Origin of the sequence: Nostoc sp. PA-18-2419 (assembly GCF_005869855.1) — a bacterium.
In the GTDB taxonomy this organism is placed as follows: Bacteria; Cyanobacteriota; Cyanobacteriia; order Cyanobacteriales; family Nostocaceae; genus Nostoc.
The window spans coordinates 1-57671 of record NZ_SZNH01000012.1; the positions used below are offsets into that span (position 1 = coordinate 1).

A 57671-nucleotide genomic window follows, 5' to 3' on the forward strand; every position below is an offset into this window, starting at 1 on the left:
AGTCAAAGCTGACTCGGACATGGGATTGAGCGCCCAGGTTATAGATTTCTACTGGTTGGACTTCTTCTAAGATGCGTCGCAGTGTTGTTCCATCTGTCAAATCCCCGTAGTGCAGGAATAATTGCACGCCTTGTTGGTGCGGGTCTTGGTAGATGTGGTCGATGCGGTCTGTGTTGAAGGTGGAAGTGCGTCTGATTATTCCATGAACTTCATAACCAAGTTCTAGTAAATACTCGCTTAGATATGAACCATCTTGACCTGTTATACCTGTGATTAACGCTCGCTTTTTCTGCGTCATGCTCTTTTATCCTCAGACGTTTACTACTATCACTAGAACACCGATAGACTATTCACAATCATGATCAAAAAATCAGGTTTTGTTAGATTGCAACAAATATTTGCTTAAAACAACCTGAAAACAGGGTTTATCGCTCTGGTATTTTATTAATGAATCGGTGTTCTAGTAGTACGCCAAAGCAACTTGGTGGGGGAAAAGGGGAAGAGGGAAAGGTTTTTTATCCCTTACCCGAATGGCACCAAGAAAAGCTATTTGTTGGGGTGAGGCAGGAGGCAGTTCTTGCAGGAGGCAGGAGCTTTAAATCGTTGTGCTGCAAGACTTCCAGGTTTTTGTTTTGTTTTATTTCTGCCTCCTGCCTCCTGCCTTATCTTCGTGCCATTCATCCCTTCCCCTTTTCCCTTTAATCTTTACCCAACCTCCACCTAACATTTTGGGTTGGCAGATTACTAAATTAGCTCTATCCTTTCATCCTTTTTTTTGGGCAAAGATATTAATCATATAACGTCTTTTTCGGGCAAAGGTATTGGCGAAAACCAGGACAATCTTAATTTATGCTTAAATACTAGCAGAATAAAGATGGTATTTCCGATGATGTAACGTTGCCATAAACGTTTTGGTTCCATAATCAACCGAAAAAACCACTCTAGACCAGCTTTTTGCATGAATTTTGGCGCTCTTTTTACCATGTTGGCAACTAATTCAAAGCTGACCCCGATGCCAATGGATACTGGAACACCAAGTTTTTGGTAATTGTCGTATATCCAATACTCCTGCTTTGGCGCACCTAAGCCAACAAATAGAATATCCGGTGCTGCTGCTTGAATAGCTAAGTTAATTCGTCTTAATTCGTCTGGGTCTGATTCAAATCCGTAGTAAGGACAATAAGTTCCAACAATCTTGAGGTCGGAATGTCTTGCTTCTAGAACCTGTCTAGCCTTCTTGGCAGCTCCGGGACGACCACCTAACAGAAACACTTTTAGTCCTCTGTCAGCACTGATTTTACATAAATGCTCAAACAAGTCTGTTCCATTTACCCGACCAGACAATGGTGTCTTAAAAAGCTTAGCTGCCCACAAAAGAGGAACACCATCGGGTACTACCAAAAAAGCATGGCGATATATCAGACGAAAACGAGCATCACGTTGGAGTGCCACAATATGCTGCGCATTGGGTGTAACAACGTATTTAGGAATACTTGCTGAAATTGCATGATGTGCGATCGCCTCGACTACTCGATCAAATGAGCAGTTATCTACTTCAACATCGCAGATATTTACCCTTGTTGAATAGCTCATAAATTTGTATTGGTGTTGGAGTTAATAAGTCATCAAAAAAGCACTAATTGCAACCAAAAATAAGCAATCAGCACTTCTAAAAATCACAAATGTATACGCGTTGGATTAATTATTGATAGCAATTACCTACTATCTAAATGTCATCCTTAGTGAAACATGATGTAGCGTTTATGTAGCTAACGATACACTATAGCAATCCTAAATGAGAAAGTGAAAAATATCAGTGGTGGTTGTTGACTATCAACTATTAACAGTCAACAGCAGCAATCTTTCATAAATGATTTAGGACTGTTATATGTATGTTTATGTTTTTGCCTGAAACTTTTAAACGTCTAGCTCCTGAAGGGGGCGGCGTTCCTGCCCAGCCAACCATTTCCTTGATTGGTAGGGCAGGAACGTCGCGCTCGCCTGAATGTGAAAATTCACTACGGTAGTCCTGATTTGTCAACTTATTTCTTTTTCAGCAATAGATAATACGGATTAAGCAAATTTTAAATTCATGACTGATGACTGTTGAGTATTGGGTGTGAACAATAAGATATTTTTTTATTTCTCAGTCTTTTAATCGCCTTCTAACTATTACCTATTGCCTTTTTTAATAAAAAATAAATTTTTTAAATTTGAATTTTTTTACCATGCTCCATATCGGTCTGAATATAATTTCCCAATCTTTCGTCTGATAAAGCCTTTAATTTTGATAGCGATGAACGGATCGAAATATTTAATCGGAAGCGTAGCTAATTCTCTCAAAAACCAATTGATATAAAAGTTAGAATGCTGATACTTAATATCTGATGACATTTTGTCAACAAATTTAGCAGAAACTCGCCAACTTTCTTGAATGAGTCGCAGCTTATTTGTCAGCTTACCAGTCGTCCCATCAAGTGAAAATGAGGCTAGAGGAGTATCAAGGCATTCAAATTTATATCCCCCTATATAAGCTCTAAATAAAAAATCATAATCAGCAGCCATAGGATAGTTTAAATCAAATAAACCAAGGCGATTATATACTTGTTTTTTTACAAAACAGCTAGGATGAGCAATAGTAAACTTAAAGGGCATATTCTCTAATTTACCCGGGATGAATGTACTCAGATACTCACCCTTGCAGTAATTTTTAACAGGCGAATGTATGATAGAAACTTCTGGATTTTTTCTAAATTCCTGCTCAACACTTTTTAAAGCTGCATCATTATACCAGTCATCAGAGTTTATAATACCAATTATGTTACCTGTGGCAAGAGCTATACCTTTATTCATAGCATCATAAGTCCCTTTATCTTTTTCAGAAACTATGATGTTTATTTTATTGGAGTATTTATCAATTATTTCTAAAGTTTTATCTGTTGAACTACCATCTATAAGAATGTACTCTAGCTCTGAATCTAAATTTTGATTGATAACACTTAAAATTGTCCTTTCAAGTGTTTTTTCTGAATTATAAACAGGTGTAACGATTGATATTTTCATTTTTTAATTATTAATTAGTTGGAATTAGTCTGGTTAGAAAATAGACAAAGATTTACGACCTTTTTGCCAAGCAATAGCAGTTTCATAGATACTCATTGTCATTTGATAATTCTTTTCAAGAGAGTAGCATTCATCATATTGCTTACGAGCTAAATCACCTCTATGTCGTAACTCTGTAGGCTCAGACCAAGCTAACTTAATTGTTCGAGCCAAATCTTGAGCATCTCCTGGTGTAAAGTGCCAGCCTGAAAATCCATCTTTGACAATTTCTTCAGTTGCAGCTAAGCGACCGGCAACTACAGGACTAGCTGTTGCAAAAGCTTCAGCAATAGTCATGGGAAATCCTTCATACCATTCAGAAGGAAAAACAACAAAACTGGCATTTTTCATCAAATTCAAAACATCTTCTCTTGGCAAACCTCCCAAGTACTCTACACCATTTGGTAAATTACTTTTTAGTAAAATTTCTAGCGGTCCCTGACCTACAACCTTTAAAGGAATTGGCTCATCAAGAAGATGCCAAGCCTGCAAGAGTGTTTCAATTCCCTTGTATTGAACTAGTTTTCCTACAAACAATACATATTCACCCTGATGTTCGCCTTGCTGAATGTCAGTGGTCACAAAATTAGGCTTAACTGCAATTTTTTCAGCAGGTAGGCCGCCTTCAATAAATTTCTGGCGGGCAAAGCGTGTCAAAGCGATATAAATATCTACATTGTTTTGATAAGTTCCTCGCAATCTATGAGTTACTAAACCTGCAACTGCAATAGTAGTTTGTGCTGGGCTTTTACGATAGCAACCATGAATAATGGCAGGATAAGGAATAGGTTTGCCAATACAGTCTTGGCAAACGCTTCTATCCCGAAAACAATAAGCTCCAGGACAGATAAGCTTGTAGTTGTGTAAAGTGTGAACGACAGGAATGCTTGCATCATAACAGGCAGAATATACAGAGGGGGAAATTAAAGGAATAGTGTTATGAACATGAACAATATCAGGTTGAAAGTCTTGCAATCTTTTTCGGGTTTGTAAGTAAGATTCCCCAGACCAAATTGATTCCTTAGCAATTTTCGCCTTCCGAAAAATATTGATATCATCTATGCTCGAATTATGGACAATCCACTGGTGAATTTCATGTCCATACTGCTGAAGCATTTGATTCTCAGCAGCTACGACAACTTCTTCACCACCCATATGCTGATATGCGTTATGAACTTGAAGAATTTTCATCACACTATTTCTCTAAAAAAATCTATTGACTTGATATCGTGTCAATTATTAGCCAGACGCTCACGGACAAAATCAAGATAACCATCAGCGATCGCTAAAATATTAAGACCTGTTTTTGTTTTTAAATTAATTGATATAATTTGATTTGTATCAGCATCATAATGATATAAACCATAACCATAATTCTCTAAAAAATCCACTACATCTTGCTGTGAATGACCAAGGTTTTCAACTGTATTATTTATCTCTAAAATCCAAACATGAGGGCATTGTTGTTTGAGGAGCAAAGTGCCACCTTTAAAAGCCAATAGTTCTGCTCCTTCAATATCCATTTTGGCAAGAGTCAAGCTAGGAAGAGATTGATTATCAAGTAAATTATCAAGTGTGTCAGTAGGAACTGTAATAGTATTATTAGTGGCAGTAGCAGTTATAAAAGGCATGGAATCTCCTTCAGCAATATTGAGAGCAGTAGTACCAGCTTTGTCGGATACTGCAATTGCATAAGTCTTAACTTGTTTAAATTGGTTAAGTCTAAGATTTTCTTGTAAACGAGCGTAGTTTTTTGGTAAAACTTCAAAACTATAAATTGAGCCTAAAGGAAGCTTAGATGCAGCAAGCAAAGTATAAATACCGATGTTAGCACCGATATCCATAAAAGAGTCTCCATCACGTAAATAGCGCAGTAGAAATTTCATTTCATTGTAATCATAAAGTCCGCAGTGAATGATACAATCACTTGAGTGGCTTTCAGGAAAACAACGAACTTTGACATTTGGTAATATTTGAATGTCAAGATAATGATTAGTCGAGCTTTTATATAGCTTCCATCCCAAATATTTTAAAACTGAGAAGATTTGCTGGTTTTTAGTATTAGGATGGTTCCAAATATATTTTAGTGATTGAATGGCATGAATATTTTTCATAATTAAAAAAAATCAATTTCTGTAATAGTTTTTTACTTTGACTAAAAAACTATGATTTAATTAATAGATTAAATTGCTCTACAAGGCTTTTAAGATTGGTAATATCCACTATTAAGTCACCTCTTGTTTCCCTAATCTTTTGGCTGTAAGACTGATGACATTCAAGGCAACCATGCTGAAAACCTAGTATTTGTGATGGAACAAAATAACCTGAACTAACCCAAGGAGTAACAAATTCAATCACAGTTGTATTTTTAGGTGAAAATATCATATTTGTTAGACCTGCACCGTGGGGAGCAATAATATTTTTGGCAGTTGAAAAGAGTTTGACTTGCTCTATAAAACTCTTACCTTCCAAACTGTAACTGACAAATCCTAGTGGTTTTAAAAATTCCATTACTTCATCTTCATTAATTACTCGCCGACCTGATGCTTTGGCGCGAGAAATATATATATTCGGTGAATAAGAAATTTGATTACCTTTGCTAATAGGAAGATTACTAAGGATACGTTGTCTTAGCCAATATAACGAACTAGGTGCTACCCACTCTCCTTGTCGTCGAAAGCTTGGTACAATTAATTTTTTCACTTTTGCTTTAGAAATATTCCACTCTATGTAATCCTCTGGTTGATAACCTAAAAGTTTCAAAGACTCTATTTGCCATGAAGTGGGGTGAGAATTAATAATTAATAGAGGCTGATAACCAGTTTGTTGTTGATAATATTCAACACCTTCTATTCGTGTTAAGCAGTCCACTATCCAGTGATAATAATTTTTGCTCCAGTGATTGACTAATGAACAGACTGTATCAAATTGAATACTTTTGAATTCAGGTATAGTTTTGATAAATAAAGTTATTATAGGTAATCCACCTTCAAATCTATGATTTAAATACTCTTTTGGTGGCAAAGTCGATGGCGAAATAATATTTCCATCTTCATTAAAACCTACAGCTTTAGAACCTATCAATTCAGCATTATTAACTTCAGATATCCAAGGTTTAAATAAAGTAAACTCTTGATTAGACCTATCTTTTATTCCTATTGGAGTTTCTCCAACAACATAACTGTTGCCAGTTTTTATATATTCTGTATTACCAAATGCAATGGTATAGTGCTTGTCATCGTCGGCTCGTAGTTCGCTGTTTGTTACTATTCGTATTTTAAGTATTTTCAAAATCAGCGGTAATAACAATTGTTCTCGCGAACTGCTACGTAACAACTTTCCAATTATTATAAAAATTTGCCATAGACTCTGATTAATTAAATTATTTTTAATTTGGGATGAAAACATATATTTTAACTTGCTCAAAAATTGGAATTATATTCTTTCAAAATGCTAGTGTAAAGAGAAGCATAGCGATGTGCTTGCAATTCTAGAGTGAATTCTTGTTCAACTTTTTTCCGAGCGCGATCGCAGAGTTTTTGACGCCGCTCTTTATCTTCTAATACCCAAGCAATTCCTTGAGCTAAATCTTCAATTTCAAAGGGTTGAGCCAAATAACCATTTCTTAGGTGTTCAATCATATCTGGCATTCCGCCAATATTGAAAGCAACACAAGGAGTACCACACGCTAATGCTTCCATGACAGTATTTGGTAAGTTGTCTTGAATTGATGGGGCGATAAAAACATCTACTGCGGCATAAAGTAAAGCTAAGGAAACATCATCATTAAATTTACCTAAATAACAAGATTTAAAACCAAATTCTGGTGGATTTAGGGGTTGAGAAGAACCAAAAATAACTAGTTCTAAGCGATCGCTCCATCCAGATTTACTCAAACTTTGTAGTGCTGGTAGCAGCAAGTGAAATCCTTTCCTGTGATTGCTAGTACCATTTACCGCTCCAAATAGTACTAAATGTTTATCCTGAGGTAAATTCAGTTGCTCTCTTGCTATTTGCCGATTGGTTGGTTTGTATTTATTGATATCAAGGGCGGTGGGGATTACTTCTACTCGTGTAGATTTGAATAAAGAACTAGCTTGAGCTTCTTTCGCTAACCATCTACTAGGAGTAATAATCGTGAAATCTAGATTTTTCCAGTATTTGGCTTTACTTTGCCACTGCCAACGGGAGAGATCCAAGTTGCGATCGCTCCCCAGTTGAGGACAAGTTCCACATGAATTTATATAGCGATCGCAATTTTGATTGTAATGGCAACCACCAGTAAAAGCCCACATATCATGAAGCGTCCATATTAATGGCTTTTTCAAGCTAGCGATGGTTCTAATTTGCAGATAACTTTCGCAGATAAAATGTAGATTAATCACATCAGGAGCAAGCTTTTTAACTTTGGCAGCAATTCTATCTGGAAGCCATGAAGAAGAATATTCAGATGTCTTTCTGTTGGGATAAAGTTTTAGTGGTAGCCTACTGAAACGAGGTCTTAACTTACTTAGTTCCTTACCTATTTTATTTTGCGGACTAATAACTGTTGAATCGTTACTCTCTTGAATTTGCACCAACATCTGAGAATTAATACCAATACCTATCAATCCTTGGTGTAGACGGTAAGCAGCACGAGATGCTCCTCCGTTTAAATCAGAACTATTTAAAAGTACAACTTTCATTTATTATCTAACTCATATAATTTATATTAATAATAAATATTTAAATATTATTTAAACATATTTCGACAATAAATAGTCGATAGATTGATTGCAACATATACTGACCAAAGTGTATGAGGCGATATAAAGGTTAATAAATCAGTATAATTAGACAATAACATAACTATGATGTACTCAAGCATCCAAAAACTTGTTATGGTTCGAGTTGAGAAAATTAAGTTCATGATTCTCACTAATAGAGTCAAAAAATTAATACTAAATAGTATTAATCCTACAAAACCCAGTTGTAAAAAAAGTTCTATAAATCCATTGTGAGAGTGAAAGTCACCACTTAACGAATTACGTCCCCATGTTACGTTTCTGATAGCTGCACCCTCAGAGGTTTCCCAAAATGCCTGATATCCATAGCCGAGCCAGGGTCTTTTGAAACCGCTTTCAATCGCTAAATTCCATACGGGTACACGCCCATTTAAATCGGGAGGTTTATTAAGAACATCTACAATTAGTGTGTCCCAAGCACCGTAAATACTTGCCTGGTTATCTATTGCTAATATGGCAATACTACCAAGACTTAATACAGTAATTAAATATATAATTGCACGAGATTTAGGAAATAATTTTGCAATTAAAAAGGTTGGTAAAATCAGCAGTGAAATGGCAAAGCAAACCCAAGCAGTTTTGCTTTTAGAAAGCACTATCAAAGCAAACGTCAGGCTAAATCCAAGCCACATAATCCAGCGAAACTTTTTATTAGTAGCAGTAAGTAGTAGAAATAAAATTGCTCCTTGAAGCATTATGCGGCCTAAATATTGTTTGTGTGCAGAAAGACCCCTCCATGAATACTCATCGTTGATTGTAGTTATGCCATAGGATGGCATGGCTAAAGTAATTACTATGTTTAAAACGGCTAATATACCAAATATCCAGGCTAGTAATTGCATCAAATCTTTAGGTTTGTAGTATGCAGCCAGATATATTCCAAACAAAGTTGAGCGTAGTAAACCCTTCAATTTTTCCAAAGTAAAGCTTGGAACATCAGACCAGAAAATGGACAAAAATGTAATTCCAACTAATAACAGTAAAGATATGTCTTTTGTAGCAACATAAGTGCATCGCTTCCAACGAAAAATGATCAAACTAAATATAATCACGTAGCTGATAACATTGATAAATCCACGTAAAAAAAACAGATCGGTATCAAAGAAGCTGACAAACAATACAAAAACGCCAATATATTCCAGTTTTCTGTATAAGTAATTGAGAAATTTATTATATCTAGAAACACCCACAGATGAAGCATTCATTAAAATATGCCTGTGTTCTTAAACTTTTTCTTAAAATAAACACCCATCGAGAATAGCCTGCAACCAGAATATCAAAATGTCTTTTTTATTCTTAATGTTTATCAGCTTTCAGTATCTTCTTAATTTTCTGTTTGAACACTTGCCACTGAGTTTCGTTAAATAAAGTCCTTTGAGTAAAATCATCTGCCTTAGTATCTCGAAATACAAACGGTGGATGCTTGAGAGGAAACTCTATTGGTTCAGTTGGCATATTATCATGGGGACTTTTTTGCTGAGAATTAATATTAGTTGAATCACCTTGAAAACCAATATTAGAAATTAAGTTGACATTGGAAATAATACCTAAACGATTTTGTATCCAGGAAGCAAATGTCCATTGATAACTCCAAACAGTGCCTAGAGGATTATCATAGACCTGCTGAAGCCTGTTGTTCCAATAATTAACAGCTTTGGGGTCTAATAATATATCATTTAAAAAATTTCCTGTTTGAATTTCTGGCCAGTTTTTGATATAGATGTCAAAGTCCTGCCACGCACGTCTCCAGGTTGCCCATCCCCAGCAATGGTTATAGCGTGAAAAGTAGTAGCTATAATTAGTCCTTTTACGCCCAAACTGAACATTTTGCCCAGAAATTGAGGCAATTCGGTTATCATATCTATATTGATAAAGCAATTCTTCACAAAAGGGAAAAAATGTCGGATGAGGTACGCAATCATCTTCTAAAATAATTGCTTCCTCAACTTGCTCAAAAACCCAATTTAAGCCACTACTAATTCTTTTGGCACAGCCTAAATTGACATCAGAGTAGTTAGCGATAACTTTGCAATCCCAATCAACCTGCTGAATAATTGCACGAGCAGCTTCACATTTTTCTGCTTCACCTGGATGATCGCTGCGTGCTGCATCTGCAATTACAAAAAGTTTTTGTGGTTTCGCTTGACGAATTGCTTCAAATACTTTTTTAGTGGTGTGTGGACGTTTAAAAATGATAAAAACAACAGGTGTGAACATAGCTATTTTTAATTATTACTTTAGTTTTAAAAATATTTTTTAGGAAAAATAAGATTATTGTCGTTTGAAGAAAGATTGCATTTGAAGCTTAAAGATTCTTTTACTTTTTGGATGAAAAGCATTAACTAAAACTGAACCAAATGCATAAGAAATTACAGTAGCGATCGCTGCTCCCATTCCTGAATAACTAGGAATGAGAAATAGATTTAATACCACATTAATAATTGCACCAATCAAAGTTCGGCGTAGATAAAGATGAGTCAAGCCTTCAGCAATAAACCAGGGTGATGCTCCTACTCCCAGAAAGACAAACAAAGAAGCCCAGATATGAATTGCCAATATGTTTGCCGCAGCTGCATAACCATCGCCAAACAGTATGGAAATTATCGATCCCGATAAGAATGACATTGGTAAGGCGATTGTCATCGAAATCAGCACCATCAGACGTAGTAATTGTTTGATGCGCTGATAGTAAACTTCTTCACTGGTTTGTTTGGCTGTAAAAATTGCTGGAGACACCGAAGAAACGATCGCTGTGGGGATAAAATACCAAACCTCAGAAATCCGAGATGCAGCTGAGTAAATTCCGACGGCACGATCGCCAACCATTTCCCCTAACATAATCTGGTCGATTCTCATGTAAATCATGATTGTCACACCAGAAAGAATTAGAGGCCAACTCTCTTTGAGAAGAGTCTTAGCAACTGGAAAACTCCAACGCCATAACCGCAACGAGTAGCCTTTAATCTTGTAAGCGATCGCCAAACCCATCGCACCTAACGCCATTTCTCCAACTGTCATCCAAGCAAAAGCAATCAATGGTGCTTGCATCTTAATCAGAGCGACTTTGATTAGAGTAATAATAATAAACGCTGTATTTTTAGCAACTACGGTGTACTTCGATTGCACCTGAGACTGAAACCAAAAGTCAATCGTATCGAAAGCCTGAAATATTCCTGCGCTTCCTAAAATTGCTACCAGCAAGATAGTCATTTTATCATCTTGGCGTAACACATATATGGCACTAATTGCTAACAATAAAGAACTTACTCCACCGAACAATTTGAGCCAGAAACTAGTCCCTAAAATATTCTGTTTGCCCGATGAGTCATGCACAATATCCCGGATTACTACATTGTCTAAGCCTAGTGTGGCAAAGGAACTGAATAAGGCGACAAAGGCAGTGGCGTAGTTCAAAAGACCGTATTGCTGTACTCCCAAGTAGCGAGCAATCCAAACTCCTACAATTAGACCTACACCCATACGAAGAATGCGATCGACAAATAACCACCCTGTATTTGCAATAATTGCACCCAGACCAGAGCGAGATTTTAGGAATGATAACTGCTGAACTTTCAATTTGCCTAGCATAAGCTTCAAACCTGCTCGTGGTTTATTTAACAAAATGATGAAAAATCGGGCATGGCGATCGCTTTAAGATACTTCGATAATTTCTCATCGATTCGAGCGTACAGTTAGAGATTTTCGTGACAAATTCGACTCAACTGATTCTCTAGAGTAGTAGAAGTAGCTATCAGGCTCTCGTTTGATATTCACACCATTAATTACCATCCCTAAAACTTGTTGCCCTGATTGTCTGAGAAACTCTTTAGCCGCACTGGCAGTGTCATAGTTAACTACTCCAGGACGAACTACCAGCAAGATACCGTCAGCTAATTTATTTAAAAGCGCAGCATCTAGCATTCCCGCCAAGGCAGGAGTATCGAAAATTACGAAATCATACTCCTGTGTAAAAGAACCGACTAGTCCAGCCATCCTTTGGGAATCTAACAACGCTGCTGGGTTCGGAGGTACAACTCCAGAAGGCAGAACGTAGAGGTTTGGCATCACTTGCTGTACGGCTACATTTAAAGCAACTTGGTCAACCATGACATTTGATAGCCCGACTGCATTTGTCATTTGCCAAATGTGATGCTGCATGGGATGGCGCATATTGGCATCCACCAGTAGTACTCGTTGTCCCAATTGAGCCATTGTCACAGCTAAATTTGCAGCCACCTCAGACTTGCCCTCTTTGGGTACAGAACTGGTAACCACAATAGCTTTTAGCTTTTTATCAGAATTTAGAAACTGTAAGTTGGCTTGCAGCATTTGGTATGCATCTCCAACAGGATGGAGGGGAATTTCTCTACCAATTATTCTGGGAATCTGTTGCTCTAGAGAWCTCCTTTTGATATTCTTACCCACTGAAGGAATCACCCCTAGTAAGGTGTATTGGAATAATTCCCTCGCTTCTTTCACCGTCTTCACAAAGCTGTCAATTAAATCTAAAGTAAAGGCAGCAATCAGAGCAAGCATCACACCCAGAACAGCACCGGCCCCTATAATTATCAATTTGCGAGGCCCTGAGGATTCATCTGGAACTAACGCAGGTGAGATGATGCGGGCATTTCCAATATTTTGATTCTCTGCTAGCTGGACTTCTTGCAGTTTTGTCAAAAGTGCTTCGTAAGTTGTTTGAGCCGCTTTCAACTTTCGCTCAAGCTGGCGCTGAGTCTGTTCAAGTCTCGGTAAAACATTTACTCGTTTTTTGTAAGCGTACCACTTATTAGTGAGTGTAGTAATTTGTTCGGCTAATCCTGCACGTTCTGTCTCGGCAGTAGCAAAATCTTGAATTAAAGTTTGGCGTAGTGCTCCAATCTGTAAATTTTCTGGAGAAATTTGTTGATTGCTCCCTATGTTTTGGTCTATACGAGTTTGTAGTAAGTTCTTAAGGCCAATAATTTTTTCTTGCAAGCCGATAATAGTAGGGTGAGTTGGCTGCAAACGGGTTTGCTCAATCGCCAACTGGTCTTGTGCTTCTTGAAGTTGAGTAAGTACTTCCTGAATTCCAGGTATTTGACTCAAAGAGGCAAAGGTCACAGATTGCTGTGAATCAATACTTGCCTGATATTGCAATTTTTGTACCCGAGCATTAACATTCACAAATTGAGCTTGGGCATCAGAAATTTGCTGTTCTAAGGTGAAAATTGTCTGGACTGCTAAAGGTGTCTCTGTTTCCAGAGCAATTATTTTATTTTCCTCTTTAAATTTACGTAGGTTCGACTCTGCTTCTCTGACAGCTGCTTCAGTGCCAGGAATTTCTTTGCCGATAAACTTACGCGCTGAAACTGCCTCAGCTCGATTAGCTTCTATATTATTCTTGATATAAGCTCTCATCAGTTGGTTGACAACTTCGGCAGCTAAAACTGGATCTTTATCTGTATAGGAAATTTGTAAAATCTCAGTTCCTTTGGCATTTTCTATCTTAAGTTTTTGAGTAAAATCCTGAATTCTCAAAGGTTCACCTTGATTATCTATGAGATTAAGTGTTTTAATAGTTTCCTGAAGAACTGGAACAGATGTCACAATCTTTGCTTGGGTTTCTAAAGGATTATTTGTAGTAGTTAAAGTTTCTAGCCTGCCGATCGCTTCTCCTAAACCAGTTAAGGAGGAGGTCTCATTCGTCCTAATCAACAAACTTCCATCTGCTTTATATGATGGTTTCATTGAGTATGCAAATAAGGATGCGAAGGTAGTAGCTATTACAAAAATTCCCACTGTAGTTAGCCAGCGTCGTTGTAAAACGAGTAGATATTTTTGAAAATCTATCTCTTCAAAGTTGGGTTTAGACTCCATAATCGCAAGATATTGATTGTATTGATATTAAACTCTTCACCGGAAATCCTTGGTGCAGTTATAGCAGATTATTCGAGCTTGTCTTTTAGTAAACTCTCCTACAGAAGGGTTTCCATGAGGATGAATTACGCCACTTACTTGTTGCCACAGTTGTGAGGGTGCGATCGCCACTTCATAGCTACGATTACACTTTTTGACGTAATACCACTTTGTTTGCTGGCAGCGATCGCACCAAAATTCTTCTAACCATTCTCCTTCTAAGGGAATAGCTGTTTTACTTGCCACTAAAATTAGTGCATTCTGGCGTCCTACCCCCCTTTGTTGGAGTTGTTCTACTCGGTCGGCATACAATTTATACTTTTGACTCACACTATGCAAGTAGCATCCATGAATTGGACAGTAAATAGCCCGTCGCTTTGAACGTTTACGATTTTGGTGACACTTATTCTGCAATTAGACCTCACTTATTGGTAGACACACCATTAATAAGGTTAGCTGGAGGGACTGAGATATCAAAAATCATCGAAGCCCAACTCCTAAATCAAACATCAGTTATTTAATTACACTCAAAGATTTTGATGAATTACTAATCAGTTATCAAAAATTTTATATCTGATTTTTTACTCTGTCAAAAATAAAATAAACTTCTACCCCTGACACTTAATAATCATTCTAGACAGAGGAATAGGAGATTAATATTAATCATTGAGGTAGGCATTTATCAAAAATTCCTTAATATTTCAGACTTTTCTTGAGCCAAGCTTAAAAATACTTTTTGTCCTATCCGCAAGAAAAATGTTGCTCTGGTTCTTTTAAGAAGGTAGCATTATATTTACTCAATTGTACTTATACCTAAAGAAATAAAAAATTGATTTTTTTGCTGATTTAGGTATTATTTTATACTATAACATTTTTAAAGTCATTTTCTATGCAGATTTGCTATCAAAAATAATTAATAATATACCTAGAGATAGATTTTGTATTTGGCAAGTAACTCTTATTGTTTGTAACAAGCATTCTAATATAAAGTTAATATCACTCAGAAATGGAGCAGGGATAAAGTGAAAATACGACTGGTTTCTGGGGTATTTCAGAAAGTATCTCGCCGCGTATTTCAACTACTGAGGATAGATGAAATAACTGGTACAAAAATCTTATCGCGCAACGATTTATTACATATAGGTACAGATTATGGTGGCTGGGTAGTTCCTAAAGAGCTACTTAATGCAGATTCTATATGCTACTGCGTTGGTTGTGGCGAAGACATTACATTTGACTTGGGTTTGATAGAGGAATTTAACTGCTACGTCTACGCTTTTGATCCTACTCCTCGTGCAGTCAAGCACGTTAGAGAACATGCTGGCGATTATCATAAGTATTATTTCTTTGATATTGGGCTGTGGGATCGACAGGAAAAATTACGGTTTTATGCACCAAAAAATCCAGCACACGTATCACACTCTGCCTTAAATCTACAAAAAACAGAAGAGTTCTTTGAGGCTCAGGTAGATAGATTGGTGAATGTAATGCACAACAACGCACACACTCATCTCGACTTACTAAAACTAGACATTGAGGGAGCCGAGTATCAGGTCGTAAAGTCGATTATTGAGGACAAATTGAATATTAAAATATTATGCATTGAATACGACGAATGCTTTAACCCCTTAGATACAAACTATAAAGATAGAGTCAAACAGTCAGTAGCGAGTATCCTGCAATTTGGATACTCACTTGTCTATGCTCAAGCTAATGGAAATTATACGTTTGTCAAAAACGTATAGTAAAATGAGCTTTTGTCATTTTTTGGCAAACAGTTTAGATACTGGTTAATTTAGACTCGATTCAAATTAAAGAATGTTACTTTTGTAAACTTACAAAAATTTTTCTTTACCTGATTGGTTTTGATGAAATCGAATAAGTAAAAACCTAAGTTATATAAGATTTTAGTATATACGTAAATGCTTTTTAGCTATTACGCATAATTATCGACATGAAAAAAACTTCAATTTCCAAAAAAAAAGCTAATTCTGATATAAAAGTAACTCTATCTAAAGATTTATATTTTGTCCGAGGAATTGCAATATCTCTTGTAGTTCTAGGTCATGTAATTGGAGGGAGATATGAAGGAATACGGCAATTGTACGAGCAAGATATATTATATATAGATTGGCTATATAAATTTATTTATACTTTTCATATGCCAATATTTTTTATTGCTTCAGGTATTTCTTTTAAAATTTTTAGTAGTAACAATAATAGTTATACCGAATTTGTCAGTTCGAAATTTACTAGACTAGTCATACCTTTAATTTTTTGGTCTTCATTTTATTTTCTCTTTCGCTGTTTAGCTGGTGTTATTAATTTTTCTTTTTTCGGTTTGATTGAATCAGTATTTTTTCCAAACTTTATATTTTGGTTTTTTTATGCATTATTATTTGCTAATTTTTTAAGTTTTATTTTAATAAAAAATATTAATTATCCTATAGCATATTATACAGTTTCGATTCTATTATTTATAATTTCATTTTACTTAAAAGGGACACTAAAAGATATCTGCTATTTTAATATTTTCTATACTTCTGGTATTGTTATTGCTCCACATTTATCAAAAATTTGTTTAAAACTCGAAAATATGTCGGATAGCTTAAGTTGGTTATTAATTTTATTATTAGTTTTAATAATGCTTTTAGTTACCAACTTATTAGCTAATGACTATAGCTTAGTTGCTAAATTTATAAACGGTATTATAGGCTTTTGCTTAATGTATATGCTTGCAACTTTGAATAAGCCGTTTTATATGTTTGAGTTCCTAAATCGTTTTTCACAATTTATTGCAGGCGTTTTTACTTACTTAGGCTTAGTTAGTATGAGCATTTACTTACTTCATATACTTTTTAGTTCGACTACAAGAATTATCTTGGTAAAATTTGGACTAATTGATCCATTAACACAATTTATTTTGGGATATGTTATTTCACTTATAGGGCCTCTATTAATTCACAAAATGTTATATGACAAAAGCAAGTTATTTAGATACTCAATTGGTGAAGCTAAGTGAACGTGAGTTTGATAGATTCTGAAGAACCCCGTTTTCATTGCTCTCCTCGTTTTGGGGAGAGGTTTAATAACCTTATTCTTTGGTATTAACTTGAAGCGTCGATAATTTGTAATGTAGAAAAAGTATTTATTAAAAAGCCAGAGTTTTTGCCGGATAAAAAAACTGAGTTGTTAGTTTTGGATAAAGTCGAGCTAAAGCAACAAGCAGTAGGCAATTCATTCAGGGCCTATTACCAAAAAGTAAATTTATAAATCAAATAGGAAGATTAATTCACAGCCTCTGAGCCTGCTTTAAACAAGCTTTTAATTTTTTTGCCAATACTTGTACATGAGGTTCTCTAAGTATACTATTGTGGTCTCCAGGAATTTCATAAACCTCCACCCCACCTAATGCAAGCCCACCCCAACCCCCCTGAGAATCAAAGTAAGCTTTTGAGGATTTTAATTTGGCTCGAAACAAGGTGACATGGCTGGGATAAACTTGCAGTACATAGTTTTTGCTGGCGTAGACGTTAGCTTCTAAAACATTGAGATTGTACAGAGCTTGAGGTGAACGATCCGCATCACTTAAGTTAAAGAAAAATTGGCGAATCAGCTTTGGGATTCTTTTGCTGATGTGCCACTCTAATCTTTCGTGAATGTAAGCTAGTTTTTGTTGAGGTTTAAGTTGTGCAAGGTTATTTAAATGAACAGAAATTAAATCAAAGAATGTGGTGGGCAAATTATTTAATCCAGTACTATCCAACAACGATAGCAAAGCCACTTTTTCACCTTGAGCATAGAGTTGCTGAGCCATCTCGAAGACTACTATACCCCCAAAAGAAGCACCTCCAAGAAAATAAGGGCCATTAGGTTGGATGGTACGTATTTCTCTAATGTATTGAGCTGCCATATCTTCAATTCTGGTGTGTGGGGCAGTTTTTCCATCCAAGCCTTGAGCTTGTAGCCCATAAACTGGTTGATTTAAACCCAAATAGCGAGCTAAATCGCAGTAGGAGAGAATGTTACCACCCACTGCATGGATGAGAAAAAAAGGTGGTTTGGAACCATTGGGTTGAATTGGTACTAAGGAAGACCAACACACCAACGAGGATGGATTACGCAAAATTTTAGCTAGTTCCTCAATAGTAGGGGCTTGTAGGAGGGTAGCTAAAGGTAGATTTTTGCCCAAAGTCCGCTCGATTTCCGCGAATAAGCGAACTGCAAGTAGGGAATATCCTCCCATATCAAAGAAATTGTGTTTGATACTGATGGGTTGGATGCTTAAAACTTTTTCCCAAATCTTCGTCAGATGAAGTTCTAATTCATCTTGGGGAGCTACAAAAGAGTCTTTTAACTGCTGTCTAGTTTGGTTAGGTGTAGGTAGGGCACAGGGGTCTACTTTCCCATTAGAAGTTAAAGGTAGAGCATTTAGGAGTACGAAAGAGTTTGGCAACATGTAATTGGGCAGTTTTTGTTTGAGAAAATGGCGTAGTTCATCGAATGTAGGTGTCTGTTCGTTGTTAGGAACAATGTAAGCTACGAGTCGCTGGTCACCTGGGTTGTCTTCTCTTGCTATGACTACAGTCTGTTGTATACCAACGTGTTGGGCGAGAATTGCTTCAACTTCTGCAAGTTCGATGCGGAAGCCCCGCACCTTGACTTGATTGTCAAGACGACCGAGAAACTCAATGTTACCATTATCAAGGTAACGGGCTAAGTCACCAGTCTTATACAATCGCGCTTCTGGCACTTTGCTAAAAGGGTTAGGAATAAATTTTTCACTAGTTAAATCAGGACGGTTGAGGTAGCCGCGAGCAAGTCCAGCGCCGCCAATATGTAGTTCACCTGATTGACCAACAGCCACAGGTTCTAAATTCTCATTCAGGATATAAATCTGTGTATTGGCAATCGGGCAACCAATGGGAGCGATGAGATAATTATTGATGCGATCGCATTTCCAAAAAGTAGCATCAATGGAAGCTTCTGTGGGACCGTAACAATTATATAGAACATTGTCTAAGTTCAATTTAGTAAAGAAACGCTCTATAAGTTCGACGGGTAAAGCTTCGCCACCACAGGTAATGTGTCTGAGGGATTGACAATTCTCAATTTTCTTTTCGTCTAATAATACCCGGAGTATGGAAGGTACTAAGGCGATAATGGTGATTTGCTGTTCAATGATTAACTCAACAAGATATTTAGTKTCCTGATTTCCACCAGGACGAGCCATAATCAATTGCGCTCCGAAGCACAACGGCCAGAATATCTGCCATACCGATGGGTCAAAGCTAAAAGAAATGTTTTGTAAAACTTTGTCTAGTTGAGTCAATCTAAAAGTTGTTTGTCGCCATGTGAGTTGGTTGCAAATCCCATAATGAGTAATCATTACACCTTTGGGCTGTCCTGTAGAACCGGAAGTATAGATTGTGTAGCTGAGGTTATCAGGCGTCGTATTACAAACGAGATTTTCTTGGTTGTTCTGGTTAATCAATTGCCAATCTGAATCTAGACAAACGATATGGGGTATATATTTAGGTAAGCTATTTACTAATTGCTGTGTAGTCAGGATCGCTGATATCTGGCTGTCCTCTAAGATATAGGCTAAGCGTTCTGATGGATATGTCGGATCTAATGGTACATAAGCGCCTCCAGCCTTGAGAATTCCTAACAGTCCTACTACCATTTCTAAAGACCGTTCGAGGTAAATACCAACAAGTACTTCAGGTTTGACGCCTAAAGTACGCAGATAATGCGCCAGCTGATTTGCTCGTTGATTTAACTGCTGATAAGAAAGTTGGGTATTTTCAAATACTACAGCAATTGCTTGGGGCGATCGCTCTACCTGAATTTCAAACATCTGATGAATACAGAGTTTCTTTTGAGCGGGTGTTTGGTTAATTTGACTGTTTTTCAAAGAAGTCAATGTATTTATATTGTCTAAATTATTACTATTGATACTCATTTTTTATCCTATTAGTACTTCAATAGATTTTTTCGCTAAAGTGGAACCTTAGCTAAGACTCTCAAAATTCCGAAGTCAGACCAGTTCAATAGTCAGAAAAATATTAATGCATGAATATAGGAGTCATATAGACTCCTGTAAAATTAGTATTTTTAGATAGCAGCTAGTATAACTTTAGGAAACTTTACAAAGCACTATTTTGGAACTTCTAATAAAGATAATATTTTTCTTACTCTCCCTACTTCCTGCGCCTTGCCCCCTACTTACACAGCAATTGGTTATTGTTTTATTTGGAAGTCACTTCATTTTAAGTGCTGTATTCTTATCTAATCTTAAAGGTAATCAACAGGATTTAAGTTTATTTTTATTGTAAAATTCAGGACAAAATGCTTTAAAAAATCTTAAAAATATTTAATGGAGATGCAATATTGATTATCTTTTAAGTAAATAAAATTCAAATAATTATTAAAGCAAGCTTATCTGATTTTAGTCTTACTTCTAAAGATATAAAATTATCATAATACTAATATATATTTGTATGTTATTTTACATTTACCCAATTCCAGGTAAAGCACCTGTCAATATAATTCCTAATTGATAATACTTGCCTGGGTATGAGAAGTAAGCTATATGTTTTTCATAATTACAATCAGTGACTGTCTTACCAAGTATACTAGTTATAAACCACTGACCCTTTATATTCAGTGTTGGTTCTGAAGCTTCTTTAATTACGAATTACCTTTCGGATTTACGAGTTTGGCAGACGCTCCTTCATTGCTACCGCTAGCGCTAACGACGCAAGCCATTAAGACGGCAAGCTCACGAATTACAAATTATGAATTAATAATATTTGGTCAATTAACCCTTCGATTAGGTAACTTAGTCCCACAGCTTTTACAAAATACAGCATCAACATCGTGGAAAGTCAAACCACAACTCGAACACACTGTTTCTACCTGATTAGCTGTTTTTACCACTTGCTTAATTAAATCTCCCACTTGCCAAGGAATCAGCGCAATTCCTGTAAAAATCATCAATACTGTTAGCAAGCGCCCTAATCCAGAAATTGGAATCACATCGCCAAATCCTACAGTTGTCATTGTGACAACCGAAAAATAAAATGCATCCAAAAATGTAGTATATTTTTCCGGATTAACCGGATGCTCAACTTGATAAATTAAGCCTGAATAAACAAAAACAATTGCAAACAATGTAAATAATATTCGCGCAAAAATCATACCATCTTCGGTGCTGATACTAGCGAATAAAATTTTTCTATCTATAAATCTGATTAATCGTAAAATCCGAAACCATCGTAGTAAACGAATATATCTAATATCCACTATTCCTATAAATAATGGTAAAATTGCGATTAAGTCAATAATTGAATAAAAGCTAAAAATATACTTWATTTTATTTTCGGCACTCCAAAGACSGAGTAAATATTCTATTAAGAAGATGATAGCGATCGCAGTATCGGCTATGCTCAACTGTAAGCGCACAGAATCAGCAATATTATAAGTTTCTGCTACAAAAATTCCTGAGGAAATGAGTATTAATACTGCAAGTGTTAAATTAATGGCTTGACCTAATGGTGTTTCCAAGTCTTTTAAGTAAAAATCTGTTGTTTCTCTACTCAGTAACATATTCGACCATTAACCAATTTTAATTCATAGTTATAGCATTAGAAACACGATATAGCGAATCATTATCTTGAGGTTATCTCAAGCTTATATGAACTCACAATATTCTTTCTATGCGTTTATCATTGGCATCAGCCAAAATAGATGATACGCTTTCCGGTGCAGTGATTGTTAAAGATAACGAAGTAGTTTAGCTCATAATACTGTCACAAGAGACAACGACTCATCAGCTCATATAAAAATCAACGTCATTCGTAGTTTAACAGCTAAACTTAAAAACCCCTCTTTAGAAGGTTATAGCATATATACAACTGATGAACCTTGTCCGATGCGTTCAACTGCTTATATTTAGAATGGTTGAGCGAAAATTGTATATGGTGCTTCAATTCAAGATATAATCACTGTAATTCAATCACAGATTGATATTACGTGTGAAGAGATCATAGCCAAATCATTTAGAAACATCAAAGGGACCCAAGGCATTTTAAAATAAGAATATTTTGCATTATTTAAATAAGTTAATTTTTTCAAAGTAACTGAGGGGAAATGTCAGAAATAGTTGGTTTAGAAGGAATGACTGTAGGAGAGGTAAACAAAGAAATAGCAAATGGTGCTAAGTTTGTCGTTTTTCTTTATTGCTTTTCTATAATAATTTTAAGCTTTAAACGTAGTTCTAAAATTTACTTTATTAAAGCTGGTGAAAGTACTTTTAAAAAAAGCCTTTCATTTATATTAATTTCATTATTTTTAGGTTGGTGGGGTATACCTTGGGGAATAATTTATACAGTACAATGTCTTTTTACTAACCTTAGAGGTGGAAAAGACATGACTGCACAAGTAATTGCTGCTTTAAGACAGACATAAACTGATATGGGTCTAAATTGCATAAACACTCTTTATAATTGTTAACTGTTAACTGTTATCAGTCATTAGTCATCGAATCTATACGGTCTTAGTTTTCATGTATACTCATTCAAATAAGACAAAAATGTATTTGCGATAATAGCAGCTTGCGTGCGATCGCGCAAATTCAACCTATTTAAAATATTTGTAACATGATTTTTTACTGTCCCCTCAGAAATGTAAAGTTCTTGAGCAATTTCTCGGTTGCTAGCACCTGTAGCAATTAACCGCAAAACCTCCTTTTCTCTAGGAGTAAGTTCAGTTAAAGTAGATGGTACAGGTGGTGACTGAGTTGGTGCAGGTTTAGAAAATTGAGTCAACAGTTTTTTGACTATTCCTGGGCCTAATTGAGTATATCCTTTATATACAGCGCGAATAGCAACAGCTAATTCTTCTGAAGGTGTATCTTTCAATAAATAACCCATCGCTCCACTTTCTATAGCTGCTGAAACATATTCATGATCGTCAAAAGTCGTGAGTACTAAAATCTTCGTTTTAGGAAAACGTTTTTGAATTTCCCGCGTGGCTGCAACTCCATCCATTACCGGCATTCTAATATCTAACAATACGACATCTGGCTGAAATTCCGTAACCAAATTAATCGCCTCTTCACCGTTTTGTGCTTCTCCCACTATCTCTAAATCTGGTTCTAGTTCTAATAACGCTCTTAGTCCTTGACGAATCAAACTTTGGTCATCTACCAGCAATACTTTAATCTTCATGTCAACCTCATTAAGGGAATATTAACTATAATTTTGCAACCAGAACCAGGAGTAGTATTAATATTAAATTCACCTCCAAGTGCTAAAGTGCGATCGCGCATACTATGAAGTCCAAAACCAGTAGTATTTTGCCTGAAATCAAAGCCTTTACCATTATCTTGAATTATTAATCGTAAATTGCTTCTGATCGTAGTGAGTTCTATTTTTACTTTTGTTGCAGAAGCATATTTAGAAATATTTGTCAATGATTCTTGAGTAATCCGATAAATAGCAGTATTAATTTCAGGTGGTAAGGAATATTCTAAATTAATTTGATAAATTGGGAGAATACCATTTGAGCGATGAAAAGATTCTGCAAGACCAGCGATCGCAATTTCTAAAGATTGCTCTTGTAAAGGGTTAGAACGCATAGTTGAAACAGATTGACGAACATCGTTGAGTGCTTTTGAACCTAATTCTTTTGCTGTTTTCAGAAATGTTTCAGCTTTAATTGGATTAGATTGCCATAATTTTAAAGCAGTTTCTAATTGCAGATTTAAAGCAGTTAAAGAGTGTCCTAATGAATCATGGATTTCACGAGCAATGCGGTTTCGTTCTTCTAAAGTAGCTTGATTTTCAATTTGCATAGCATATTGGCGAAGTTTTTCATTAGCAATAGCTAGTTTTTGGTGACTGTGCCGTTCAGATAACACTGCATTCATCATTAATAATACAAAAACTAAACTGAGAGCAAATACCAATGACCAGTTCAAACTCAAAAATCGAAAACGTTCTTGAGCCTGTGGTGAAGATTGAAAACTGAATAACTGATATTTTAATTGTGTAGTTAAAAGAAATAAACTAAATGCAAGACTTGTAACGAATAAACGTCCAGGTAACTCAAAAATTAGACAACCGCGAGTTACTAAAATTATGTATAAAAAAGGAAAAAGCCGAGCAAATCTTTCTCCAAAAAGTCCAGTTGTTAAAATTAATATAATTTCGAAAAATGTGTAAATTAACTTGTTTTTATGGTTATTTTTAGGTAACCATAAACCCATTAATGCAAAAACAATCAGACTATAAGTTGACAATTCTGGCAAAAGATTACAAATTGATAAATCTGGAAATGTTCCACAAATGGAGAATTCTATCGGTTTAGGATGAAATCGCCGTAATGGAGGTGGTGGAGGTGGTATAACTGCTATCAAAGCAGTAATTGTCAATAATATCCATTCTAAATAAAGCAGAGATGGAAAAGGATGTTTTTTAATTTGAATTAGAGGATTGGTCATTTTCAACTCCTAACTCCTAACTCCTAGCTTCTATTATTTTCAGTCACATTTGTCATAATTGAATCATGACTAAAGTCATGGGTATAACCATGACTTTCTCCTCATGTGACTATTGAAGAGAAATTCTTATGATGGTGGCATCCAAACAGGAAAAAACCACGAGATAAGTAATGAAACTCAAGACATTATCATTAATTGCTGGAGCGATCGCTTTAAGCTTAACTACAACTTCTTTTGCTGTTGTAGCTCAAACAGCCTCTCCTTCACCCCTGCTACTCGCACAAACTCCACAAAAACCAAAAGGCCCTTGGGCAGAATTGGGACTAACTGATACACAAAAAAGCCAAATTCAGGCAATTCGCCGCGATAGCCGCACTAAATTTGAAGCAGTTTTGACTCCAGAACAAAAAGCAAAGTTAGAAGCCGCAAAGCAAGCACGTCAAGCTGAACGCCAAGCAGGTCAACGCCAACCAGGCCAGCATCGAGGTGGACGAAAGAATTTTGCTGACTTAAATCTGACTGAAGCACAGAAAACCCAAATGCGCCAAATTCGGGAATCAGAGAAACAACAGATTCAAGCAGTTTTAACTCCCGAACAGCAACAAAAACTAGAGCAATTCCACCAGAACTTCAAACAACGTCGTCAACAACCCAATTCTCAATAAGCTTTAATCTTTAAAAAAAGAGTTAATAGTTTGGGATGGGCAAATAATCGCCCATTTCATTCCCAGTTAGCTAATTATGGGAAATTCCATAACTCTGTAGCTAAGAATTAAAGAATTATATAGACTTCTTGCAGAAGACGGGAAAGGGGAAAATTTTATCTCCTTTCCTTTTTCTTATTCTCATACCCCACGCCTAATGAATAGACTTTCAAACATAGGTCTCTAAGATTGCTTCACTTGTTAAACTTTTTTACCACAGACTGCTAAAAGTTCTAGAATGACTCCATTTGTCCAGCCAAAACCAATTTCGTTAGAACTATATCCAAAGCAGATTTCATCGGAAACGTTAGCAGAACAGCGCTCAACATCATATTTCTCAACTAAAGTGTTGTGACGCCCAAATTCTTTAACTACCATAGCGAGGAATTTGTTGGCAATCCGATCAGCTTGTGTATGATATCCATAGCGGTGAAGTCCCTGAACAGCAATTAACGTCAGTGGGGCCCAACCAAAGGGGGCATCCCACTGGTTACCAGTAACACGAGTACTGGTAAAAATTCCCCCTGGGGCTTCAAACAAAGAAAGATTTTCTACTAAGCGCTTGGCTTGGGTTGGGGAAGCTATTCCTAGCCAGAGGGGATAGAAGGTGGTGGCAAATTCATAACGGCGGCGTTTTCCACTCTGGAAGTGATAATCCAGATACAGTCCGTGTTCTTGATCCCAGAGACATTGGTCGATGCGATCGCGGCGGATATCTGCACGTTTGCGCCATTTTTGCGCTAGTTGTTCGTACCCAAAAATCTCTTTAATTTCGGCTAAGTCTTGTTCTACCTGATACAGCAAGCTATTTAAGCATACAGGAGCGTAATGGAGGATGTCAGCACTGAAGGGGCCAAATCGGTTAGTGATATCAAAACCCGACTCGCGCATGGTATGGTCGCTCTTGTAAAAGAGTTTGGTCAGTTGGTCATTTTCGCGATCGTAATAAAGACTAACGTCATAATCCTCAACTTCAAAAGTTTGGTAATACTCCTTAACGCGATCGTAATGGCTTCTTCCCTGCTCATCTAGTTCCGAGAACAAAACTTCTGGTGCCGGGCCTTCCCCAAAAGCATAAAATCGAGATAAGCCGGTTGCTGCATTCAGGTGGGGTGGTACTACCCAGTAATAGTAAAATTGTTCTAGTAGGGGTATCGTTGACCTGAGCCACTCTTTATCTTGGGTGTGCTGGAATAGCGCCATAACCATCATACTGAGGACAGGCGGCTGCGATCGCGACAGCATGTAAGTCCGGTTGGAATTGAGGATAATACCGTAATGTTGTAGCTGGTACAGTAATTGGTCTACTTGGCTTTGAGCTAGTTCCAATTCCCCATCGCGCAAAAGTCCCAATAATATAAAGTAGCTGTCCCAACCATACATTTCATTAAACCGACCGCCAGGTACAACATAAGGCCCTGGCAGGTATAATAATCCATGCTCTTTAATTGCTTCGACTTCACTGGGCAAAGTGCGAATTTCAATTTTTTGCATTTCCTGGGGAGATAGGATACGCTCCAACACTCTTTGAATATTGGGACAGTCTTCCAAAGGTGAAATATAAACAATCCACGGATTTTCTGTTTTGTGGTCTAGCTTCGTATCCTTCGCAGATTGTAGTAAATGCTCGTGCGATCGCGTTAACGTTTTCCACGTTTTTTTAATATGAGCTTGTAGAGCGTCAATCTCGACGGAAGTGAGTGCTAATTGAGTAGTCATAATATCTCAATGAGGAGTGGAGACTAAGGACTAAGGACTGGGGACTGCGGACTAGGGACTATTTTCCTAATATCCAGTACCCAGTACCCAGTACTCAGTACCCAGTCCCGTTAATCACTTACCAATAGAGCAACTGGAAAATGGGCGAGAGCAGATGCGATAGATAATGTTTCTTTGGCTTGTAGAGATTGTTCAGTTAAGACATTTCTCCAAGACAAGGAACTTCCAGAAGGTAATTGCAGATGTGTATCTTTCCACACAGACTCGCCCAACGGATCTTCTCCAGGCTGAATCAGGCGAGTGAAAAAGCGAGGTGCGATGGCGATCGCTGTCTGATTCTCTAATTGTCGCGCAAAGGCAATAATATGATTAGCGTGAGTTCCCTGAATTTCTAACGGCAGATAATCTCCGTCTTGAAATAAGGAGAGATAATCTTTTCTAGCTTGGAGTAATTGTGCGGTTAAAAACAGTTTAATTCTCCCGTCGGTTTTGTCCTTGAGCAACTCCGGAATCAATCCCAGAATGTCGGTTTTGATTTGCTTTTTAATGGCGCTGAGGTAACTTTGTCGTAGCTCATAATCCACGGGACGGCGGTTATCTGGATCGACTAAACTTAATTCCCAAAGTTCCGTTCCCTGGTAAAAATCAGGTACGCCGGGTGCAATAGCCTTGAGTAGAGTCTGGGAAAGGGAATTGAACATTCCATAGTAGGCAATTCGCTGCCCAAAAGGATGGAAAGCTTCGAGAAATTGCCCGGAAATTGCAGGATTGAGTATTTTTTCTACAAAGGAAGTGCAAGCTTCTTCGTATCCATTATCAGGCCGCAACCATGCAGTATGCACTTTCGCTTCTCTAATTGCTTTAATCATATAGTCCTTCACCCGTTCCACGAAAGATTCGTGTTCGTCTTCAGCAAAAGGAAACGCACCCACTAGTGTTTGATAGAGAAAATACTCATCATTGCGATCGGGCATGGCAAATCCCTGGCGAACGCTGCGATGTCCTTGATTATGATGACTCCAGATGTTGACCTGTTCTTCCCACGCTTCAGGCAATTCCGACAACACATTTAACCTGGCTCGCACATCTTCGCCGCGTTTGGTGTCGTGAGTGGCTGTGGTGTTCATCGTGTGCGGCCATGTTGCTTGATGCTTTTGGTTAAAATTGTGGAAGTCAGCAACAGGGATGCCAAAATGACTGGGATTTCCACCCACTTCATTAAGTGATATCAACCGATTGTAAACATATAATGTTGTGTCTTCGACGCCTTTGGCCATCAGAGGGCCGCTGTATTGCTGCATCCGCGAGACAAAATATATCCACTGTTCGCGTTCTGTTTGCGAAAGAGAATTATCAAATTCTAGCAGCATCAACTTTTCAATAAAAGTTAATTCATGCTGCAACAAAGGTGCTTGTTCTTTAGCTTGATTAATTACTTTTTGAATAGTCTCTTTATCAGTCTCCCCTATTCCATCGTGAGTAATATAGGTACGGTAAATTGGGAACAGTGCTAAAACTTCCGCGATCGCTCTTTTGAGTCCATTGAGGGTAAAGTCATTGCCGTAGCGGTATTTGCTGGAAATATTCTTTAACAGCACGGCTAAATTATCTATGTCCCCTGCTAAGTTTCTCTCTAGAATCAGTTGCTTTTTGGCCTTTACCACTGATGAATAATCTGCTTTCGTACTGATAAATGCATGATAAATTTTATCAAACCATGATTCTGTTTCAGTTTCACAAAATACGCCATTGATATAGTTCATAAAGTCATATCCGGAAGTACCTTGAATCGGCCAAGTTTCTGGTAAATCTTCCGTAAGTTCTAAAATTTTTTCAACTGTGATGTAAACATCACCAGTCTTTTCTCGTAGTCTTTCGAGATACTGGAGTGGATTATAAAGTCCATCAATATGGTCAACGCGTAGACCTGTAAATTTACCTTCTTCAACTAGGTTTTGAATGAAGCCATGAGTGTTATGAAAAACCCGCACTTCCTCGACTTTTACAGAAATTAATTCGTTAACAGTAAAGAACCGACGATAGTTCATTTCTTCCGCCCCAACCTTCCAGAAGGACAGACGAAAAAATTGGTCGTTGAGTAAATCATCTAGCAGATTAAAGCTTTCAGAATTCCCTGGTTCTCCGTTAAAAGTTTTGATGTTTTCATCAATGAATTCGCGGATTGAATCGTTTGTGGTGTACAGTTCCCAAACCAATCCTTTAATAAAAGCAATTTGGTCTTGTCGCTGTTTACCTGCAACTTCTGAAGGGACATTTTTCAGAATGTAGAGAATCCCCAATAACTTAATAAAATCGGGATGATTGCGCCCCAGCGTGCGTGTGAGTCTGCCGAGATTGTAGGTGAGAACTTTTGTGTAAGATTCTAACCGCAACGGCAGCTTTAAACTGTAATAATTAACAGTTAAACCGCTTTGTTCGTATTGCAGTTGAATGTGTCCATTTTCTAGGGATACACCATAGAAATCTCCCAGTAGAGGAGCGAGAATTCGTTCTTGGCGATCGCCAAATGGTACATTCCAAGAAAGGTCGAAGTATTCAGTATAGCTGGAATCTGGACCGTGTTCCAAGACATCCATCAAATAATCGTTTTCGCTGGTATACGCCATGTGGTTTGGCACAATATCTTGTAACCAACCCATTTCCAGGGATTGTATTTCACTGATTAATGCATCAAAGGACTCATTAGTTCCCAGTTCTGGGTTGAGTTGAGTGGGATCTACAATATCATACCCATGTGTACTACCAGAGCGCGCCTTGAAAATCGGAGAAGCATATAAATCGGAAATGCCTAAATCTGAGAGATAAGCAGCGATCGCTTTTGCATTTTCAAAGCCAAACTGAGGCGTAAACTGAATTCGATAAGTTGCTCTTGGAATTCGCATATTTGTTTCTCGTAAAAGTGCTAAGTGGTGAGTTAGGAGAGACGCGATTAACCCTTGTCTGTACAAGAGTTGGGAGTTTGAGGTTTTGAAACTCAAAGTTGAACCTCTGAAGCTCAACGTTGAACCTTTGAACTCGAAAGTTGAGCCTCTGAAGCTCAACGTTGAACCTTTGAACTCGAAAGTTGAGCCTCTGAAGCTCAAAGTTGAACCTTTGAACTCGAAAGTTGAACCTCTGAAGCTCAACGTTGAACCTCTGAACTCGAAAGTTGAGCCTCTGAAGCTCAACGTTGAACCTCTGAAGCTCAACGTTGAACCTTTGAAGCTGAACTTTAAGTTTTAGTCTTCCCACTCCTAAGTCATAAGGGACTGACAAACAAAAAATATCACACTGTTGGCAGTCAACAGTCATCAACTTCAAATGAGACAACTTATTTGTTGTAGTTCCCTAACTTACTAACTCTTTTCATACAGTACTAAACTAATCGGTTGCAATTTTACTTCTTCTCCCGCAGATAGAGATTCAGGGGCTTGGGAACCAGGCCCAGACCATGAGGTGTCTGCTGAATCTAATAGTTTCTGAGCATTATATTGAATTGGCAAAGCCACAGTTACAGGAGAGGAATTAAAATTCAATACAAATATTAGTTCACTCGTTTCATACGAACGACGCACGATAACCAATTGCTTATCTTCATCACCAGTGGCTTGGATAGAGTTGCGCTCTTGGTTAAGAAGTACTTGATGGGTTTTGCGTAAATTAATTAATTGGCGATACCAATCCCACAAAACTTTGTGGTTACCTTCGTTGCGTAATTCCCAGTTGAGTTTACACTTTAAGAAGGTTTCTGCAGATTCGGGATCTGGTGGATCTTCGTCGTAGTGAAATGCTTCAAATTCTTGTTTGCGTCCGGCTCGAACTGCTTGAATTAAATCTAGGTCGGAGTGACTGACAAAGTACATGAAGGGAGCAGTTTCGCCGTATTCTTCTCCCATGAATAATAACGGCAAATTAGGTGATAGTAGCACAGCACCAGCAGCTAATTTTAGTCCTTCAAAAGAGATGCGCGCTGTGAGGCGTTCTCCATGCATTTGGTTGCCGATTTGATCGTGATTTTGAATGCAGATTAAAAACTGTGACAAAGAGCGATCGCGGCAAGAAACGCCATGAAATCGTTTGCGATCGGGCGAGTATTTCCAATCGTAAACAAAAGTATCTTGATAAGCTTTTGCTAGGTCGGCAAATGTACCAAAATCCTGATAATATCCTTGGCGATCGCCTGTTAAAACTGCATGTAATGAATGGTGAAAATCATCACTCCATTGGGCATCGAGTCCGTATCCACCCAATTCTGCTGGACGAATTATTTGCGGATTATTTAAATCGCTTTCGGCAATTAAATGGCGTTTCCATCTTTGCCCTTGTTGGGAAAAATGATGAACTGCTTCCGCTAATTCCCACAAAAAATGCTTTGCTCCCAAGTCATAAATTGCTTGAATTGCATCTAACCGCAATGCATCAATGTGGAATTCGCCCAACCAATAAACCGCATTTTGGATGAAATAATTTCGCACGCCCATACTCATGGCATTATCGAAATTCATCGCATTGCCCCAAGGCGTTTTATAAGTTTCGGTAAAGTAGGGCGCGAACTGATTCATGTAATTCCCTTCTGGCCCAAAGTGGTTGAACACCACATCCAGCACAACAGCAATACCGTTTTCGTGGCAAGCATTCACCAGTTGTTTGAGATCGGCTGGGCTACCGTAGGAATTTTGTACAGCATACAGATAAACGCCATCATAGCCCCAGTTCCGGTATGCCAAATCAGGCTCAATATGTGTATCTCCGGGAAATTGGGAAATGGGCATAATTTCAATCGCGTTAATTCCCAGTTCTCGCAGTTCGGGTAAACGGGGAATAATAGCGGTGAAGGTGCCTTCAGGTGTGAATGTCCCGACATGAACTTCATAGAAAATCATCGACTCCACAGAAATCCCAGTCCATCCTTCATCAGTCCACTCGAATTGATGATCGACAATTTGAGATGGGCCATGCACGCCTTCAGGTTGATATTGCGACGCCGGGTCGGGAAAGGCGTTTTCCTCGTTTAGCACATACTGATAAAGTGTTCCCGGATATACATCATTCACCTTCGTCTGCCAATATCCCTCTGCTTGAGGCTTAAGGGCAATTACCTGCGGTTCTGACGTCAAAATTCGCACTGCAACACTATCTAACGTAGGAGACCAAACTGTAAATTCACACTCTCCGTTACCCAAATAATTTGCACCAATTCTCACAGAGATTCTCCACTCTAATAATGTTATGCGCTGGATTTTAGCGTCAGAGTAACTTCATGTTACATGAACTTTACAATCACGCCAAATAGGATCATGATTTTTCCACAAGACTTTTTACTAGTATCCCAGGGCTGAATATTATTAGTACAGAACTCTGTCTAATGATTAAATTTACTCAACTTAGAGCCTGAGCGAATCTAATTCATCCGTTTTGCGAGAAATCTACTGTATTATTCACAACTCTCTGCCTCAGAGCATCTCCTGAAACGAACTGACAAATAAAAAATATCCCACTGTTTATAGTCAACAGTCATCACTCAACAACTTCAAACCGGATAATTTATTCTTGGAGTTTCCTTATATTAGGACAGCTAAATGGAACGGCATGGAAAAACAAAACTATGTTAGTAAAAAATAAATAGGCTAAAACCTCTTTTCTACTGCCTTCTGCCTCCTACCTCCTGCCTCATCCCAACGATAAATATTCACACCAACCTACTCATCCACTCCTACAGCTTGCAGCTACCATCAACACAATATGCAGATTCATAAGTACTAGAACGCTTGCCAAAGATAGTGTAGCGATGATCGCGGAGTTGTTCGTAAAAGCGATCGCCAGCCCACTTGATCCCCGGTAACGCCCGATAAGCGTCTACAAATATACTTCCTACTGGCAATAACCGCCCAATTTCTTCTGCTGCATTACTACCTTGCCAACGTCTTGAAAGGTTGTTGCCATCGATTAAAATCATTCCCTGTTCGCAATCACAGGCTGTAATTCCCCACTCGAAAAGTTTCTGTTCATCTTGCATGGGAGTGTATTGAAACAGCTTTCCCCGATCTAAGTTTTCTAGCAATTGTACTAAGGTAACGCAGAGATTACAATTTCCGTCGTAAATTACGTAGTAAGTCATAGAAATAAAGGTCGATTTGGCATGATATTTTTAAACTAACATCTAGCGTTATGAGACTTTATTCTCATGCAAAAGATTGACGATCGCACTAATCAATTTCTCAGGCACGATTGGTTTAGTCAAGTGGATTTGAAATCCTGCGGCGATCGCCTGTTGTCGATCTAACTCTCTGGCGTAAGCAGTTAGGGCGATAGCTGGAATCTTTCCTCCTCGTTCGGGTGGGCGTGAGCGAATCTGCCGCATCAGCATATAGCCATCCATCTGTGGCATGCCCACATCGCTGATAATTAAATCGGGAATCAACCGATCTAGTGCTGGCAATACTTCCAAACCAGAGGCAACGGCTGTCACCTTCGCACCGCTTTGTTGGAGCAAAAATGCTTGAAACTCGCGGGTATCAGTATCGTCATCCACAAGTAAAATTTGAATGTTGTCTAAAGGTACTTGTGGCTGGGCTGTGGTGGGGGTTGGTTCAGAGATGCTCACCATTGTCTGCTGCATAGTAGGTAATTGCACAATAAAGGTAGTACCTTGATTCGCTCCTTGACTTTCTGCCCGAACTGTGCCGTCATGCATCTCCACAATTTGCCGTGCGATCGCTAGCCCTAATCCCAATCCCCCAAACCTGCGCGTCGTCGAGCCGTCTTCTTGTCGGAAGTACTCAAACACATGGGGGAGGAACTGCGGATTGATACCAATTCCTGTATCGATTACCCGAATCTGTGCCAGTCCGTTGAGTTGCCGCAGTTCAATGGTCACTCGTCCGCCATTTGGTGTAAACTTGACTGCATTAGTAAGCAAGTTCCACACGACTTGCTGTAAGCGGGCAGGATCACCGAAGACAACGCCAACCGTGGTGTCGAGGTTAAGCACGATTCCAATCTGTTTCGCCTCGGCTGCCAAACGCACGGTTTCAATAGCCGCAGAAATCACAAAGGTCAAACTGACACGAGCCTTTATTAAGGACAGTTTGCCTTGGATAATTCGGGAGATGTCCAGCAAGTCTTCGATTAGTTGCGTCTGAAGTTTGGCATTGCGCTCAATCGTTGCCAGTGCTTCGGCTTGACGGGTTGCGTCGAGTTTACCCTTTTGCAGTAAGCCTGTCCAGCCTAAAATCGGATTTAGGGGCGATCGCAATTCATGAGACAGCACCGCCAAAAATTCATCTTTAATCCGGTTTGCTTGCTCTGCTGCTTCTCGTGCAGCTTGTTCCCGTGCCAAAAGTTGTTCTCGTTCTGTTTCAGCCTGTTTGCGATTGGTGATGTCGTAGGAAACTGCCAGCACTGCCTCAACCTCATTTTGCTCGTTGTACAGAGGTGTACCATGAGAAATGTAGTGGCGATCGTGGCTGAAATGCTCCCAGCTAAATGGTTCGCCAGCGAGGGCTTGGCGAAAGTAAGGTTCATAGTGGGTTGCCAAATCTGGATCAAGGGCTTCCCAAATGGTTTTGCCCACCAAGTCCGCAGAAGTCATGCCTGCCTCCTCAATCGCTTTGCCCTCTGCCAGTTGATAGCGCAAATCGCGATCTACAATGAAGGCAGCTCCATTCGGCAAGTTAGCGGCGACTGCACGGAGGCGGGCTTCGCTTTGAAGCAGGGCAATTTCTGCTTGTTTGCGATCGGTGATGTCGAGTGACATACCAACCATTTGCAGCGGAGTTCCGTCGGTGTCATAGAGGGTACAGCCTCGCACAAATGCCCAGTGGAGACTGCCATCGTCCCAAACAGTGCGGTACTCCACGTCGTAATCTGAGTGCTGTTTGATCGCCTGCTGAATTGCTTCCTGTACCCAACCTCGATCCTGGGGGTGAATCCGCTCGATTAAGACTTGATGCGAAAAATCAGCATCCGGCAAAAAACCATAGTTTGCTTTGCATTGATCCGAGGAGGACAATGTGTTGGTCTTCAGGTCTAGCTGCCAGGAACCTAGTTTTCCAGTCTTTAAAGCTAACTTCAAATGCTGCTCGCTTAGGCGCAGTGATTCTTCAGCTTGTTTGCGTAAGCGCAGCTCGTTGTAGACATCAGTGATGTTAGCGAACAGGACGGCAAACTTGTGTTCTTGCGGCTCACCAATACGGAAGGCATTGACATTAAACCACCCCTTGAGTGCAACAGATTGATTTTCTAACCGAATTGGTTCGCCTGTTAACACGACTCTACCGTAAATTTCGATCCAGTAATTTTCTAGATTGGGGGCGAGTTCCCGCGCCGTTTTCCCTGTGGCTTGCTTGAGTCCCATTATTTTTTCAAATGCTGGATTGACTTCAAGCACTCGATAATCAGTTGGTTCTCCGTCGGAGTCAAACAGCATTTGGCAAATGCACAAGCCTTCATCAATTGTCTCGAACAATCTGCGATACTCATGCTCGCTCTGTTGCAAAGCAACTTCAGCAGTTTTGCCTTCGCTCACATCTGGAAAATAGATGGATAACCCTTGTTGGTGTGGATAGCAATGGTATTCAAACCAGACATCCAACGGCGAATAAAACGTTTCTAAACCAACACTTACCTGCTGTTGATGCGCCGGAGGAATACCCAAAGGGGATGAGGGAGAATTTACTTTCCCAGATTTGCGTTCTCGTTCGTAAGCGCGAGCATTAGCGATCGCTTTCGATACCTGTCCTGCCACCAGACTCAGAAATTCCCGATAATCCTCATCTAGAGGGCGACGGGGACTAATACCTGCAACTAGAAACCCCACTGGGCGTTCCTCAATCTGCCCTTCCAAGGGCAAGACGACAGCCGTTACAGGCGATTCACTCCAATGACCACCCGGCAAATCCCCGAATCGCTGTTGCAAATCGTCTACCTGCTGGATTGCCAAATGTGGCAATGACCATACTGGCGGCTGTGCAGTTAAATCAATCTCCATTGGACTGGCCGTTGTGCCAGGTTCCAGGTTCACCCAGCCCGCCAGCTGCGCTCGTTGACGGCTAGCATCTAGTAAATACAATAATCCAAAGGGAATATCGAAGGAGTTACTTGCCAAAACCTCAGCGGCAATTTTACAGGCAACTTCGGGTGATCGCGCTTCTAAAGCACGGGCAGCAAGGTCGCCGAGCGTTTGCAACCGCCGTTGACTGATTACCTTGCTTGTTGTCTGAGTCTGGGTAACAAGAATGCCTGCTACCTCACCGTTGTCCTCCCAAAGCGGTGAAAATGAACTCAAGCAATAGTTTTCTTCGAGATAGCCATGTCGGTAAACTGAGTAAAGCCGATCCTCTAACGTCAGAGCTTGGCAACTATTGCGGACTTGCTCAAATAGGGGCTTGACAAATTCCCACGCTTGGGCACAAGTTGTTGAATATGACTTGCCTAACATCCCAGGATGATTGTCACCTGCAAGCGCAATCAAGGCATCGTTGTAAATCTGAACATACTCTTCCCCCCAGAACAGGCACATGGGAAAGCTGTTTGCCAGTGCCATGTTGACAACTGAGCGCAGGCTTGGCGACCAGGTTGTGATTGCCCCTACTGCCGTTTGTGACCAGTCCAATGCGCGGATGCGATCGCCCATTTCCCCACCACCCACCAACCAATCGCTTGTCTTGCTTCTTGATGCTTGGTCAACCATTCCCACTTCTCCCAATTAGGAATGCGATCGCCCGAATTAATGCTTCCGGCTTTACAGGTTTTGCTAAATGCTCTAAAAATTTTGCTTGTAATGCTGACTGCTGGTTGAAGTCTCCAGCATTCATACTCAAGGCGATCGCATGAGTTGCCCCATCTCGCCTTGGCGCGCCAAGATGTCTTGAGAGTTTACTGCCCTGGTTTTTTGAGTCACGGTTTCCAGTCCTCATTCTTGAAAGTATTTAGCTAACAGCTCCCTGCCACATTCACGGACTGTTGCCTTTGACGAATTACTCATAGAGTGCAGCAACCCCTCAACTTGCTTCAAAGCTAAAGATGAAGGTACTGCACGCCCATTTTCCCAGCGATTCACGGTACGAAATGAAACCCCCAATTTAGCAGCCAACTTTTCTTGAGAAAAACCAAGCTGCTGCCGAAGCTCACGAATTAAATTGGCGACTTCCAATGGCATCATTAATGACATTGCTGAACCTAACCTCTTGTTATCAGGGTTACCTCTTATCGATTGGCATTGTACAACAAAAAATAGGACAAGTGTCATACCGCCTGTTATCGGGGTAGTGTGGGGAGACAAATGACTTTTGACTTTTGTACTTCCCCGCAGGGGCTGACTCCTTTTCAAAACTCTTCTGGTTGGGGAAGCGGGAAGATTTCACCAGCTAAGTAAGCCTGAAAGTGTTTTTGGAAGTACAACCAAGAAGTCATGTCTTCCCCATCAATAAAGGCTTTTGGCGCTTGTTTATATAAAGGAATACGGTTATTAATTTCATCTTGCAGGAATGAGGGCAGTTGTGTTAAATCATTGACTTTGCTACCAAAAGCGCTATAGATAAGTTGACCGGGGCGCTCGCCCATTTTCATCCAGGGAAGCCATTGACCAATTCTATCCCAACTCAGTTTCAGTTCAGAAACCGAACAGAGCGCTGGATTGAATAAATCTGCGGTTGGCACAGTTAATTTAAACAATTCTGCTGCCTGATAAATTGGATGTGGGCTGTATTCGGCAAATTGGCGATCATCTGCTAGGGGATTGGGGTAATAGGGAAATATATCAAAGATGAACGTTGTGCTATCACCATCTACTTGTGCGGGAAAATTTCCCTTAAAAGTACCCTGCACCGGATTATTCGCAACGTGGATGACTGGAACTGTCTCACCTGTCCAAGGATTCTCCCATTTCGCCAAAACTTCCTCTGTTTGTGGATTCAGGTAGTAAGTCAGTTCCCTAGAAGTAAAATCCCAGCTTCCTTCTTCTGTAGGAATACACCTGCTAACACTCAATCCAAATATTCTAAACAAAAGTTGTCTTTTCTCGCCGGGGATAAAAGCGTAAATTTTACCTTTCCAGATTAGGAAAGTGGATTCACTGGGGTCGAGAGAAGAACGAGTTTTAACCCAGTGCTGGGCTTCAAGTTCTTGGATTTGGGCAACCATCTAAAACATCCTTTGTATCTGGATAACAAAAGAATAAGCTAATTTGTCATTAGTCATTAGTCATTTGTCATTGGTCAGTTGTACTGTATGTACCCCTACCCCTGCTCTTAAGCAACCTAGCAAGAGCGTCTTTGTTAGGAGAAGCCGAGTATTAATTATTAATTCTTGCGTCTTTCCATCTACCCGACTCTTTATTTCAAATGTTAGTGACTAGCAAAGAACAAATTACTCACAAAAATCAATAGTCCCAATTTTAATGGTAATGATAATAATTATGATAAATAAATAGGTGCTTATCACCTCAGTTATTTATAAAAAACCATGCACTGGATAACAATTTTCCGGTTCATGATCATAATTAATAATAACTTTGTTATGCAGTTTCAACGTTTAATAATCTGTTTTTTCATGAAGTAATTCTTTCAATATCTGACAATATTAGTAAAATATTAATTTGTACCCACAGTCAAATTTGTGGGCGAATTTTGCTAGTAATATCAAAACTTATTTCCAGAGATTAGCAGCTTTGAGGTTTTTAAGGAACTACACGTGTGGATATATTTCTAATATAAATTGTCAGGCTATGATAATCATTGAATGCTGTTAGGCAAAATCGTATTTACCTCCACGTTCAAGGGCGCGTTTGTAAGCAGGTCGTGCATGGATGCGCTCAATAAATTCCTTAATCTTTGGTCGGTTTGAGATGAGTTCAGCTTCCATAGCGACTAATTCCAAAGGAAAGCTCATTTGAATATCAGCGGCGGTGAATTCTTCGCCTACAAACCACATACTTTTACCAAGTTCACTTTCTACATAATCAAAGTGAAGTTTGATTTGAGGCGCAATAAATGCGTCGTTTGCACTGCTGTCACCTCCCCCAAAACGATTGAAGATGAGATTCATCACCAAAGGGGGCATTGCCGAGCCTTCGGCGTAATGCAGCCAATAAGTATAGCGCACATGCTCCGGTGTACCAGATGGCGGGATTAACCGACCATTGCCGTATCGACCTATTATGTATTCGATGATAGCCCCCGACTCAGCAACCGTCTCTTGTCCATCTGTAATCACTGGTGACTTGCCGAGGGGATGGACTTCACGCAGCGATGCAGGTGCGAGCATCGTCTTTTGGTCGCGCTCGTAAAACTTGATTTCGTATTCGATACCTAATTCTTCAAGCAGCCATAGCACGCGCTGCGAACGCGAGTTGTTGAGATGATGGACAACGATCATAATGGTTACTTTTTTACAATAGAGTTACTAGTACTGTTACCGAATAAGTGAGAAATTGACACTAAGCAAAGTCGAAGTGTCAAGACAATTATATTTTCGGCTTTGGCACTATAGCAGGAGGCAGAAGGCAGTTCTTGCTGGAGGCAGGAGGTAAAACATTGCTATTCTTAATATCCACACTTTCAAGATGTCCTAACCTTTAATTCGCTTGCTATATTTTGTAGACACAAAGTGGGTACTGTTGCGAGAACGCTTAAAGGCGAACTTACAGCATATGGTATGTTTATTTCCATACCCACTCTACTAGGAGCTTTTCATCATCTCAACATATCATCAGTTCTCCTACTCTTCATCTATCTGATGGTTTGTCTTAGGTGTTAGGTAGAGGTAGCTCAAATGATTAGCAATTGCTCATAATATGGACTATGAAACAAACAAGGTTTGATGGAATGTCACAAACTTATCGTTAGCCGACATTCTCAGAAAATCGATTTATCAAAATAATAGCATTCACCTTAATGTAGGCAAGCGCTATTATTTTATTTCAATTTTAAAATAAAATCTAATTAAATTAAAGGCTTATCTATTTCTTCCTTGTAATTGCAGTATATTCATTTATAATTCCTTTTTTCTCAACTTGAACAATTAAGCTAAAGTTTGAAAGTAGAATACTAATTTGATAAGGTAAAGGAGTAAATGGCTTGTAACTGGGACCAATGTTTAACATATTATCAATTACTGGCTTACTCCCATTCGCCACCCTTACAACTAGCTTGGCACTAGCAGCAATTATTTTCTATCCATCAAAAACTCTGTCACAAACACCAAGCGACGCACGCAACACACTTCCCCAGGCAGGTTGCTTATCTGGGTATCCCGATAACACATATCGAGGTTCGCGCCCAGTTACGCGCTATGAATTTGCTGCTGGTTTGAATAGGTGCCTAAATCAGCTAAATCAACTTATTCCCGCAAACAGAGCCGATTTAGCAACGAAGGAAGATTTAGAAATTTTGCTCAAACGACAGAGTCAATTAAACCAACAACTTCGGGAACTCAACGAGCGAATTGACACTTCACCTGCTACAAAATAAGCAATGGGGCATCATTTTTTTTCGGCGCAACCTTCTAAAACTTTATTTCCCAAAACAAAAATTGCCGAGTAGGGATACTGTCGATCTGACATACCGTCGCTACAAGTATCTACTTTTTTGATGATTAAGATATTGTTGCCTTTGCCCTTAAGTCGGTAGACTCGCACCAAGTCTGCGGGACGCGCCTGTGCTTTTAGGGGTGCAACATAGGGGAAGGTTTGCTTTTGCACATCTGGTGAAGTGTAGACAATTCCCGTCTTGGTTACAGTAACACTCCAAAAAGGTTCTGTACCGTTAGCGATAAATTCTTCACTACTGACAGTTTCTGCAACATTGAGACTATTCCTAATAATAGATGATTCATTGGCACTACTGGCACTGTTAGCTAGTAAGCTACCGTTAAATAACAGCAGAGTAACACAACAGATGAAAGCTTTCATGTATGGAGAATCTATAATAATTTACTCGATAAAATATCATATCTATTTCTTTGGCTGCGCTGGTGGCTTAAGGATATCATCCAAGACTAGCAGCAAGTTATCGCTGATTTTTGGTTGTTTGATCACCAATGCCTGAATTAAGCTGCTTTTGAAAGTTGCTTATCCAAACGACGAAACAAAAACAGCCAAAGAGGTAGGGAACTGTTAATTGCAATTAGTCGCACTAAATGACCAGTTGTGACGATTTCAACATTATGATTTAATGTTAGAGAAACTAGAATCATTTCTGCTGAGCCTCCTGGTGCTGTGACTAAAAGACAAGTTAACCAGTCCCAAGAAGTTAGTTTCATGGCAAGTATAGCAGCGATCGCTCCGGTTGCGAGGGTCATGAGTACAGACATCAAAGCATAGCCGACAGTCCGCTTGGTAAAGTTGGGTTTGTCTCCCCAATATTCACCAATAGTAATTCCTAGCAGCATTTGACCGAATAAGTTAATTAAAGGTGGCGGACTAAAGCTAATATCACTGACAAAAGGCAGTAAATTTAGTAAAGGATTAAACCCCATACCAATCAACAATGCACCAAAAAAATCGCCAGCAGGAATTTTGAATAATATAGCCGGGTAAACTACTAATGCAGTAATTAGGAGTACTAATAAGAGTAGTCCTATTTGAGATGGCTCGAAATTGAGCAAAGCACTTTTTACAGGTGATATTTGCACATTCCAGTAATTACCTACCAAGGTTCTAGCGATGAAGGGAAATAGCAAAACTACTGAGGTAACGCGAATCGCTTGAACTAAAGCAACTAAGGTAACATCTTTATTGTAATCAGCTGCGATCGCTGCCATAATTCCCACACCACCTGGAACTGTGGCTAACATTGCTGTCAATAGGTTGGTTTTACTGAGGCGCGAGTAAATGTAACCAATGCAACTGCCACTCAACAGCAGAAATAAGGTGAGAAAACTAAAGATGGGAATATTAGAAGCAACATTAGTTAGATTAACGTGAGCATTAGAAGCGCCGACAGTTAAGCCGACAAGTGCCATTCCAACTTTTCTGGCAGTGCGATTAGGTTTGGGAGAATATTGATAGAAAACTCGATATGCTTGCAGAACCACTGTACCAGCTGCAATCCCAGCAAATATCCAAGCAATTCCACCAATTTGAAAGTTTGCTAGGAGTATGCCCATAGGCAATGCTAGAAGTATTTCCAAGACAAGGACAATTGGTTGTTTTACAAATAACTGTTGTTTGGTAGCAGTAAGATTTTCATGAGTGTGTTCTTCTAGCTTGGGAGCAACACTGACGCTTTGATTCATCGATAATAAGCTTTTTTATTAATTTGATACTAATATGAATTTTAACTGATAAATTGTTTTTACTCTAACAATGAATTGCAGCGAAAGTGATGTAGACGCCCTAACTCTTAAAAACAAACGTAAAGATTATTTTACTTCTAAATTCACCAATGATGACGTCTCAGTAGAGCATCTTTGGTCATAATTGTTAATAATCACTCCTTGATTATTGAGTGCTATTTAAACTCGGTTTTGACCAGTCACCATGTGGATAGTGGCAAAAGTTCTAGTGTTGGTTAAGAAATAGTCATCAATTAGACAAGTTTTAGTTAGTTATCAGTTAAGTTCAGGATGATGGTAACTTATAGATTATAAGACGTTATCACTAAATAACAATGCTGTTTAACCAGTATCAAAGTTTGATATCATCCCAGTAGTTTCTCTATGAGCAATGATGGCACAGGGGATGTTGGGTTTTGCTGTTGCTCAACCCAACCTACTTTCATTGTTAACTGAATTGGTGAATTCACTAATTCAGAATTCTTATTTAATCTTCGTCAAGCGCGGGGAAAGCTTCCTCAAATTGCCACAATCTATCTTTATTTTCAACGAACCAAATACGAGTTTCGGGAGTTAATTGACTCCAAACGTCGTCAGCAGGAACATGAGGAGATGCATATTGGTACTGCTTACCAAGTGATTTGAGATTGTCCGCTACATCACTGGGAATTCCGAACTGTTCCCAGTCAATTTTTACATTTCTTCCCGAAACTCCCGCTGTGGGATCGAAAATTATTTGTGCAGATCTGACTAAATCAGCAAAGTGTTTCGGTTGAAGTTTAGTGATTTCCTGAAGAAGTGATTCGTTATGCTCTTGAGACATTGTACTAGCAGTGGTGAATATGAGTGATGTATTAAATCAGTCAACAATTAATAGTTAACAGGAAATAGTTTTTAAGTTGTGAATCGTAAATAAATTATCAGCGAATGCTGTTAATCGTTCACTGATAACATTTTTAAATTTATAACTCCAACTTTGAGAACTGATAACTGATAACTGATTTTTGAATTTACTGCCAGAGATTTTTATCCCAATGTTTATAGTTTAGCGGCGAGTCGCTAACTTCATTATGACTAAGATTGTTCAACTAGAACTGTAACAGCTGCGATCGCAATTAACATTTCGTCATTTTGATCGTTGAGTTCCGGAATCGCTCGCCCTTGGACTACCATTCCCCCAGATTCTAGAGTCAGAGTTTTTTGACCAAATGGTAGTACAGCTAGTACTTCCTCTTGCCTAACTTTTTCTGGGTATGGTACTGCTACTTGAACTTCGACAATCATTTGATTGGGATTACTCAAACCAGCTACTTCCCAAACACCAGGTAAAGCATTATGAGCGATCGCATTGCGTACTGCCCTAGATGCTGCTACTGTTGGTTCTTGTCCATGCTGATCTACTCCCATCCCCATTTCAATTATCAATCGTTTACGCGCCATTGCAGCCTCCGGCAAATTTTGCACCTTGCTTCAAATACAAGCAATCTTTAGGGTACAGCATTGCTCAGATGTATCAACTAAATGTTAAAAGGACGCTCTAAATTTTTGACAAAAAACACGATTTCAGCCTGCATTCCCCACACCAGCTCGCATGGTGCGTTAGGCTGAACCCATAACACACCTATTTAAGATTTACTTGAGAAATAGTCTGTTAACTATGGAAAAACAACCGATACAAGTAATTGGAGGTGGACTAGCTGGAACAGAAGCAGCTTGGCAAATAGCCCAAGCTGGAGTACCAGTGATTTTATATGAAATGCGTCCAAAGCGCTTTAGTCCTGCTCATCATACAGAACATCTGGCAGAATTAGTATGTAGTAATTCCTTTGGGGCAATGGCAAGCGATCGCGCTGCTGGTTTGTTGCACGAAGAATTACGCCAACTTGGTTCGATTGTAATTTCCAAAGCTGATGAACATGCTGTTCCTGCTGGTGGGGCGCTAGCGGTAGATCGGGGACAATTTGGCCAAGACTTGACTCAAACTTTATCAAGTCATCCTTTAATTGAATTCCGCCGAGGTGAAGTGCAAGCTATTGGTGAAGGAATTGTAGTTTTAGCAACCGGCCCTTTAACCAGTCCTGATTTAGCAGAAGATTTGCACCGCTTTACGGGGATGGAATACCTCAGCTTTTTTGATGCAGCTAGCCCGATTATCGTCGGAGAATCGATTAACCGCGACATTGCCTTTATGGCATCACGTTATGACAAAGGTGAAGCTGCTTATCTCAACTGCCCAATGAATAAACAGCAGTACTTGCAGTTTAGAGAAGAACTGTGCAAAGCTGAACAAACAGAACTCAAAGATTTTGAACGGGAAACGGCAAAATTTTTTGAGGCCTGTCTACCCATTGAAGAACTAGCACAGCGGGGAGAAGACACCATGCGTTATGGCCCCCTGAAGCCAGTGGGTTTATCAGATAGTCGCACCGACGAACGTCCTTATGCTGTAGTGCAGTTGCGCCAAGAAGATAAAGCTGGTCAACTTTGGAACATGGTAGGATTCCAAACTAATTTGCGCTGGGGCGAACAAAAGCGGATATTTCAGCTAATTCCTGGTTTGGAAAAAGCTGAATTTGTGCGGCTGGGAGTAATGCACCGCAACACTTTTATTAATGCTCCTCAGTTGATGTATCCTACTTTGCAATTTAAAGGGCGTCCAACTTTATTCGCTGCTGGACAGCTAATTGGTACTGAAGGCTACACCGCAGCCGCAGCCGGTGGTTGCTTAGCGGGAATTAACGCAGCGCGGCTAGCTTTGGGTAAACAACCGTTGGCTTTACCACCAACAACAATGATGGGGGCGCTATTTGAATTTATTAGTTCTGCTGCGCCCAAACACTTCCAACCAATGCCCCCCAACTTTGGAATTTTTCCAGAATTAGGTATGAAAATCAAAAATAAACAAGAGCGTTATGGACGTTATCGCGATCGCTCTTTGGCTGACTTGGCAAACTGGAAAGCTAATAATTAATGGGCATAGAGTTGGGAGTGCTAAATCAAGAGTGTTTAGTCATATTATGTGCGGTTAAAGACTTATCATTAAGACCACAGGAGCAGGGATAGGGAATTCTTAGCAGGGTAAAAAAGGTTTCCTGGTTTTTGCACAGATGCGGTAATCATACAGTGATTAGCCCCATATAATTTGACAAATAAAAAAATATCTGACTGTTTACACTCAACTGTCATCAGTCTTCAACTTCAAACAGGATAATTTATTTCTTAAAGTTCCCTAAAGGGTATAAATAAAATTCATTACAAATTTCTTCTGTAAGAGGATGTTTATCAAATTGAGCAAATAAAAGTTTTTTAATACCTCGAAAAGCTTCTTTATGATTGCGCTTCAATTTAGCATATAGTGGTTCTTGCAAACAAGTGCTTTCTCCTATTTTATCTCTAACATAAATAGCACCTGGGAAAGGTAATGGCTCAATAGGTGTTCCTCGCTCTGCTAAATCCTTTTTAGCAAGTGGATGTCCTGATAAAAAGTTATCATGTCCAGTTAATGGTTCATCAGACAGTACTTTTTTAGGTAAATTAAACAAGCGGTAATTGATTAAGTTGCACGTTCCACACAATTTATAAAATTTTTCTTTTCTAACTATGATTTTGCTGCTTCCTTCGTCATATTCATAGCCCTTGTCAATGTACCACCCATTACTTTTGGGATTTTGAGCAACAAAACTTACTAGTTTTTTGCTGATACAGTCATCACTATCTACAGGCATGATATGTGTTGGTTGTAGAGATTGGGCAGCTAATAGTCCAACAGCAAGCTTCTTAGTTTTATCTATCATTTTTTCCGGTAAGGTTGAGCCGGGAATAGGAAAATTTACTTGGATGTATTGTACTTGGGGATGATGAAAATTAATTTTGGGTATTTCATGGCAGACTACAATAACGTGAAATTTTGAAGAAGTTTGATTGCAGACTGAGCGTAGACATCTTTCAAACATCTTGGATAATTCTGTCCATGATGTTGCTACTTTTGGACTTTTAATTGGGATTATAAAAACTAACATATTGCCAATATCTCCTTGCTTTTTCCAATGTCTACTCTTACTTTCAATACTCAATGAAGATGGATAGCCTGCCTTAATTAACCAGCATTAAAGTTCCATCTAGTTACAGGGTATTTTAAAAGTAAAAATATATACTTAAAAACTCTCTTTGAACTTCTCTCGTCTAGAAGAGAGCTTTGAAAGCTATTCCTTTGTGAGGAAGTAGGCAAGAAGGTTAGGTTTTGAGATTTTTGGTATTTTATACAATGCTTTTTGAACATACTCTTCAGATAAAATCGAACTTGGGCAGTGCGAGTAATTTTCTTCTGGAAATGCAGTGCAAATACTTAGCTAAAGCGTTGTTATATATTTATAATACTTTATTCGGGTTATTACGCGTCAAAAAATGTTGAAGCGTAACTAGGGTAGATTTTGTGCTAAATGCGATCGCTTCTGAGATGGCATTACACCAGAACGCTGACAGGACATTTAACTTGTGAGAAATACAGGTTCAGTCCAAAGTATTTACAAAAATCTGTCCGATAAAGCCCTTCTAACTTGCCAAGCCAATTCGACACATAGTGTTGCAGTGGGTGAATTAATCAGATTTTGGGAATAATCMTCATAGTGTTTGAAAGCATCGTTTTAGTTGGGCTGCACACTATGAGAGCGCAATTTCTAGAAAAAAAGCAGATTTTTTGGCGTTTGTGTGTTGTATTTTACTGTATTTTTTGCGTTTGTTTGGCTTTAATTCCGGTACAGGCATCTTCTATTGATAGCCTGCGCCAACAACAGCAACAAATGAACCAGCAGCATCAGAGTGTGGTTAACGAACGCGATCGCTTAACAAATCTCCAACAAGAGGCGCAAAAACACTTGACTGGTTTAAAACAAAATCTGCAAACTACAGATAGCTATATTCAACAGAGCGAATCACGATTAGAACAAGGTACCCAACGCCTCCAGCAATTGGAAACTGATTTAGCTCTAGCCCAACGTGACTATGAGGAGCGTCAAATAGCAACAGTAGCACGATTGCGTTATCTCCAGCGATCGCCAGCTAGCCAAGGATGGGCAGTTTTGCTCCAAAGTCAAAATATCAGCGACTTTATCAGGCGCCGTCATCAGTTAAAGTTAGTTTATCAAGCAGACCAGCAAATTTTACGAAAACTCAACGACCAAGCAAACTCGATAAATCAGCAAAAAACAGAAGTAGAACAGCAAAAAAACGAAATTGCTTTGATTCGCGAACAGCTACTTGCCCAAAAAGCCGATTATCAAACCCAGGCGCAATCACAATCAGAATTAATTCAACGCCTCAATAGCGATCGCCTCGCCTTAGAAGCAGCCCAAAATCAGCTAGAAAGAGAATCCAAAAATTTGGAAGTTTTGATTCAGCAAAAGGTAGCAGAAGCGGCGCAAGCAAAAACCAACAGCCGCACAAGCGTTATCATTCAAGGAACTGGGATGCTAGCTTATCCTAGCGATGCTCCTACTAGCAGTCCCTTTGGCTGGCGGATGCACCCGATTCTCGGCTATCGTCGCTTTCATGCAGGTTTAGATTTTGCTGCTAGCTATGGGAGTACAATTCGGGCAGCCGATTCTGGAACAGTGATTTTTGCTGGCTGGTATGGTGGTTATGGCAAGGCTGTAATTATCAACCACGGCAAAGGCATTACTACACTGTACGGACATACCAGTGAGTTGTATGTTACCGAGGGACAAGCAGTAGAACGAGGACAAGCAATCGCTGCTGTTGGTTCCACAGGTTTATCGACTGGGCCTCATCTCCACTTTGAAGTGCGGCGCAATGGTTCACCCGTCAACCCCGCCGATTATCTTTAAGTGATCGCCGATTCGGCTGCAAATGCGATCGCAAGCGTGCTATAATATCAAAGACTAAGGGCGCGTGGCTCAGTGGATAGAGCAACAGATTCCGGTTCTGTGGGTCGGGGGTTCAAATCCCTCCGCGCTCGTTATTTAGATTAACAAATTATTTGTCTGCATTGACTAGTTGCAGGCGATTGTGATTTCGCTTCAAATCAACAATAATTTTTTAGTAGTTATTTACACAATTTAGTTGGGAATATTACATAAAAGGTCAAATTTCTTTAGTAGCTTGCAAACTTAGAATTAAGAGCTATCAAAGGATACTAAGAGTTTGCCCTACAATGCTAAAAATTTAATTTAACTTCCTCAAAAAATAAGTGTTTAAATTTGGAGCAATTATATCGAATCTAAGCCAAATGCTCATATTAACAATAGTATGTGGATTCTTGCGCTTCTTCCTGAAAGACTCCATGGATATATACGTAAAAAATTAGATGGTGGTCAGCTTTTTATTGAACCTTTAGTAGATGGTCTTCCACTTCCAAATGGACGAATAGTACAAGAATTTTATACCTAAATATATTCTCATAATATTTTAAATCCGCTTCTGATACTTCACCATCACCGTAAACCTCATAAAACATCTTTGACACCAACCATCTACCCATAAAGCCGAAATCTTAAACTTTGCCCCATACCCTACAGTTTAAACATTTTGATAATTAAGGTAAATTTGTGGCTTGCACATCTGTGCCTTACCTTAAACTACCATTCAATCTTGTGACAAGGTGATTTTAAATACCTACAACTGTTGTTAGCCAAAGATGGAACAACTATTTTTTATCCAAAATAAAATGGATTTTAAGAACATTGTAATATGAAAAAGTCGGATAGTATTTAGGCTAATTAATTTTTTCAAGAAGAATAAATAAAAAGCGGTAAAAATCAGGTAAGAATTTCGAGAAAGTCTGATAATATCAGCTTTTTAGGAATTAGATAAACAGAAAAACCAATTAATGATAAGTTAATCTTGTTTAGCTAATTTATAAATGAAAAACAAACTTTTATAAAAAAGCATAAGATATTTCCATTCTTGCTTTGTAAAGGATAACCTTGATGACAGCAGCTAAGTTAAACTTTGAATATCAAATCGGAGGTAGTCTTGAGAGTAGTGCTCCTAGCTATGTGGAACGACAAGCCGATTCGGAATTTTATAAAGGGTTAAAAGCGGGTCAGTTTTGTTATGTACTGAACTCGCGGCAAATGGGTAAGTCTAGCTTGCGAGTGCGAACAATGCAAAGGCTGCAAGCAGAAGGGATAGTCTGTGTTTTTATTGACCTGACAGGAATGGGTACGCAGAATGTAACTTTGGAAAAGTGGTATGCAGGGATTATCCAATCTTTGGTGAGTAGTTGCCAACTGCACTCAAAAATTCAATGGCGGACTTGGTGGCGCGCTCGCCGGGATTTGCTTTCATCAGTGCAGTGCTTTAACCAATTTATTGAAGAAGTACTGTTAGTAGAGGTTCAGCAAGATATAGTTATTTTTATCGATGAAATTGATCGAGTTTTGAGTCAGAATTTCTCATTGGATGATTTTTTTGCTTTAATTAAATTTTTCTTTCAGCAACGAGAAGTTAATTATGAATATAGGCGTTTGACTTTTGCACTATTGGGGGTAGCAAATCCTAACCAACTAATTCAAGATAAGAACCAGACACCATTTAATATTGGCAAGGCAATTGAACTACAAGGATTTCAGCCTGAGGAAGTGCAACCATTAATAGATGGTTTGAAAGGCAGAGTCACCAATCCGGAAACGGTTTTAATGCAGATATTAGAATGGACAGGCGGACAACCGTTTCTCACGCAAAAGCTGTGTCAGTTGATAGTTTTAGAGTCAACTGCTCAAAAATTTTCCTTGGTCGAGCAAGTAGTCAGGTCGCGTATTGTTGAAAATTGGGAATCTCAAGACGATCCCGAACATTTGAGGACAATTCGCGATCGCATTTTGTACAGAAACGAACAACGTATGGGGAGATTGTTGGAGTTATATCAGCAGATTTTACAGCATGGAGAAATTGCTGTTGATGGCACTCCCGAACAAATCGAATTACGACTCTCAGGTTTAGTAGTCGAACGACAAGGCAAACTTAAGGTATATAACCGCATTTACGAAGCTGTGTTTAACCAAACTTGGGTTGAGCAAAAGTTAGCACAGTTGCGACCTTATGCAGAAGCGATCGCTCTTTGGTCAACCTCAGCCTGCCAAGATGAATCTTATCTGTTGCAAGGACAAGCTTTACAAGATGCCTTAGCTTGGGCATTAGGTAAAAGCCTTGGCGATTTAGATTATCAATTTTTAGTTGCAAGTCAAGACTTAGCCAAACGCCAAGCCCAAACGTCACTGCAAGCATTAGCACAAGCCAGCAAACTTTTGGCACAAGCCAGACAAAAAGCCAAACAGCAAGTTTTACAACGTCGAATTGGCTGGAGTTGGATACCACGAATTGCCATTTGTATAACTGCACCTATACTGCTGCTGCGTTTTGCTGGGCTATTACAAGGTAGCGAGTGGAATATGCTCGATAGTTTTTTTCGCTGGCGGCTGTTGCTAGAGTCACCGGAGAAGCGAATAGCGATTGTTACTATCGACGAACAAGATATCAAAAAAGCGGGAAAGTGGCCTATCCCAGATCGAATTTTAGCTGAGGCAATTGCTAATATTAAAGCCCAAAAACCGAGAGCAATTGGTTTAGATATTTATCGAGATTTGCCAGTAGAACCTGGACATCAGGACTTGGTTAACATCTTCCAATCAACTCCTAACTTATATGGAATTGAAAAAGTCGTCGGCAAGAAAATTAATACTGTCGCGCCTCCTCCCACTCTTAACCCAGAAAGAGTAGGCTTTGCCGATCAGGTGGTAGATGCAGATGGTAAGGTGCGGCGGGCGTTATTGTCAGTAGATTTCTCGAAAACTGAAGTGCGCTACAGTTTGGCGTTGAAGTTGGCACAACACTATCTACACAACGAAGGAATAAACCCAGAAGTAATTGACAACGACCCCCAACGTCAGCGGTTGCGTTGGGGAAAAGCCGTCTTTGAGAGATTTGAGGGCAATGATGGCAGCTACGTTCGTGCTGATTCTGGAGGTTATCAGATTTTATTAAACTTTAGAGGAAATCAGCAAAATTTTGCTACCTTCTCTTTAACAGATGTATTGGAGAAACGCATTCCCTTTGATAGTTTACGCGATCGCTTAGTTCTAGTCGGTACTACTGCTGAAAGCATTAAAGATGTACTTTACACGCCTTACAGCAGCGGTCTATTGAATTCCGCTCGACCGATGACAGGGGTAACTGTTCATGCCAACATTGTCAGTCAAATCATTAGTGCTGCTTTGGATAACAGACCTTTACTTCATGTTTGGCAAGACCCGATAGAATGGCTGTGGATTTTAGTCTGGGCGGGATTAGGAGCAGTCATCAGCCGACAGTTGAGGTCTTCAATTGCGATCGCTGCTAGTATCGTCTTTGTCAGTGCGGGGCTTGTAGGAGTTGGCTTTTTAGCCTTTTGCTGGGGCTGGTGGCTTCCGATGGTGCCTTCGCTGTTAGGGTTTTTTGGGTCAGCAGTCGTCCTAGAGTTAATTACTTACAAGCAACTTGAAAAACTCCAATTTCATCAGACTTTGGCACTACTTTTAGAATTGTACCAAGATTGTCCTCTGACAGGAGCAATTGCAATTGAATACCTCAAGCAGTCAGAAAGCCAAGATCGTCAAGCTTTGATCGAGCAACAGTTGGAAGAAAAACAGTTATAGCAGGAGGCAGTTCGCGTAGCGTGTCGAAGACAAGGCAGCTATGCTGGAGGTAGAACCATTATTATTCCTAGCATTCACGCTTGTCATTATGTCCTAACCTATATGACTACGGCTATAGCTAATTCTCCAATCGCAACGGTTGAGTAGCGATCGCATCTAACCCAGCAGACTTGAGAAAGTTAGTCCAGATATCTGCTACGGCTTGATTCTTAGGTTGAGTATTTTTAATTCGAGCTAGGGCGCTCGCGGCATCGTACCAAATTCCTTGTTGACTGTAAACATTTGCCTGCTCTAGATCTGTCTTTTGATAATTCTGAGATTGAGGCAAAGCTACACGGCGTACCCATGAGGTAATTACTGGATCGTTAGGGCTAGGTCTTTCCCCGCATACCAACACCATAGCCCACTGATAATTTTTGCCTACTTCTAGAGGAGGTGCGCTGTCCGCTGACTTGAGGCTAATAATCCCAGGTTTACCTGCGATCGGAATGAAGGTTTGGGAATAAACCCGATCGTCTTCTGCGATCAAGCTTAAGATTACTTGCTTGGCAGATGTTGGCGGTAAATATACCAAAAATGTTGGATGATCTGCTGTCGTTAACCCAAAGTTGCTGTCAGAGGGCACAAGGGCTATGGAAGCAGGTTGGTTGGATGCTGTAGTAGTTGATGTGGCATCTTGAGGACATTGTAAATTGCCACGCGACCCTGCTGATAATGTAGATTCTGGCTGACCCAGACTTGGTGGTGGTTTGAATATTATCTGCTGGCTTTTTGAACGATTAGTTGGCGTGGGTATATTTGTAGTTGATTGGGCAATTGTGGTTTGCGTCCCAATTAGAAACAACCCTACGGCAATTAAATAAAGCAACTGTTGACTATTTAACATCGGTTATCCTCCGGTAAAGTCAAACGTCTTTAAAGTGATACCAATTAAAAATTCTCAATTCCGAAAATAAAGCAAACTTCTTGCAAAAATCCAGTCCCCATTGCCAATCCCCTACTTGCTATTTACAACCAATTACCCACTAAGACAAATGGTGCCCAGTAGTAAGGATGACGATATTTTGGCGATCGCAACACAAACAGTTGAGCTTGACGAAGTGCCTCCGCTTTAGTTACTCCAGGTTTGTTTAATTCCAAATACAACTTGTTCATTAGTTGGGCTGTTGATTCATCTTGTACTGACCAAAGTGTTGCTAACGTACTACGTGCCCCTGAACGCACCGCTACTCCTGCAAGTCCAAGAACCGCCCGCCGATCGCCGACTGCGGTTTGACAAGCACTCAAAATTAACAATTCCAAAGGACTGCGACCGGGGCGATCGCGTGCTTGCAATAATTGGTCTAATTCTTTAACATTGATGCGACCATCCCAAGTCAACAAAAAGGTATTTTCAGCTTGAGAAGAAAACTGACCGTGGGTTGCTAGGTGAACGATAGGGAAAGGGACATTGTTGATTTGAACTTTCAGCCGATTGCGGGTAAAGTCTTGGTTTAAAAGAACTTCTGTCGGCACCACCTCGGCAATTTCTTGAACTTCCTGTTTGACTCCTGGCAGTGAGGAAAACCCAAGTCTTGCCTCAACCAAACCTCCAGCTAAAGTTTGCAATTTGTTTGGAGAAAGCGATCGCGAATATAACAGCTGCAAACCCGGACTCAAAGCTAGGTTATATTTTTCAATTAGATATTGCTGCTGCTGGCGATCGTAAAGTACCGACATCGGCACTCCGCGCAGCACTCCATCTAATACAAATGCCAAAGTTTTAATCTGATCTTTTTGCAGTTCTGCCTCAACTGGACGAATTAACCAGTCATAAAAAGTTTGTCGTGCCTGAATTCCAGCTGAGTCAGAGATGTAACGGTTGAAGCCAACGAACAGCTCGTCAAAGACGCGCTCGACTTCCCCCGGCTGAGAAGCCATTAAGGGAGTTGCGTAGTATTTTAAGGGTTTTTGAGGTCGAGATAAAATCACAGCCAGCCGATCTGGCAAAATAATCGAGTAGATGACCGCAGCACTGGGATCTAACTGGTCGATTGGTTGGGGTTGGCTGGTTACACAAGCTTCCCGAAAGAAGTTAGTCAGTTCTGCTAGCTGGAGTGCTTCTATGACATCACGAGCTTGCTTAAGATTCTCCTGACTAATCTCTGTTGGTATCTGTTGAGAAGCAAGGGGTTGTAAGAGTAAATTGACTAACTCTCGGTAAACTGGTTCTACAGTGTCACGAAAAGTAAATTGAATTTCTGGATTAATACCAATCAAGTCTTGACGCAAGGACTGAAGAGTTTCATAGGCTATCGTGTAGGCTTGCAACGCGTTTTTTTGCTCTTGCTGAGTTTGATAAATCCGTCCTAACTGCCACTGCCACAGATAAGTAATACTAGAACTATTAAAAGCAGATTTCTGCTGCAAGGCTTGTTGAGTTAATTGTCGTGCCTGTGCCAAGTTTCCCGTTTGCTGATAAACTCCTCCTAGATAACCACGAGCATCAGCTTCGGCTTGCCTGTCTTTTAATTGTTGGGCTTGATTGAGAKCTGTTTGTAAAATTTGGCTAATTTCCGACCATGAAGGAATTTTTGCTGATTCAAGAGTCTTAACACCAGCGCTTGTAGATGCATTTTTGACAAAGCTACATAGTTGCAGAATTGGGGATAGAGCATTTAATGTTTCACTCAGTCCCGATCGCAAACACATCAAACTCTGGGCAAAATTGATATGAGCATAGACACTTGAATGGCTAGCAGATAAGTTACTGAGGCTAGATGTAACTTCGGACAGCAGGGTTGGGACTTCAGACCATTGTTGAGTTTGTATTAAGAGGCTAAATCGATTCAATTGCCCTTGGCTTTTGATGTCTGCTGAAATAGATGATTCAGCTTGGCGATAGCAACTAGCCGCTTGTTGATAAAATTCCATAGCATTGTCTGTACTAGCTACTGGAATGCAGTCTGTAGTCTGGGTAGACGGCTGTTGGCTGTTTTGTTGCAACTGCATCTTTTTGTTGCCCAAGGCTCGCGCTGTGTTGCCTAAACTCAGGTAAGTAGCAGCCAGATTTGGTAAATCGCCTGATTGTTGAGCTAATAGCCCAGCTGTCAATAAGACGGTTTGCGATTGTTCGAGTTGACTAACAACGCGTAAAACATTACCGAGACTACGTAAAGCCAAGATATTTAAGGACGAAGAATTTCCTTTATTGACACGTTCTTTTAAGGCTGGCAATTCTTCCTTGGCAATCTGGCAGTTTTGATAATCCAGCTCTAAAACTTTTAATAAAGTCTTGCAAGCCCTGGGGTAAAGACCTAAATCTTGCATCGCTTGGGCTTGATTAATCTGGTTTTTAGTTAAGCCGTTTTGATTGCCGAGAGTTTGATAGATATGGGCTGCTTGTTGCCAAGTTGCAAGAGCTGCTTCTGATTCTCCCACTGCTAGTTGCAGCTGTCCTTGAATGTCTAAAGTAGAACTGAGGATTTGCGATCGCTCTGGTGTCTTTGCCTGTGTTTGAAGAATATTTAAACTCGTAGCGATCGCATCTTTAGCTTGCTCCCACTTGCCGAGTTGTTGAGCAGTCAAGGAAAGATTGCTTAAGGCCATTGCTTGGTTAAGTTTATCTCCTCGCGCTGTAAAAGCCGCAGCAGCTTGTTCCCACACGCTCAAGGCTGACTCAAATTGTCTGTTTTCGTAAAGCGATTTGCCTTGTTCGACCAAATCGAAAACCTGCTGAGTTTGAATGATCGCAATTGATGCCCAAACGCGATCATTTAACAGCACTCCGCCCACAGACAAGAAAAATAACAGGACTACCAAAATTAGTGATCGCCTTGGGGAGCGATTACTTGGCAAGAAAAATGCCCTAAGCGTAGGCGCAGCCCGTCGTAGACATCGCCATCCGTGCTGTTTCAAACTCATACCTTCTTCTTTTTGTGAAGCTATTTAAGAAAAATACCTATTTTCAATCATTTCACGAAATTACTGACATAATATGCCTCCTCTGCCCCCCTGCCCTCTACCTCTCACCGTCCAGGACAACTACTTAAATTTTTAGCTAAACGATGGGTTCCAATAACAGTAGGATTGTAGGCAGTAAGAACGATTTCCCCTTTATCGTTGAATACCCATCCTTGAGCTGGCACAATTTGGCTGGAGATTTGGGATTTAAAATTATGCCGAGAGGAGGTTTGCTGTAGTGGTTTAACATTCCTATCGCTTGTAACTGGTTCAACTAAACCAACCTGAGTAGCTTCCTGGCTTAAGTCTTCGTTAGGACTAGGAGGTAAACCACCACGTCCGGTGATGGTAAATTCACTGCCAACACCTCTGCTACAAGGATTTTGGGCAATTTGGTCATTGGGATCGATAACAGTTGCGGGTAATTCTACTAAATTCCGGCTGGGATCGATTGGTTCATTGATGTTCACCACTCCCGGATTGCCACCAAACTCTGAACTAGCGGTGATGTCATTTAACATATCTCTAGGCCGATCGCGGAATTCAATACCAAAGATACCAGTAGCAGTGATATCAACACGACCACCGTTACCATAAGTTGCATTGGCGGTTATATCGCTACCCTTTGGTTGTGAGGGGAAGGCAACTATAAATTGGGTATTAATGTCAATGTTCCCACCAGTACCAGTTGCTCCTGGTTGACTTTGAGTACCTGCGTTGGTAGTGATTTTGCTGTCGCGTCGCATCTGCAATAAATCTGCTATTTGTAAGTTGATACTACCGCCTGTTTGTTTAGCGGTTTCGGCTGAGATTGTTCCCCCATCCAAAGTTAAAGAGTTGGCTTGCACATCTATATCACCTCCGGTTCCGCTTCCCCTGCTATTCACAGAGAGTTCGGCACCATTTTGAATCAGCACATTTTTGGGAGAGGCAAGCACGATATTACCGCCAGTACTAGTAGAAGTATTTTCAGTCTGAGCTAATACTGCGGTTCCTAAGTCAGACATAATAAGGCTATTTGCCGCGTTCAGCGTTATATCGCCTGCTTTGGAACTACCTGAAGTGTTAGTGCGGATTTGTCCACCACTGAAGAGGTCAATATTGTTAGCCGTGACATTAATATTACCAGCATTACCATTTCCATTAGTATTAGCACTGACAAAACCTGCATTACCGATCTGCAAGTGAGGAGTGGTGATTGTAATTCCCTGTGAGGCTCCAGTTGCCCCAATTCCGACTTCACTGGCAAGACTGGAACTTAGAGAGCGATCGCCAGATGTGCCGTCAACAACTACATTATCGGTAGCTGTAACTTGAATCGCGCCAGAATTGCCCTTTCCCAAAGTAGTAGTATTTAACTGAGCGCCATTGGTTACTCTCAGGATGGGAGTACTGATTTCAATCCCTCCAGAATTGCCTATAGCAGCAGCCGTAACTTCGCTAGTTGCAGCACTGCCGTTACCTTTGCTCGATTCCCCATCAAAGATTACGCGATCGCTAGCAGCTATGCGGATCGCGCCTGCATCACCAGAACTTTTGGTACTGGCATCCAGAAACGCACCTTTCGTTACCTCTAAGATCGGAGTATTAATCGCAATCCCGCCCGATTTTCCAACTGCTCCGTCAAAAACTTGACTCAATATAGATGTGCGAAAGTTATATATAGATTCGCCACTTACTACTACCCCATCGCGGGCATTAATATCGATTGTGCCTGCATTGCCTTGCCCAGAAGTACTAGCACTGAGTTGAGCGCCGTTGGTAATAGCAAAACTTCCTGCATTAATCTCAATGCCGCCTGAGTTGCCAACAGCATTTTGTTGCACTTGGCTGAATACTGTACTCAAGAAATTTTTCTGGGATTCGCCACTTACTACTACCCCATCGCGAGCATTAATGGCGATTGTGCCTGCATTGCCTTGCCCAGAAGTACTAGCACTGAGTTGAGCGCCGTTGGTAATGGCAACACTACCCGCGTTAATCTCAATACCGCCTGAGTTGCCAACAGCATTTTGTTGCACTTGACTGAATACTGTACTCAAGAAATTTTTCTGGGATTCGCCATCTACCACTACCCCATCGCGGGCATTAATAG

Annotated in this window: 42 protein-coding genes, 1 tRNA gene and 1 pseudogene (1 of these 44 running past the window's edge); 11 read left to right on the forward strand and 33 right to left on the reverse strand. The window is 39.7% G+C overall.

Annotation, left to right across the window (positions count from 1 at the left end):
- From FCR06_RS14330 to FCR06_RS14385, 12 genes are all read right to left on the reverse strand, one after another.
- Positions 1-298, reverse strand: a 298-nt coding sequence (locus FCR06_RS14330) for a GDP-mannose 4,6-dehydratase (protein WP_138500745.1), incomplete at its 3' end; no start/stop codon positions are given.
- A gap of 494 nt (positions 299-792) precedes the next feature.
- On the reverse strand, positions 793-1593 hold the full coding sequence (locus FCR06_RS14335; protein ID WP_138500747.1) for a WecB/TagA/CpsF family glycosyltransferase: 801 nt from the start codon (positions 1591-1593) through the stop codon (positions 793-795).
- Between the two features lie 630 nt (positions 1594-2223).
- On the reverse strand, positions 2224-3063 hold the full coding sequence (locus FCR06_RS14340) for a glycosyltransferase family 2 protein (protein WP_138500749.1): 840 nt from the start codon (positions 3061-3063) through the stop codon (positions 2224-2226).
- 33 nt (positions 3064-3096) lie between these two features.
- On the reverse strand, positions 3097-4293 hold the full coding sequence (locus FCR06_RS14345) for a glycosyltransferase (protein ID WP_138500751.1): 1197 nt from the start codon (positions 4291-4293) through the stop codon (positions 3097-3099).
- 41 nt (positions 4294-4334) lie between these two features.
- Positions 4335-5216: an FkbM family methyltransferase gene (locus tag FCR06_RS14350; protein ID WP_138500753.1), complete on the reverse strand. Its 882-nt coding sequence runs from the start codon at positions 5214-5216 to the stop codon at positions 4335-4337.
- Between the two features lie 49 nt (positions 5217-5265).
- Complete coding sequence (locus FCR06_RS14355; RefSeq protein WP_138500755.1) at positions 5266-6510, reverse strand: glycosyltransferase family 61 protein; 1245 nt, start codon at positions 6508-6510, stop codon at positions 5266-5268.
- A gap of 14 nt (positions 6511-6524) precedes the next feature.
- A complete protein-coding gene (locus tag FCR06_RS14360; protein WP_138500757.1) occupies positions 6525-7787 on the reverse strand; it encodes a glycosyltransferase family 4 protein in 1263 nt (420 codons plus the stop codon).
- A gap of 47 nt (positions 7788-7834) precedes the next feature.
- A complete protein-coding gene (locus FCR06_RS14365) occupies positions 7835-9091 on the reverse strand; it encodes an O-antigen ligase family protein (RefSeq protein WP_138500759.1) in 1257 nt (418 codons plus the stop codon).
- 91 nt (positions 9092-9182) lie between these two features.
- Positions 9183-10103, reverse strand: coding sequence for a glycosyltransferase family 2 protein (locus FCR06_RS14370; RefSeq protein ID WP_138500761.1), 921 nt, complete (start codon positions 10101-10103; stop codon positions 9183-9185).
- 54 nt (positions 10104-10157) lie between these two features.
- Positions 10158-11474: a flippase gene (locus FCR06_RS14375; RefSeq protein ID WP_138500764.1), complete on the reverse strand. Its 1317-nt coding sequence runs from the start codon at positions 11472-11474 to the stop codon at positions 10158-10160.
- An 84-nt stretch (positions 11475-11558) separates the two neighbouring features.
- Positions 11559-13742, reverse strand: a complete 2184-nt coding sequence (locus FCR06_RS14380) for a GumC family protein (protein ID WP_138500766.1) — start codon at positions 13740-13742, stop codon at positions 11559-11561.
- 36 nt (positions 13743-13778) lie between these two features.
- Complete coding sequence (locus tag FCR06_RS14385) at positions 13779-14195, reverse strand: hypothetical protein (protein ID WP_138500768.1); 417 nt, start codon at positions 14193-14195, stop codon at positions 13779-13781.
- Positions 14196-14803: 608 nt separating this feature from the next.
- On the opposite strand from FCR06_RS14385, the gene FCR06_RS14390 reads away from it, so the two are divergent.
- Complete coding sequence (locus tag FCR06_RS14390; protein WP_189523426.1) at positions 14804-15526, forward strand: FkbM family methyltransferase; 723 nt, start codon at positions 14804-14806, stop codon at positions 15524-15526.
- Between the two features lie 209 nt (positions 15527-15735).
- Positions 15736-16803 (forward strand): acyltransferase family protein, encoded by a 1068-nt coding sequence (locus tag FCR06_RS14395; protein WP_138500772.1) that lies wholly within the window; start codon positions 15736-15738, stop codon positions 16801-16803.
- A gap of 270 nt (positions 16804-17073) precedes the next feature.
- On the opposite strand, the gene FCR06_RS14400 is transcribed toward FCR06_RS14395, so the two are convergent.
- Together FCR06_RS14400 and FCR06_RS14405 are read right to left on the reverse strand one after the other, a co-directional pair.
- Positions 17074-19746 carry a non-ribosomal peptide synthetase gene (locus FCR06_RS14400; protein WP_223280142.1) on the reverse strand — a complete coding sequence of 891 codons (2673 nt, stop codon included), beginning with the start codon at positions 19744-19746 and terminating at the stop codon, positions 17074-17076.
- An 854-nt stretch (positions 19747-20600) separates the two neighbouring features.
- Positions 20601-21392 (reverse strand): ion transporter, encoded by a 792-nt coding sequence (locus FCR06_RS14405; protein ID WP_138500774.1) that lies wholly within the window; start codon positions 21390-21392, stop codon positions 20601-20603.
- A 110-nt stretch (positions 21393-21502) separates the two neighbouring features.
- Between FCR06_RS14405 and FCR06_RS14410 the strand changes: the two are divergent.
- A pseudogene (locus FCR06_RS14410) lies at positions 21503-21882 on the forward strand (deaminase).
- A 53-nt stretch (positions 21883-21935) separates the two neighbouring features.
- Positions 21936-22253, forward strand: coding sequence for a hypothetical protein (locus tag FCR06_RS14415; RefSeq protein ID WP_138500776.1), 318 nt, complete (start codon positions 21936-21938; stop codon positions 22251-22253).
- Between the two features lie 95 nt (positions 22254-22348).
- On the opposite strand, the gene FCR06_RS14420 is transcribed toward FCR06_RS14415, so the two are convergent.
- Together FCR06_RS14420 and FCR06_RS14425 are read right to left on the reverse strand one after the other, a co-directional pair.
- Positions 22349-23014 (reverse strand): response regulator, encoded by a 666-nt coding sequence (locus tag FCR06_RS14420; protein WP_138500778.1) that lies wholly within the window; start codon positions 23012-23014, stop codon positions 22349-22351.
- Positions 23011-24288, reverse strand: a complete 1278-nt coding sequence (locus tag FCR06_RS14425; RefSeq protein ID WP_138500780.1) for a sensor histidine kinase — start codon at positions 24286-24288, stop codon at positions 23011-23013. The genes FCR06_RS14420 and FCR06_RS14425 overlap by 4 nt, the downstream gene beginning before the upstream one ends.
- A gap of 170 nt (positions 24289-24458) precedes the next feature.
- Here FCR06_RS14425 and FCR06_RS14430 point away from each other — a divergent pair, with 170 nt between their 5' ends.
- Positions 24459-24953, forward strand: a complete 495-nt coding sequence (locus FCR06_RS14430; protein ID WP_138500782.1) for a Spy/CpxP family protein refolding chaperone — start codon at positions 24459-24461, stop codon at positions 24951-24953.
- Positions 24954-25193: 240 nt separating this feature from the next.
- Here FCR06_RS14430 and FCR06_RS14435 read toward each other — a convergent pair whose 3' ends face one another.
- Both FCR06_RS14435 and treY read right to left on the reverse strand, forming a co-directional pair.
- Entirely contained in the window at positions 25194-26711 is a 1518-nt protein-coding gene (locus FCR06_RS14435) for a trehalase family glycosidase (RefSeq protein WP_138500784.1), read from the reverse strand.
- Between the two features lie 110 nt (positions 26712-26821).
- A complete protein-coding gene (treY, locus tag FCR06_RS14440) occupies positions 26822-29614 on the reverse strand; it encodes a malto-oligosyltrehalose synthase (RefSeq protein ID WP_138500786.1) in 2793 nt (930 codons plus the stop codon).
- Between the two features lie 85 nt (positions 29615-29699).
- Here treY and FCR06_RS14445 point away from each other — a divergent pair, with 85 nt between their 5' ends.
- A complete protein-coding gene (locus tag FCR06_RS14445; protein WP_138500788.1) occupies positions 29700-29954 on the forward strand; it encodes a hypothetical protein in 255 nt (84 codons plus the stop codon).
- A 113-nt stretch (positions 29955-30067) separates the two neighbouring features.
- Here the strand turns inward: FCR06_RS14445 and treZ are convergent, their stop codons facing one another.
- The 7 genes from treZ to FCR06_RS14480 all read right to left on the reverse strand — a co-directional run bounded on the left by treZ (position 30068) and on the right by FCR06_RS14480 (position 39086).
- Entirely contained in the window at positions 30068-31915 is a 1848-nt protein-coding gene (treZ, locus tag FCR06_RS14450; RefSeq protein ID WP_138500790.1) for a malto-oligosyltrehalose trehalohydrolase, read from the reverse strand.
- 509 nt (positions 31916-32424) lie between these two features.
- On the reverse strand, positions 32425-32829 hold the full coding sequence (locus tag FCR06_RS14455) for a thiol-disulfide oxidoreductase DCC family protein (protein WP_138500792.1): 405 nt from the start codon (positions 32827-32829) through the stop codon (positions 32425-32427).
- Between the two features lie 48 nt (positions 32830-32877).
- Complete coding sequence (locus FCR06_RS14460; protein ID WP_138500794.1) at positions 32878-36402, reverse strand: ATP-binding protein; 3525 nt, start codon at positions 36400-36402, stop codon at positions 32878-32880.
- Positions 36395-36628: a response regulator gene (locus tag FCR06_RS14465; protein ID WP_138500796.1), complete on the reverse strand. Its 234-nt coding sequence runs from the start codon at positions 36626-36628 to the stop codon at positions 36395-36397. The genes FCR06_RS14460 and FCR06_RS14465 overlap by 8 nt, the downstream gene beginning before the upstream one ends.
- Positions 36625-36882, reverse strand: coding sequence for a multiprotein-bridging factor 1 family protein (locus tag FCR06_RS14470; RefSeq protein WP_138500798.1), 258 nt, complete (start codon positions 36880-36882; stop codon positions 36625-36627). The genes FCR06_RS14465 and FCR06_RS14470 overlap by 4 nt, the downstream gene beginning before the upstream one ends.
- Before the next feature lie 155 nt (positions 36883-37037).
- The gene (locus tag FCR06_RS14475; RefSeq protein ID WP_138500800.1) at positions 37038-37853 is read right to left on the reverse strand and encodes a DUF1838 domain-containing protein; all 816 of its coding nucleotides are present in this window, start codon (positions 37851-37853) and stop codon (positions 37038-37040) included.
- 603 nt (positions 37854-38456) lie between these two features.
- The gene (locus FCR06_RS14480; RefSeq protein ID WP_138500802.1) at positions 38457-39086 is read right to left on the reverse strand and encodes a glutathione S-transferase family protein; all 630 of its coding nucleotides are present in this window, start codon (positions 39084-39086) and stop codon (positions 38457-38459) included.
- 716 nt (positions 39087-39802) lie between these two features.
- Between FCR06_RS14480 and FCR06_RS14485 the strand changes: the two genes are divergently transcribed.
- Complete coding sequence (locus tag FCR06_RS14485) at positions 39803-40180, forward strand: S-layer homology domain-containing protein (protein WP_138500803.1); 378 nt, start codon at positions 39803-39805, stop codon at positions 40178-40180.
- A gap of 11 nt (positions 40181-40191) precedes the next feature.
- Here the strand turns inward: FCR06_RS14485 and FCR06_RS14490 are convergent, their stop codons facing one another.
- The 4 genes from FCR06_RS14490 to FCR06_RS14505 form a co-directional block, all read right to left on the reverse strand.
- Positions 40192-40620 carry a COG3650 family protein gene (locus tag FCR06_RS14490; RefSeq protein WP_138500805.1) on the reverse strand — a complete coding sequence of 143 codons (429 nt, stop codon included), beginning with the start codon at positions 40618-40620 and terminating at the stop codon, positions 40192-40194.
- Positions 40621-40757: 137 nt separating this feature from the next.
- Entirely contained in the window at positions 40758-41945 is a 1188-nt protein-coding gene (locus tag FCR06_RS14495) for an AbrB family transcriptional regulator (protein ID WP_138500807.1), read from the reverse strand.
- Between the two features lie 526 nt (positions 41946-42471).
- On the reverse strand, positions 42472-42807 hold the full coding sequence (locus FCR06_RS14500; protein WP_138500808.1) for a hypothetical protein: 336 nt from the start codon (positions 42805-42807) through the stop codon (positions 42472-42474).
- A 251-nt stretch (positions 42808-43058) separates the two neighbouring features.
- The gene (locus FCR06_RS14505; protein WP_189523427.1) at positions 43059-43424 is read right to left on the reverse strand and encodes a Lin0512 family protein; all 366 of its coding nucleotides are present in this window, start codon (positions 43422-43424) and stop codon (positions 43059-43061) included.
- A gap of 217 nt (positions 43425-43641) precedes the next feature.
- On the opposite strand from FCR06_RS14505, the gene trmFO reads away from it, so the two are divergent.
- The gene (trmFO, locus tag FCR06_RS14510; RefSeq protein WP_138500812.1) at positions 43642-44955 is read left to right on the forward strand and encodes an FADH(2)-oxidizing methylenetetrahydrofolate--tRNA-(uracil(54)-C(5))-methyltransferase TrmFO; all 1314 of its coding nucleotides are present in this window, start codon (positions 43642-43644) and stop codon (positions 44953-44955) included.
- Positions 44956-45196: 241 nt separating this feature from the next.
- Here trmFO and FCR06_RS14515 read toward each other — a convergent pair whose 3' ends face one another.
- Positions 45197-46057, reverse strand: coding sequence for a glycosyltransferase family A protein (locus FCR06_RS14515; protein ID WP_138500814.1), 861 nt, complete (start codon positions 46055-46057; stop codon positions 45197-45199).
- 588 nt (positions 46058-46645) lie between these two features.
- Here FCR06_RS14515 and FCR06_RS14520 point away from each other — a divergent pair.
- The 3 genes from FCR06_RS14520 to FCR06_RS14530 all read left to right on the forward strand — a co-directional run bounded on the left by FCR06_RS14520 (position 46646) and on the right by FCR06_RS14530 (position 51634).
- The gene (locus FCR06_RS14520; RefSeq protein WP_138500816.1) at positions 46646-47827 is read left to right on the forward strand and encodes a murein hydrolase activator EnvC family protein; all 1182 of its coding nucleotides are present in this window, start codon (positions 46646-46648) and stop codon (positions 47825-47827) included.
- Positions 47828-47885: 58 nt separating this feature from the next.
- A tRNA-Arg gene (locus tag FCR06_RS14525) sits at positions 47886-47958 on the forward strand.
- Positions 47959-48928: 970 nt separating this feature from the next.
- Positions 48929-51634 (forward strand): CHASE2 domain-containing protein, encoded by a 2706-nt coding sequence (locus tag FCR06_RS14530; protein WP_138500818.1) that lies wholly within the window; start codon positions 48929-48931, stop codon positions 51632-51634.
- 118 nt (positions 51635-51752) lie between these two features.
- Here FCR06_RS14530 and FCR06_RS14535 read toward each other — a convergent pair whose 3' ends face one another.
- The 3 genes from FCR06_RS14535 to FCR06_RS14545 all read right to left on the reverse strand — a co-directional run.
- Positions 51753-52520, reverse strand: coding sequence for a DUF928 domain-containing protein (locus FCR06_RS14535; RefSeq protein ID WP_138500820.1), 768 nt, complete (start codon positions 52518-52520; stop codon positions 51753-51755).
- A gap of 122 nt (positions 52521-52642) precedes the next feature.
- A complete protein-coding gene (locus FCR06_RS14540) occupies positions 52643-55537 on the reverse strand; it encodes a CHAT domain-containing protein (protein ID WP_138500822.1) in 2895 nt (964 codons plus the stop codon).
- 104 nt (positions 55538-55641) lie between these two features.
- Positions 55642-57671, reverse strand: partial view of a filamentous hemagglutinin N-terminal domain-containing protein gene (locus FCR06_RS14545; protein ID WP_138500824.1) — the 3' portion only. Its footprint extends 1723 nt past the window's final position; only the last 2030 of its 3753 coding nucleotides appear in the window; the start codon falls outside the window, past its right edge — the gene reads right to left on this strand; its stop codon occupies positions 55642-55644.

What these genes read in the sequence shown, in the direction of transcription:
- FCR06_RS14520 (WP_138500816.1), top strand. Translation starts at nt 46,646, where the DNA reads ATGAGAGCGCAATTTCTAGAAAAAAAGCAGATTTTTTGGCGTTTGTGT.
- FCR06_RS14360 (WP_138500757.1), bottom strand. Translation starts at nt 7,787, where the DNA reads ATGAAAGTTGTACTTTTAAATAGTTCTGATTTAAACGGAGGAGCATCT.
- FCR06_RS14350 (WP_138500753.1), bottom strand. Translation starts at nt 5,216, where the DNA reads ATGAAAAATATTCATGCCATTCAATCACTAAAATATATTTGGAACCAT.
- FCR06_RS14370 (WP_138500761.1), bottom strand. Translation starts at nt 10,103, where the DNA reads ATGTTCACACCTGTTGTTTTTATCATTTTTAAACGTCCACACACCACT.
- FCR06_RS14395 (WP_138500772.1), top strand. Translation starts at nt 15,736, where the DNA reads ATGAAAAAAACTTCAATTTCCAAAAAAAAAGCTAATTCTGATATAAAA.
- FCR06_RS14375 (WP_138500764.1), bottom strand. Translation starts at nt 11,474, where the DNA reads ATGCTAGGCAAATTGAAAGTTCAGCAGTTATCATTCCTAAAATCTCGC.
- FCR06_RS14435 (WP_138500784.1), bottom strand. Translation starts at nt 26,711, where the DNA reads ATGACTACTCAATTAGCACTCACTTCCGTCGAGATTGACGCTCTACAA.
- FCR06_RS14465 (WP_138500796.1), bottom strand. Translation starts at nt 36,628, where the DNA reads ATGAGGACTGGAAACCGTGACTCAAAAAACCAGGGCAGTAAACTCTCA.
- FCR06_RS14420 (WP_138500778.1), bottom strand. Translation starts at nt 23,014, where the DNA reads ATGAAGATTAAAGTATTGCTGGTAGATGACCAAAGTTTGATTCGTCAA.
- FCR06_RS14530 (WP_138500818.1), top strand. Translation starts at nt 48,929, where the DNA reads ATGACAGCAGCTAAGTTAAACTTTGAATATCAAATCGGAGGTAGTCTT.
- FCR06_RS14505 (WP_189523427.1), bottom strand. Translation starts at nt 43,424, where the DNA reads ATGGCGCGTAAACGATTGATAATTGAAATGGGGATGGGAGTAGATCAG.
- FCR06_RS14430 (WP_138500782.1), top strand. Translation starts at nt 24,459, where the DNA reads ATGAAACTCAAGACATTATCATTAATTGCTGGAGCGATCGCTTTAAGC.
- FCR06_RS14425 (WP_138500780.1), bottom strand. Translation starts at nt 24,288, where the DNA reads ATGACCAATCCTCTAATTCAAATTAAAAAACATCCTTTTCCATCTCTG.
- FCR06_RS14340 (WP_138500749.1), bottom strand. Translation starts at nt 3,063, where the DNA reads ATGAAAATATCAATCGTTACACCTGTTTATAATTCAGAAAAAACACTT.
- FCR06_RS14485 (WP_138500803.1), top strand. Translation starts at nt 39,803, where the DNA reads ATGTTTAACATATTATCAATTACTGGCTTACTCCCATTCGCCACCCTT.
- FCR06_RS14335 (WP_138500747.1), bottom strand. Translation starts at nt 1,593, where the DNA reads ATGAGCTATTCAACAAGGGTAAATATCTGCGATGTTGAAGTAGATAAC.
- FCR06_RS14355 (WP_138500755.1), bottom strand. Translation starts at nt 6,510, where the DNA reads ATGTTTTCATCCCAAATTAAAAATAATTTAATTAATCAGAGTCTATGG.
- FCR06_RS14460 (WP_138500794.1), bottom strand. Translation starts at nt 36,402, where the DNA reads ATGGTTGACCAAGCATCAAGAAGCAAGACAAGCGATTGGTTGGTGGGT.
- FCR06_RS14495 (WP_138500807.1), bottom strand. Translation starts at nt 41,945, where the DNA reads ATGAATCAAAGCGTCAGTGTTGCTCCCAAGCTAGAAGAACACACTCAT.
- FCR06_RS14365 (WP_138500759.1), bottom strand. Translation starts at nt 9,091, where the DNA reads ATGAATGCTTCATCTGTGGGTGTTTCTAGATATAATAAATTTCTCAAT.
- FCR06_RS14470 (WP_138500798.1), bottom strand. Translation starts at nt 36,882, where the DNA reads ATGTCATTAATGATGCCATTGGAAGTCGCCAATTTAATTCGTGAGCTT.
- FCR06_RS14415 (WP_138500776.1), top strand. Translation starts at nt 21,936, where the DNA reads ATGTCAGAAATAGTTGGTTTAGAAGGAATGACTGTAGGAGAGGTAAAC.
- FCR06_RS14490 (WP_138500805.1), bottom strand. Translation starts at nt 40,620, where the DNA reads ATGAAAGCTTTCATCTGTTGTGTTACTCTGCTGTTATTTAACGGTAGC.
- FCR06_RS14475 (WP_138500800.1), bottom strand. Translation starts at nt 37,853, where the DNA reads ATGGTTGCCCAAATCCAAGAACTTGAAGCCCAGCACTGGGTTAAAACT.
- FCR06_RS14455 (WP_138500792.1), bottom strand. Translation starts at nt 32,829, where the DNA reads ATGACTTACTACGTAATTTACGACGGAAATTGTAATCTCTGCGTTACC.
- FCR06_RS14535 (WP_138500820.1), bottom strand. Translation starts at nt 52,520, where the DNA reads ATGTTAAATAGTCAACAGTTGCTTTATTTAATTGCCGTAGGGTTGTTT.
- FCR06_RS14345 (WP_138500751.1), bottom strand. Translation starts at nt 4,293, where the DNA reads ATGAAAATTCTTCAAGTTCATAACGCATATCAGCATATGGGTGGTGAA.
- FCR06_RS14500 (WP_138500808.1), bottom strand. Translation starts at nt 42,807, where the DNA reads ATGTCTCAAGAGCATAACGAATCACTTCTTCAGGAAATCACTAAACTT.
- treY (WP_138500786.1), bottom strand. Translation starts at nt 29,614, where the DNA reads ATGCGAATTCCAAGAGCAACTTATCGAATTCAGTTTACGCCTCAGTTT.
- trmFO (WP_138500812.1), top strand. Translation starts at nt 43,642, where the DNA reads ATGGAAAAACAACCGATACAAGTAATTGGAGGTGGACTAGCTGGAACA.
- FCR06_RS14480 (WP_138500802.1), bottom strand. Translation starts at nt 39,086, where the DNA reads ATGATCGTTGTCCATCATCTCAACAACTCGCGTTCGCAGCGCGTGCTA.